The sequence below is a fragment of the Brevundimonas sp. genome (genome assembly GCF_016742135.1).
Taxonomy (GTDB): Bacteria; Pseudomonadota; Alphaproteobacteria; order Caulobacterales; family Caulobacteraceae; genus Brevundimonas.
On record NZ_JACVCG010000001.1, the window covers coordinates 615,698 to 669,982 of the forward strand.

Below are 54,285 nucleotides of genomic sequence, written 5' to 3' on the forward strand. Positions count from 1 at the left end.
CATTGGCCTCGAAATCGCGGCCAAGGATGGCGGACAGGCGACGGAGGCGCCCCTCATCCCCCGGATGTTCGGCGGGCAGGCGCAGGACGGAGCGGCCCTCGACGTCCAGCGCGAAGGTCACGGCCTCGTGCGCCATGGCCTGACGGCGCAGCTCCTCGGCGATGGCCATGGCCTCGGCCCGCTCGGACTTCATGAACTTGAGCCGGGCGGGGGTGGCGTAGAACAGGTCGCGCACCTCGACCCGGGTGCCGTGCGGGCCGGGGAAGGCGGCGGGGCCGGGCGGGGTGACGCGGCCGCCCTCGACGCGCAGGGCATGGGCGTCGCCGCCGGTGATGGGTCTGCTGGTGAGCGTCAGCCGGGCGACCGAGCCGATCGAGGGCAGGGCCTCACCGCGAAAACCGAGGGTGGAGATGCGCAGCAGGTCGACATCGCCCGCGTCGTCGGGTTCCAGCTTGGAGGTCGCGTGGCGCTCTATGGCCAGTTCGAGCTGGTCCGGGGCCATGCCGTGGCCGTCGTCGGCCACCAGGATGCGGGTCAGGCCGCCGCCCTCGATCTGCACCTCGATACGGGTGGCGCCGGCGTCGAGGGCGTTCTCGACCAGTTCCTTGACGGCACTGGCCGGGCGCTCGACCACCTCGCCGGCGGCGATGCGGTTGACGGTCTCGGGGGGAAGGCGGCGGATGGGCATGGATTCGGGAGGGTAGCGCATCCTGATCGTCATTCCTCCCCCCTCGGGGGAGGGGAACCGCGAAGCGGTGGAGGGGGCTGCGGCACGCTCGCGCTTATGGCTGGTCGGATAAGGCAGCTCTGCCCCCTCCACCATGCTGCGCATGGTCCCCCTCCCCCGGTGGGGGAGGAATGGGTCGTAGGGTTTGCCCGACTCCGCGTGGGGCGTTAGAGCATCGTTTCCTCCGCCGAAGACGAAGACCGACCATGCACGACATCCGCGCCATCCGTGACAACCCGCAGGCCTATGTGGCGGGCTGGACCTCGCGCGGGGTGGAGGATGCGCAGGCGGTGGTCGAGCAGATCCTGACGCTGGACCGCGAGCTGCGCGCCGCCCAGACGGCGGGGCAGGACGCCCTGTCGAAGCGGAATGCGGCGTCCAGGGCCATCGGCGCGGCCATGGGCAAAAAGGACCTGGCCGAGGCCGAGCGGCTGAAGGCCGAGGTCGAGGGGCTGAAGGGCGAGATCGCGGCGAATGAGGCGGTCGAGGCGGAGAAGGGCCGCGCGCTGCGCGATATCCTCGCGGGGCTGAAGAACCTGGCCGCCGACGATGTGCCGGACGGCGAGGACGAGGCCGGCAATGTCGAGACCGGCCGCTGGGGCGAGCCGCGCCGGACGGGACCGGCCAAGGATCACGCCGATCTGGGCGAGGCGCTGGGCCTGCTGGACTTTGAGGCCGCAGCGAAAATGTCGGGCGCGCGGTTTGCCGTGCTGAAGGGCGGGCTGGCGCGGCTGGAACGCGCCATCGGACAGTTCATGCTGGACATGCAGACGGACAAGCACGGCTATCTGGAGGTCAATCCGCCGTATCTGGTCCGCGACGAGGCCATGTTCGGCACCGGGCAGTTGCCGAAGTTCAAGGGTGACTTGTTCGGCGCAGCGTCCTTCTGGGACGCCTATGAGGCGGATCAGACGAGGCACACTCGCGAGCTCATCGCGGGAGGCCAAGGTCCCATGGTGGATCCAGAGGCTTTTCGGGCCGAGCGGCTGGCTAGGCAGAGACAATGGGCTGAGCGATACGAGAGCGGCGAGTTCAAGGCCGAGCTCTGGCTCATCCCCACCGCCGAGGTCTCCCTGACCAACCTCGTGCGCGAGAGCATCCTGTCCGAGGACGAGCTGGCCCAGCCGATGCGGCTGACGGCGCTGACGCCGTGCTTCCGGGCGGAGGCGGGGTCGGCAGGAAGGGATACGCGCGGCCTGATCCGCCAGCATCAGTTTTCCAAGGTCGAGCTGGTCTCGATCACCCGGCCGGAGGACTCCGAGGCCGAACATGAGCGGATGACCGGCTGTGCCGAGGCGGTCTTGCAGGCGCTGGAGCTGCCCTACCGGCGGATGCTGCTGTGCAAGGGCGACATGGGCTTTTCGGCGCGGAAGACCTTTGACCTCGAGGTCTGGCTGCCCAGCCAGGACACGTACCGGGAGATCAGCAGCTGCTCGAACTGCGGGGACTTCCAGGCCCGGCGGATGGACGCGCGCTTCAAGCGGGCCGGCGAGAAGAAGACGGAGTTTGTGCACACGTTGAACGGCTCGGGCCTCGCGGTCGGTCGCACGCTCGTCGCGATCATGGAGAACTATCAGGATCAGGACGGGCGCATCGCCGTTCCGTCCGTACTGCTGCCCTATATGGGTGGCGTCACCCATGTCGGAGCCTGATCCCATGAAGACCGTCCTGATCGCCCTGTCCCTGCCCGCGCTGGCGCTGGCCGCCTGCGCCACCGGCGACAATGTCGCGCCGCCGCCCGCCGGCTTCGATGCCTCCGCGACCGAGTTTACCGGCTGGGTCCGGGTGCGCGGCGAGGAGTTCCAGCTGTATGACACCGAGGTGTTGCTGAATACCGGCGGGGCCGCGCCCTGCGTCAGCGGCGCCCTGCCGCGCAATCTGCAGCGCGCCTCGGGCGATCTGAACGGCCAGCGGGTCCGATTCTACGGGCGCACGCGGGCCTGGTCCGAGCGGGGCAGCAGCCAGCTGCTGGACCTACAGGGGTCGCAGGTGTCGAACCTGTGCCGCCGCGACGTCGTGATCCAGGCGGATCGCGTCGAGGTCATTCGATAGGGGACAGGACGGTGCGCGCTTGAGGATACTGCTGACGAACGACGACGGCATCGAGGCCGAGGGGCTGGAGTGCCTGGAGCGGATCGCGCGCACCCTGTCGGATGATGTGTGGATCTGCGCCCCCCGGACCGAGCAGTCGGGCAAGGGGCGCGGCATCACCCTGACCGAGCCCTTGCGGGTCAACCGGATGGGCGACAAGCGCTTTGCCGTGACCGGAACACCGACCGACTGTGTGGTGCTGGCGGTCAATGACCTGATGCCGGAGCGCCCCGATCTGGTACTGTCGGGGGTCAACCGGGGGCATAATGTGGGCGAGGACTGTTCCTATTCCGGCACGGTGGCGGGCGCGCTGCAGGGGATGGCCTTCGGCATTCGTTCGATCGCCCTGTCGCAGAGCCTGGAACGGTTCCACGACACGGTCATGGCGCACTGGGACACGGCCGAGATCCATGCCCCGCCGATCATCAGCCGCCTGCTGGCCCAGAAATGGCAGGACGGCGTGGTCATGAACCTGAACTTTCCGGCGCGCCCGCCCGAGGCGGTGAGCGAGGTCGAGGTGACGACCCAGGGGTTCCGGGCCGTCGGCGAGATGCATGCGGTCCGGCGCACCGACCTGCGCGGGCGCGACTATTACTGGATGAGCTTTCGCGGCGAGAAACAGAGCCATGCGCCGGGCACCGACCTGCGCGCCATGGACGACGGCAAGATTTCGGTGACGCCGCTGCACATCGACCTGACCCACCGGACCAGCGTCAACGACCTGAAGCGGGTGCTGGGCGGCGCGGTGCCGAAGACGGTGGAGAAGGTATCGTGATCCTCCCCCGTCCTTCACGGGGGAGGGGGACCGCGAAGCGGGGGAGGGGGCGGCCGTCTGCACGCCCCTTGGCGCTCTGTCGCGGATGTTGCTTGCCCCCTCCACCATGCTGCGCATGGTCCCCCTCCCCCGCTGCGCAGGGGAGGAACTTTTGAAACTGAACGACGATCGCGCGGGACGGCTGATCCTGGGGCTGCGGCAGCAGGGGGTGACGGACCCGCGCGTGCTGGCGGCCATGGAATCGATCGACCGCGCGGTATTCGTCCATGAGAAATTCCTTGATCAGGCCTGGGAGGATCAGGCCCTGCCGATCGATTGCGCCCAGACGATTTCGCAGCCCTATATCGTCGGCCTGATGACCCAGGCGCTGGACGTGCAGCCGCGCCACCGGGTGCTGGAGATCGGCACCGGCAGTGGCTATCAGTGCGCGGTGCTGAGCCGGCTGGCCCGCTATGTCTATTCGGTTGAACGCTATCGCAGCCTGCTGAGCGAGGCGGAGGCCAGGCTGAAAGTCCTGCAGATCGACAATGTCATCACCCGGCACGGCGACGGCGGTCTGGGCTGGCCCGAGCAGGCCCCGTTCGACCGGATCATGGTGACGGCGGCGGCCCCGCACGAGCCGACCGAACTACTGAAACAGCTGAAGCCCGGGGGCATACTGGTGTGCCCGGTGGGGCGGACATCGGTGCAGATGCTGAACCGCTATGTCGGCCAGCCCGACGGATCGTTCCACCGCGAGAGCCTGACCGAGGTGCGGTTCGTGCCGCTGGTCGAGGGCACGGCCAAGGAGGGGTGAGGCCGGAATTCGGGGGGCTGTTAACCTTCATGCCCAACTTTGGTGCGGTTTGGCGGGTTGGCTTATGGCCGTCATCGGGGCACACCGGACAGCACGACCCGGGATCGAGAGGAGAGACGCGAATGGTGACCCTTCGACGGGGGATGACCCTTCTGGCCGTGACCATGGGCCTGCTGACCATGGCCGCCTGCGCCAGCTATCCGTCCGAGCCACGCTATTCGACGCGCCCGGTGCCGGTGAACCCGGCGGGGGTGCGGGTGGTCAGCACCACCGAGACCCCGCCGCCGCCGCGACCGACCTCGCCCCCGCCCGGTGTGGAATTCGGCACCGCAGCCCCGCTTGGCGCGGTCGAGGGCGGGGCGCTGGATGCCCCCGTCGTCAGTGCGCCGCCGGAAGTTGCCCCGACGGGGGCCGCCCCGCTTGAGGCCCTGCCGGTCAGCCGGGTGGCGGGCGCGCGCTATACCGTCCAGCCCGGCGATACATTGTCGGGGATCGGGCGTCGGTTCCTGACGCCGATCCAGGTGCTGATCGAGATGAATGATCTGGGCCCGCGGGCGGCGCTGAGCGTCGGCAGCGAGGTGATCCTGCCCGACTCGGCTGTGGATTCCGGACGCGATCCCTATGCCACGGGGCCATCGCCGACCGGCGTGCGCGTGCCGTCCGGGACCCTGCCGCCGCCCCCGCCGCCGCCCTCGGGCAATGCGCCCATGCCGCCCGTTACCAACGGCTCGACGGCGCGCAGCGGCCCGCTGGACTGGCCGGTGCGGGGCGACATCCTGCGCCGCTTTGGCCCCGTGGGGATGGGCGAGCGCAACAACGGAATCAATATCGGGGCGCCGCTGGGCGCGCCGGTCCGGGCCTCGGCCGCAGGACGGGTGGGTTATGTCGGCGATACCCTGCCGGGTCAGGGACTGACGGTGCTGGTGCTTCACCGCGACGGCTGGCGTACCGTCTATGGCCATCTGGGCAGCGCCACGGTGCGCGAAGGCGACGACATTGCCGCAGGCGCCCAGCTGGGCACCGTCGGCGACACGGCGGGCGACGGAAGGCCCTCGATCCACTTTGAGGTCTGGCGGATGCAGGGCGATCAACCCACGGCGCTGGACCCCCTGTTGCACCTGCCGCGATAAGAGTGCGTCCGGGGCACCGGTGTCCGTTGCAATCGGGCGTCCGGCCCCCTAGGTTCCGCGCCACCTTCGAGACATGTGGCCGGACAACGCTCCGTGCCGGGAGAAACCATGACAACCCAAGACCCGATCCTGCTGATGGCCGCCACCGCTGATGGCGGCATGACCGCCCTGCTGATGAACTTCCTGCCGTTCATCGCCATCTTCGTCCTGTTCTATTTCCTGCTGATCCGTCCGCAGCAGAAGCGGGTGAAGGCGCATCAGGAGCTGGTCGCCTCGGTCAAGCGCGGGGACACCATCGTCCTGTCCAGCGGCGTGATCGGCAAGGTGACCCGGGTCGAGGCGGATGAGGTCATGGCCGAGATCGCCCAGGGCGTGAATGTGCGCGTGGTCAAGACCATGATTACCGAGGTGCGCGACCGCACCGCGCCCGCCGCCATCGAACGCAAGGCCAAGAGCAGCAAGGCCTGATCGGGCCGGTCTGCGGGGAAGCGAACCATGATTCATCTGTCGCGCTGGAAGGTGATCCTTCTTGCCCTGTCCGTGGCGTTCGGCGTGCTGTTCGCCTATCCGAACCTGCTGACGCCCGCCCAGCGCGACGCGCTGCCCGGCTTCCTGCCCAAGAATGCCCTGAACCTGGGTCTGGACCTGCAGGGCGGCTCCTATCTCCTGCTCGAGGTCGACGTGACCGAGATGCAGGCCAAGCGCGTCAGCAATACGGTCGAGGACGTCCGTCAGATCCTGAGCGAGGCACAGATCGTGCCCGTGTCGATCCAGCCCGATACGACCGGCGTGGTCGTGACCCTGTCGACGGAAGACCAGGTCAATACGGCCTTTACGGCTATCCGGGACAGCGTGACCCGCGGCGCCGCGGGCGGCGTGGCGGACCGTCAGGTGACCCGCCAGTCGAACAACCGCCTGCGCGTCGCCTTTACCGATGCCGCCCTGAACCGCATGGGCCCGGACGCCGTGACCCAGTCGATCGAGGTGGTGCGCCGCCGGATCGACAATCTGGGCACCCGCGAGCCCTCGATCATGCGCCAGGGCAGCAACCGGATCGTCATCCAGGCCCCGGGCGAGAGCGATCCCGCAGCGCTTGAACGCGTCATCGGCCAGACCGCCCAGCTGACCTTCCAGATGGTCGATGTCGAAAACAGCCTGGAGGAGGCCCTGCGGGGCCGGGTGCCGCCCGACGCGATCCTCATGGTCGACGACCTGGGCAATCCCATACTGGTCAAACGCCGGGTGCTGGTGTCGGGCGAGAACCTGACCCGGGCCTTCGTCACCCAGGACCAGAACGGGCGCACGGCCATCGGCTTCAATTTCGACAGCGAGGGCGCGCGCCGTTTCGGCGAAGTGACCGCCGCCAACATCGGTCGTCCGTTCGCCATCATCCTCGACGGCAAGGTGATCTCGGCCCCGGTGATCCGCAGCGCCATTCTGGGCGGTTCGGGCGTGATCGAAGGCAATTATTCGATCGCTTCGGCGTCCGAAATGGTCAGCCTGCTGAACGGCGGAGCCCTGCCGGCTCCCCTGAAGGTCGAGGAACGCCGGACCGTCACGGCCGAACTGGGCAAGGACGCGGTGGACCGCGGCATGCAGGCGACCGCCCTGGGTTTCGTCGTCATCGTGCTCTTCATGTTCCTGGCCTACGGCCTGCTGTTCGGCGGCATTTCGGTGGTCGGCCTGTTGCTCAACGGCCTGCTCATCATGGCCGCCATGTCGATGACCCAGGCGACCCTGACCCTGCCGGGCATCGCCGGCCTGATCCTGACCTTCGCCGTGGCCGTCGACGCCAACGTCCTGATCTATGAGCGGATGCGCGACGAGGCCCGACAGGGTCGCAGCGTGATCGCCTCGCTGGACGCGGGCTTCCACAAGGCCATGGGGACGATCGTCGACGCCAACCTGACGACCCTGGTCGCGGCCCTGATCATGTTCTTCTTCGGCGCGGGTCCGGTGCGCGGCTTCGCCTGGACGCTGACCATAGGCGTGTTCACCTCCATGCTGTCGGCGGTGCTGGTGGCCCAGGTCGGCCTGGGCTGGTGGCTCAAGGTCGCCAAGCCCAAGAAACTGCCGGTGGCGGAGTGATGCCCATGCGCGGATGGCCCCTTATCAAACTGCTGCCGTCGAAGACGAATTTCCGTTTCGTCCGGTATTCGCCCGTTCTGGGCACCCTTTCGATCCTGATGTGCGTCGCGGCGCTCGTCGGTTTTTTCGTGCCCGGCCTGAACATGGGCATCGACTTCAGCGGCGGGGCCTCGATGGAGATCTCCAAGCCCGCCGGACAGGTCATAAACCAGGATGAGGTCTCGAGCGCCGTCAGCGCGCTGGGGCTTCAGGACGTGGGGGTGCAGGGCATCGCCAGGCTGGACAGCAATGCCGTCGACGGTTCGACCATGCTGCTGCGCTTCCAGGTGCCCGAAGGGGCCGACCAGACCGAGATCGTTCAGCAGGTCGAGACCGCCATCACCGAAACCATCGGCGAGGTGACCTATTCCGGCGTGTCGGTGGTCGGTTCCAAGGTGTCCGGCGAACTGTTCCAGAAGGGCCTGATGGCCCTCGGCATGGCGACGATCCTGATGTTTCTCTACATCTGGTTCCGGTTCGAGCCCCAGTTCGGCCTGGGGGCCGTGGTCGGCCTGGTCCACGACGTGATCATGACCTTCGGCCTGATCGTCGTCATGCAGCTGGAATTCAGCCTGAACATGGTGGCCGCCATCCTGACGGTGATCGGCTATTCGATGAACGACACCGTCGTCGTGTTCGACCGTCTCCGCGAGAACCTGCGCAAGTACAAGACCATGCCCCTGCGCGAAGTGATCGACCTGTCGATCAACGAGACGCTCAGCCGGACCATCGTCACCGGCATCACGGCGGTCATGGTTCTGGTCGTGCTGGCGGCGCTGGGCGGCGAGGTGCTGTTCGGCTTCTCGATCGCCCTGATGTTCGGCATCATCGTCGGCACCTATTCCTCGGTCTATGTCGCCGCGCCGGTCATCCTGCTTTGGGGGGTCAAGCGGGGCGAGTTCGCCGAGGAGGCCAAGCCGATCAAGCTGGGCGGTGCCAGCCGACCCTAGGGCGATCATCATCAGGCCGGGGAGGGCCGAACCATGGGCAAGTTACTGAGCAGCTTTCGCGCGACCGTCATCCTCAGCCTGGTGCTGGCGGGACTGATGGTCTTTGCCTTCGGGCGGGTCGCCGCCGGCGGCTTCGACCTGATCTTCTGGCAGGCCGTGTTCCGCTGGGTGCACGTGGCCGCGGGCATTCTGTGGATCGGCCTGCTGTACTATTTCAACTTCGTCCAGATCCGGGTGATGCCGTCGATCCCGGCCGAGCTGAAGCCGGCGGTCGGCAAGCATATCGCGCCCGAGGCCCTGTTCTGGTTCCGCTGGGCGGCGCTGGTGACGGTGCTGGCGGGGCTGGCGGTCATGTTCGCCCGGGGCCATGCCTATGCCGCCGAGGTCCTGAGCTTCGGTCTGGCCGGTGGTCTGGTCGAGGGGGATCAGGGCTTCATGCTGATGGGCATGGGCGTCTGGCTGGCCATCATCATGTTCCTGAACGTCTGGGGGATCATCTGGCCGAACCAGAAGCGCGCGCTCGGCATCGTCGCCGTCGACGACGACAAAAAGGCCCGCGCCGCCCGCGTCGCCATGCTGGCCAGCCGCACCAACCTGCTGCTGAGCTTCCCGATGCTGACCTCCATGGCCATGTATCAGACGCTGTTCGGCTGATCCCTTGAGTGCGCCGCCTGTCGATCTGGACGCCCAGGTCCGGGCCGCCGATCCGGATCGCTGGCTGTCCAGCCGGTTCGTGGCGGACGAGGGGCGGCGCGCCGATCTGATCGCCCTTTATGCGTTCGAGGCCGAGCTGATGGTCATCCCGACCCGGGTGACCCAGCCCCTGCTGGCCGAGATGCGCTATCGCTGGTGGGCCGACCAGATGGACGGGGTGTTCTCAGGCGCCCCCCGCATCGGCCATCCGGTGCTGGAGGCCCTGACCGGCGTGGTCGAGCGCCACGGGCTGGACCGCGCGCCGCTGGAGGCCCTGATCGAGGCGCATATAGGCCGGGTGCATGGCGAGGCCCACGATCTGGACGCCTTCTACGTCGGGCCGATGCAGGCGGCGGTGCGGGTGCTGGCCGGACCGGGGCATGAGGCGGCGGTGGTCGAGGCCGGTCGCATGCGGGGTCTGGCCCAGACCGGGCGGCCCGAGGCAGCGCGGGCCGTCCGCGATGCCGCAAATGCCGCGCTGAAGGCCCTGCCAACCGTGGCCTTTCCCGCCGTGGCCCCCGCGACCCTGCTGGACCCCGCAGCCCCCGAACCGGTCAAGCGTCTGCGGCTGGTCTGGGCGAGCCTGAGGGGAAAGGTGTAGTAGGGACCGGTCTCATCTGGCGCGGGAACCTGGAGAGCGGACAATGACACGCATGAAGATCCACGCGGAAAGGCATCGGGTGTCGCGCATCGGCTGGCTGCGTGCGGCCGTGCTGGGCGCCAACGACGGCCTGGTCTCGACCGCCAGCCTGGTCGCGGGGGTGGCGGCGGCCGGGGCACCCCGCGGGGCGGTGCTGGTCGCCGGAGTGGCTGGGCTGGTCGCAGGCGCGATGTCGATGGCGGCCGGTGAATATATTTCCGTCAGTTCGCAGTCCGATACCGAAAAGGCCGATCTCATGCGCGAGACGGCTGAACTGGCCACCGATCGGGAAGCCGAGGTCGAGGAGCTGGCCGGCATCTACGCCGCGCGCGGGGTCGATCCCGAACTGGCGCGCCAGGTGGCGTTGCAACTGATGGACAAGGATGCGCTCGGGGCCCATGCCCGGGATGAACTCGGAATTTCCGAGATAACGACCGCGCGGCCGATACAGGCGGCGCTGACCTCAGCCCTGACCTTCGCGACGGGTGCGGCCCTGCCGTTGCTGGTGGCTGCCGTAGCGCCGATGGCTGCCCTTCTTGCCTGGGTAGTGGGAGCGGCCCTGATCGGCCTGGCGGTGCTTGGTCTTCTGGGGGCCGGAGCGGGTGGGGCACCGCTGGCGCGTTCGGCGGTTCGTGTGGTGTTCTGGGGCACCCTGGCCATGGCCGTGACCGCTGCGGTGGGCAGGCTGTTCGGCGCGGTCGTCTGAGCGGGCGAGAGGCGACCGAACAGCCTGATCACTCGGCCATCGGCAGGCGGGCCACGCGGGGCTCCCCGTTCACCAGCCAGACGAGGATTGTGGGGTGGCCCTCGGTCACCACCTCGACGCCGCGCTGGACCAGCGGATATCCCGGAACGCAGGGCTCGACGTCGTTACCCTCCACCATGTCGCAGGCCGTCAGATAGCGGTCACGCTCCAGCGGGCGGATGCGGCGCTCCAGCAGCGGTCCCGTCGGCGGCTGCTCGGCGGTTACGACATTGATGGCGCGAGACAGATCCCTGGCCAGGATGAATTCCACGTCGTGCCGGTGGCTGTGCGGGCGCATGGCGATGCGGATGATGTCATCCTGACCGTCATAGTCCACGTCCCACCGTACGGCGTCGGCAGGTTCGGCCAGGCCCTCACCGGTGGCGGCGTCGGCGGTGGCCTCGCCCAGGGTCGCCACCACCGGCTTGTCGTACAGATACGGCGAGCCGCGACAGACGGCATCGGTGATCAGGCCCTCGGCCGAATGGGGGATGCCGTGCACGATCTCATCCACCGCAGCCTCGCCCAGAAGGCGGCCCGAGGCGTCAAACACCTGCACGGTCTGCATGCGGATGCTGCCGCCGCAGTCGGTGGTGCCGGTGACCTGCGTGACGACCTGATCGCCGACGACGGTGCCATGATCGACCCAGACATAGCGGACGGTCCGCGCCTCCCGCCGGGCGGGGCTACCCTGCGGCAGCATGTCGGCCTCCAGCAGGAAGAGGGAGGTGCCGTCGGGCCGCTCTGCCGTCGGGGTGAAGTCGATCAGCTGTCGCCAGGGGCCGTCCTGCGGGTCAGTTGCGGGAACGGACAGGGCAAGCGCAGCCAGAACACCAAGCATGGGACACCTCCGAACCAATAGCCGCTCACCCTAGAAAGCGATCGGGCGTCTGGAAAGCGCCTTCCACGGTCCGTCAGGAACCGGAAGTCCGGGGAAACTCCGTCGCCTCGCGCGGCCAGACCCGGCGGTTCGGCGACTGGTCAAAGGCCCAGCGGATGAAGCGGGCGGTGGTCAGGGCACCGGTGCGCACCAGAGGACGCGGCAGGGGCGGACGGCGGCCGTGCATCGTCTGGGCCCAGGCGGGCAGGAGATCAAAGCCGGCCTGCATGATGACCCCGGCTGCCGCATCGACGGCGGGCGAGCCGATGCGCTGGCGCATCACCAGACCGGCGACCTCGCGGGTGCGGGCATCGGCACGCAGTTGGGGGCGATACGACTGGATGAGGGCCTCGGCCCCGGCCCGGGTGCGGGGCAGGGGGTCGGCCCCCAGCGCCTGACCGACGCGGGCCATCTCGTCGAAATAGGCGTCCTGTTCGGCCAGCGGCATGTCGGGCCGGGCATAGCGGACCCACGCGTCGAGGAAGCTGATCGTCTCGGTCACATGGACCCAGGCCAGAAGGGCGGGGTCGGACACCCGATAGGCCGTGCCGTCGGGCAGGGTGCCGCCCAGCTTCGCGTGGATGCGGTTGACCTTGTCGATGGCGGCCTGACCGGCCTCGGCGTGGTCATAGGTGGTCACGGCGATGAATTTGGCGGTGCGACGCAGGCGCCCGTGCATGTCGGCGCGAAAGTCGGAATGGTCCCAGACCCCGGCCAGCACCGCCGGGTGCAGCATCTGCAGCAGCAGGCCCGACACCCCGCCGATCATCATGGTCACCACATCGCCATTGACTTGCCAGGCGACTGAGGCGGGCGGGAAAAGGGCATCGCCCCGCCGCATCACCGGCCGCTCGCCCTTCTCCGCATCGTTGAACACATCGCTGATGCGTTTGCGGATGGCGGCGCGGACGGGGTCGAGCAGCACAGTCAGGCCCGCCCGGCGGGCGGCTGGAGCGCGAGGATCTTGCGGTCGAGGCGGGTGATCTCGGATTCCAGTCGCGCCTGTTCGGAGGCCATGTCGACCGGGGTGCCGTCGTCATAGGTGATCTGCGCCCCCTTCGCGATCAGGTCGAGGCGGTGGATCAGGGTGACGCGGCGCTCGATCAGGCGCTCCAGTTCGCTGTCGGTGCCGGTCATGCCGCGTCCCGCCAGGCCTTGAGGGCCTCGATGGCCCGGAGGCTCATCAGGCGTTTCTTCGCGCGACCGCGATCCTTGGGCGGGATCTTCTTGCCGTCCTCGTCGACGCGTGGGGCTTCGAGCGGGGGCAGCAGGCCGTAGTTGATGTTCATCGGCTGGAATTTCGAGCCTTCCAGATGGCCGCCGGTGATGTGTTCGACCAGGGCGCCGATGGCGGTCTCGGGCGGCGGAGGCGTCAGATCGCGGCCAAGGGCTTGCGCTGCCGCGAGGCGGCCGGACAGCAGGCCCAGCGCCGCGCTTTCGACATAGCCCTCCACGCCCGTGACCTGACCGGCGAAGCGCAGGCGCGGCAGGGCCTTCAGCCGCAGCTGGCGGTCCAGCAGTTTCGGGCTGTTAAGGAAGGTGTTGCGGTGCAGGCCGCCCAGCCGCGCAAACTGGGCACTTTCCAGCCCCGGGATCATGCGGAAGATGTCGGTCTGGGCGCCGTATTTCAGCTTGGTCTGGAAGCCGACCATGTTGAACAGGGTGCCGAGCGCATTGTCCTGACGCAGCTGGACGATGGCGTGGGCCTTGACCGTCGGATTGCGCGGATTGGTCAGGCCGACGGGCTTCATAGGGCCGTGGCGCAGGGTCTCGCGCCCCCGCTCGGCCATGACCTCAATGGGCAGGCACCCGTCGAAATAGGGGACGTTCTCCCACTCCTTGAACTCGGTCTTGGGGCCGGCCAGCAGGGCATCGATGAAGGCGTCATACTGTGCCTTGTCCATCGGGCAGTTGACGTAGGCGGCTGCGTCGCCGCCGGGCCCGGCCTTGTCGTAGCGCGACTGGCGCCAGGCGATGTCAAAGTCGATTGAGTCGGCGTGGATGATGGGGGCGATGGCGTCGAAGAAGCTGAGCGACTCCTCGCCCGTGGTCTTCAGGATGGCGTCGGCCAGCGCCGCCGAGGTCAGCGGCCCGGTCGCGACGATGACATTGTCCCAATCCTCCGGCGGGATGCCGGCGATTTCCTCGCGCACCACGGTGATCAGCGGGTGGGCCATCAGCTGTGCGGTGACGGCTTCGGAAAAGCCCTCGCGGTCGACGGCGAGGGCGCCGCCGGCGGGCACCTGATGGGCGTCGCCGCAGCTCATGATAATCGAATCCAGCGCCCGCATTTCGGCGTGCAACAGGCCCACGGCATTGTATTCCCAGTCATCCGACCGGAAGGAGTTGGAGCAGACCAGTTCGGCCAGGCCGTCGGTCTGGTGGGCGTCGGTGCGGACGCCGTCGCGGCGCATCTCGTGCAGGATGACGGGCACGCCGGCGCGGGCGATCTGCCAGGCGGCTTCCGAGCCGGCCAGGCCGCCGCCGATCACATGAATGGGGGAGGGGGAGGAGGTCATCGCGGCTTTCTAGACACGCCGGACGACTTCGTCAGCAACCGTCTGGTCGCAGATGGGGGCAAGGCGTTAGGATGCGGGCCACGGGGGGAGGCGGAATGTCTGCGAATACGGCATCGATGGAGCATGTGCGTCGGCTGCGGCCGGGCCGTGCCATGGCGAGCGCGGTCAAGGGCCTGCCGCGCCTGTGGGCGGGGGGCTGGGCCGGGCTGGTGCTGCTGGCCCTGATGATCCCTCTTGGCGGCTGGACGAGGGGGTCAGAGCCCGCGCAGCTTCTGTTCACCGCAATAGCCGCCGTGCTGACCCTGGCGGTCTGGACGGGGCTGACCGCCGTGGCGCTGGACCGCGATCCGCCGCCGGGCGGCGTGGCCATGGGGCCGGTCCTGCTGCGGGTGGTGCTGGCCGCCGGGCTGAACCTGATCTTTCTGGCGATGATCGCCGTGGTGCTGGCGCTGGTCAGCCTGGCCATCGCCGGCATGTCGGGCCTGAACCTTGAGGCCGTACAGGCGCGCGACTGGGCCCATGTCGGGCCGGTCTGGCAGCTGGTGGTGCTGGGGCTGGTCGCGCTGATCGTTCTGGCCGTGCCGCTGTTGCTGATGGTGCGGCTGTCGCTGTTCGTGCAGGCGACCGTCGGGCGGGGCCATGCGGTGTCGCTGAACACCATGGGAATCGCCCAGGGCAGTTTCTGGGTGCTGATGCTGCTGTTCCTCGGTCTGGCCATACCGCCGCTCGCCCTATTGGGGTGGGCGGCATCCCGCGGGTTGATGGAACTGGCCATGGTGACGCTTGTCGGGCTATGGATGCCCCTGTCGGCGGGGGCGCTGGCGGCGGCCTATGGCCAGCTGGAGTACTGGAGCCCGGACTCGTCGGGCCACCTCGGGGGAGGGTGAGATGAAGACATTCGACATCATGGAGGCGCTGGCCGAGCCGTTCCGTCAGGCCGGACGCCGACCGCTGGCCACCATTGTCTGGGGTCTGGTGGGGCTGCTGCCCAGCGTGGGCGGGCTCGCCCTGCTGTTCTACATGTTCGGCGGCGATGTGTTCACCCAGGACCCCGACTTCGAATCGGGTGCCGGCACGGCGGTCTTCTTCCAGTTCCAGGGCTGGTCGATGCTGGTCAACCTGCTGGAATGGCTGGCGTCCATCGTCGTGATTGTGGCGGTCACGCGGGCCACGTTCGCCCGGCGTCGCAGCGACCGGGCGTTTTTCATGCGGGTGGGCGCGGACGAGTTCCGCGTGCTGATCGCCAGTCTGGTGATCGTGGTCGTCGCCATCCTCGCCCTGATCGTGCTGGGCCTGCTGTGTTTCGGAATCGGGGCACTGATCTGGCAGCTGCCGGAATTGCCGCGCGCGCTGGGCCTTGTGGTGCTGGGGATCGCGGCCTTCCTTTTGGTGCTGCTGGCGTCGGGGCGGGCCTATCTGATCCTGCCGGCCTGCGTCTGGCACCACAGTCTGGCGTTCGAGCAGGGCTGGAAGCTGGGGCGGCGGCAGTCGTGGAAGCTGGTCGGCCTTCTGATCATGCTGCTGATCGTGACCATCGTCATGACCCTGCTGATCATGGTGGTGGCTGTGATCCTGCTGCTGATCATCGGCGCGATCCTGGGCGGATGGGACATGCCGGCCATGGATGATCCCGAGGCCTGGGTGATGAACATGTTCGAGCAGCCGCTGGTCTGGGGCATTGCGGGGGCTGTGCTGCTGGTGCCGCTGGCTTGGGTGCAGGGCTTCTTCCAGCTGTTGGGCAATGCCCCGTTCGCCCATGTGGTCCGCGAACTGTCGGCGGAGGCGGACAGCGCCCCGGAAACCCCGGCTGACAATCCCGACGAGTCCCTCTAGGCTCGGGGCCTCATCAATCGGGAGGGTGTGGTGATGACGTTTTCTGCAACTGACGCGGCCTTTGAAGGGTTTCGCGTGGTCCGGCGCAAGCCGATAGTGCTGCTGTGGTGGGCGGCCTTCTATCTGCTCAGCTTCGCCCTGATCTTTCTTCTTGCGGCCGGTCCGATCGCAGGCCTGATGGCGGCTGCGGCCGACCTCGAGAATATGGGCCCCGGGGCGACGCCCGAGGATCTGCAGCCCTTCATGATGGCCTATCTGTCGGTGTTTCCGATCGTCATTCCGCTCGGCATACTGATGGGCGCGGTCCTGAACGCCGCCGTGGCACGCTCGGTGCTGGAGCCCGGGGCTTCGGCCTTCGGCTATCTGCGGCTTGGCATGGATGAGGTCCGCGTGGCGGTGGTCTCCGTAGTTCTGTCGATCGTCATGGGTCTGGCGGCCATGGTGCTGTTCGGCGTGGCCGGGGCCATTGCCGGCTTCCTGGGCACCGCCGACGTGCCCGGCGGGCCGCTGATCATGGTGGTGGTCTTCCTTGCGGCGGCTGCGGCGATGATCTGGCTGGCCGTGCGGCTTTCGCTGGCGATTCCGATCACCGTGGGTGAGAAGAAGTTCGCCTTCTTCGACTCCTTCAAGGTCACCGCCGGACATCTGTGGGGGCTGATCGGCATGGCGGTCATCGCCTTTGTCATGACCCTGGTCGTCAGCATCCTGACCACGATCGTCTTCTTCCCCCTGACCATGGGCATGGGGGCTGCGGTCGACTGGCAGTCGCTGGAGGGCATGAACGCCATGGGCATCCTGCAAGCCATCGGTCCGATGGTGGGGGTCGCCATTCTGCTGCAGGCGATTTCCTCGGCCCTGCTGGCCGCGGTCATGTACGCCCCCTTCGCCGCCGCCTATCGCGATCTGAGGGGCACGGGCACGCCCGAGCTGGCCTGATCGCCTGACTGACCGACTATCGATGAAGCCCGGGCGTCAGGCTTTCGCCCGGGCTTTTCGTTTGGCCGGAGCAGGCTCGGTTGTCAGGGCCTTCACGCGCGCCTTGCGGCGGGCCTCGTGGCGGTCGAGGACCGGCTTGAGGTAGCGCCCTGTCCAGCTGGCGGCGTTGCCGGCGACCTGTTCCGGCGTGCCGACCGCGACGATCTCGCCGCCGCCGTCGCCGCCTTCGGGACCGAAGTCGAGCAGCCAGTCGGCCACCTTGATGACGTCCAGGTTGTGCTCGATGACGATGATGGTGTTGCCGGCCTCGACCAGTTCCTGCAGCACCTCCAAGAGCTTCCTCGTATCCTCGAAATGCAGGCCGGTGGTCGGTTCGTCGAGGATGTAGAGGGTCTTGCCCGTGGCGCGCTTGGACAGCTCCTTGCTGAGCTTGACCCGCTGGGCCTCACCGCCCGACAGGGTGGTGGCGGGCTGGCCGACCTTGACGTAGCCCAGGCCCACGCGCTCCAGCGTCAGCATGCGGTCCCGGATCGGCGGCACGGCCTTGAAGAAGATCGCGGCCTCTTCAACCGTCATGTCCAGAACGTCGGATATGCTCTTGCCCTTGAAGACGATTTCCAGCGTCTCGCGGTTGTATCGCTTGCCCTTGCAGACGTCGCAGGTGACATAGACGTCGGGCAGGAAGTGCATCTCGATCTTGATGACGCCGTCGCCCTGACAGGCCTCGCAGCGGCCGCCCTTGACGTTGAAGCTGAAGCGTCCGGGTCCATAGCCGCGCGCCTTGGCCTCGGGCAGGCCGGCGTACCAGTCGCGGATCGGACCGAAGGCACCGGTGTAGGTGGCCGGGTTCGAGCGTGGGGTGCGGCCGATGGGTGACTGGTCAATGTCGATGACCTTGTCGAAATGCTCCAGTCCCTCGATCCGGTCGTGCGGGGCCGGGGCGTCCGAGGCATTGTGCAGGCGGCGCGCGGCGGCCTTGTACAGCGTCTCGATGGTGAAGGTCGACTTGCCCCCGCCGGACACGCCGGTGATGCAGGTGAACAGGCCGACGGGGATTTCGCCCGTCACGGCCTTGAGGTTGTTGCCGGTGGCGCCGGTGATGCGGAGCATCCGTTTGCGATCAACCGGGCGACGGCCATCGGCGGGCAGTTCGATCTCGCGCTCGCCGGTCAGATATTTGCCCGTCAATGATTGAGGATTGGCCATGACCTCGGCCGGCGTGCCCTGGGCGCAGATCCGGCCGCCATGGACACCGGCGGCGGGCCCCATGTCGATGACATGGTCGGCGGTCAGGATGGCCTCCTCGTCGTGCTCGACCACCAGCACCGAATTGCCGAGGTCGCGCAGGCCGCGCAGGCTGTCGAGCAGGCGGGTGTTGTCGCGCTGGTGCAGGCCGATGGAGGGTTCGTCCAGCACATAGAGGACGCCGGTCAGGCCCGAGCCGATCTGTGACGCCAGGCGGATGCGCTGGCTCTCGCCACCCGAGAGGGTGCCGGAATTCCGCGACAGGTTCAGATAGTCGAGGCCGACATTGTTCAGGAACCGCAGCCGGTCGGTGATCTCCTTGAGGATCCGTCGTGCGATTTCAGCCTGTTTCTTGGTCAGGGTCTCTTCGAGGGTTGAGAACCAGAGATAAGCCTTTGAAATCGATAGGGCGCTGACATCGGCGATGTCCTCGCCACTGATCTTGACCGACAGGGCTTCGGGCTTCAGCCGCTTGCCGCCGCAGGACTCGCACGGGGTTTCGGACTGATAGCGGCCCAGCTCCTCGCGCACCCAGGCGCTGTCGGTCTCGCGCCAGCGCCGCTCAAGGTTCGGCAGCACGCCCTCGAAAGGTTTCGAGACCTCATATTTGCGGGCGTTGTCGTCATAGACGAATTTGATCTTCTCCTTGCCCGTGCCGCCGAGGATGACGTCGCGCGCCTGCTGCGGCAGGTCGCGCCACGGCTTGTCCATCGAGAAGCCATAGTGGCGGGCCAGCGCCTGCAGCGTCTGGGTGTAGAGGGGCGAGGGGCCGCGCGACCAGGGGGCGACCGCGCCCTTGTGCAGGGTCTTGTCGGTATCCGGCACCACCAGTCCCGCATCGAAGGCCAGCTTGACGCCCAGACCGTCGCACGACGGACAGGCGCCGGTCGGGCTGTTGAACGAGAACAGGCGCGGTTCGATCTCGCTGATGGTGAAGCCCGACACCGGACAGGCGAACCGTTCGGAAAAGATGATGCGGCGGGGCTCGGTCTCGCCCTCGGCGACGCTGGCCCATTCGGCGACGGCGATGCCGTCGGTCAGCTTCAATGCGGTCTGAAGGCTGTCGGCATAGCGGCCCTCCAGCCCGTCCTTGGTGATCAGCCGGTCGACCACGATGTCGATGTCGTGTTTGAACTTCTTGTCGAGGACCGGCGCGTCCTCAATGGGATAGAATTCCCCGTCGATCTTGAGCCGCTGGTAGCCCAGCCGCTGCCACTCGGCGATTTCCTTGCGGTACTCGCCCTTGCGGTCGCGCACCACGGGCGCCAGCAGCAGGATGCGCTCGCCCTCGGGCAGGGACGTCAGCCTGTCGACCATCTGGCTGACGGTCTGACTTTCAATGGGCAGGCCCGTGGCGGGCGAATAAGGCACCCCGACGCGGGCCCACAGCAGGCGCATATAGTCGTGGATCTCGGTGACCGTGCCGACGGTCGAGCGCGGGTTCTTCGATGTGGTCTTCTGTTCGATGGAAATGGCCGGCGACAGGCCCTCGATCAGGTCGACGTCGGGCTTGCCCATCAGCTCCAGGAACTGACGCGCATAGGCCGACAGGCTCTCGACATAGCGACGCTGGCCCTCGGCATAGATGGTGTCGAACGCCAGCGAGGATTTGCCCGAGCCCGACAGCCCCGTCATGACCACCAGCTGGCCCCGCGGAATGTCGACATCGACGCCCTTGAGATTGTGCTCGCGTGCGCCGCGCACACGGATGAAGTCGTGTTTCTCGATCATGCCTGTCCGGGAACGCAAAGAGGGCCGGACGGGTCCGGCGTGCCGCCGCTATATGGGCATTGATTTGCGCATTTCAGCAAGAACATTTAGGGAACACTTAAGCTGGGCGTGTGAAGATTGACATTATTCTGAAATGGAATATTGTGGACACGTCCACTCTGACCACGGCCCTCACCCTCAGGTGAGCCCGGTGGAGACACAATCGATGAACCTCTTGTGTGAGGGTCTTTGGTGAGTTGGTCAGTCGAACTGGACGTTGCATTTCTGGAGGCCTGTGACGCATGGCCCAACAGCCAAAAGCTCGAACTGCTGGCCCTGCTAAGGGTGCTGGCAAGGTCCGGACCCGAGGGGCTGGGGTTGATAAGGTCGGAGTGGGAAGGGGTGCCGGACTGGACCCAACTGGCCAGCCCCGTCAGCCTGCCGCTTCCGGTTCACCTGTCGACGGGATGGAAGACCTTGGCACTCGATATCTTGCCGGGCCACAGGATCGTGGTCGCAGGCCTCGGCTAGAGCCCGCACCCGAGCGTCAGTCCGTGCCGTGGAACCCTGACCTCAGCGAAGAGGACGAACGTCAGGTCGAGGCGCTTGTCACCCAAATCGGCGAGAGGGTGCAGGCGTTCAAGGCGTTCCGGCTGGCGCTGGGCCTGTCGCAGGTCGAGATGGCGGAATTGCTCGGCGTCACCCAGTCAAATGTCTCCAAGATGGAGGCCGCGCGTGATCCGAAACTGGCGGTGCTGCGCAAGCTGGTTGAGGCACGGGGCGGGCGGTTGACCCTGCATGCCCACTTCGACGACCGGGACCTGGTGTTGCCGCTTTAGGGAATGCGACTTGCGCCGCCGGGCGTTTGACCCCATTCTCCTCTCATCGCGTGAGTAGTTTTGGAGGCCAGACGATCATGATCAGCGCTGTGGAAATCGGTTTCGCCCTTTCCCTCGTCGCCGTCGTGGTCGCCTATGTCTCGCTCCAGCCTCGCCCGAAGCCCGTCCCCATCCGCGTTCGTGACGCTCAGCGGCGTCGCCGCCCGCACGCCTGACGGCCGCACCCTCTTCGACAATCTGACCCTGTCGCTGGGGCGCGAGCGTACCGGCGTCGTCGGTCGCAACGGCACCGGCAAGACGACCCTGCTTGACCTGATCGCGGGCGACCGCAGCCCGGCCGAGGGCCACATCGCACGCACCGGCTCCATCGCCCGTCTGCGGCAGGACGCCGGAGCCGTGCCGGGCCAGACTGTTGCTGCCGTGCTGGGTGTCGAGGCGGCGCAGGCGCGGCTGGCGCGCATCGTGGCGGGTGAAGGCTCGGCGGATGATCTGGCTGAGGCGGACTGGACCTTGGAAACCCGGCTGGCCGAGGCGCTGGCCGCTGTCGGCCTCATCGGGCTTTCGATGAACCGCGAGGCCGCGACGCTTAGCGGTGGCGAGCGGACGCGGCTGGAACTGGCGGCGCTGGAGCTGGCCGGGGCCGAGCTGATCCTGCTGGACGAGCCGACCAACCACCTGGATGCCGGGGGCCGCGCTCTGGTGGCGGAGCGCCTGTCCTCCTGGCCGGGCGGGGCGGTGGTGGTCAGTCACGACCGGGCCCTGCTGCGCCAGATGGACCGGATCGTCGAACTGTCGCCGCTGGGGATCACGATCCATGGCGGCAACTATGACCTCTATGCGGAGCGGAAGGCCGTCGAGCGCGCCGCCGCCGAACGCGACCTGGCCGTGGCCGAGAGCGCGGTCGCCCGCACCGCCGCAGAGGCCCAGCGCCGGGCTGAGAGCAAGGCCCGGCGGGATCGGGCAGGACGAAAGAAGGGCATGAAGGGTGATATGCCGAAGATGCTGCGGGATTTCCGGGCGGAGACGGCCGAGAACTCCGCCGGCCATGACGCCCGGCTGGCGGCCCGTCAGGCGGCAGAGGTCGAACAGACGCTGATCGCGGCGCGGGAGCGGGTTGAGCGGGTGCGGCGCATGACCCTGCCCCTGCCGGCGACCGGACTGGCGGCCGGGAAACGGGTGCTGATGATGGACAAGGCCGTCATCGAGCCGGCCAATGGGGTGCGGATCGGGCCCGTTACCCTGCATCTGACCGGACCGGAGCGGGTGGCGATTACCGGGCCGAACGGTTCAGGCAAGACCACTGTACTGGACTTGATCGCAGGGCGAGCCGCGCCGTCGTCCGGCACGGTGGAATGCTCGGTGCCGCTGGCCCTGCTGGACCAGCACGCCGGTGTGCTGCGCGACGACGAAACCCTGATCGAGGCCTGGCAGAGGCTGAACCCCGACGGCACGCGGAACGACGCCCAGGCGGCGCTGGCCCGCTTTCTGTTCCGCAATGCGGAAGCCCACAAGCGCGTCGACACCCTGTCTGGCGGCGAGCGCCTGCGCGCCGCGCTGGCCTGCGTCATGACCGGAACCCGCCCGCCGCAGTTGCTGGTCCTGGATGAGCCCACCAACCATCTGGATCTCGACGCCGTTGAAGCCGTGGAGGCGGCGCTGGCGGCGTGGGATGGCGCGCTGGTGGTCGTCAGCCACGACCGGGATTTTCTGGCGGCGATCAGGATTGAGCGTGAGGTCAGGCCGGGCTGAGCGTCAGCCCCACGACTCCACCGCGCCCCGGCGGCGGCCCGGGACCGCGAGCGCGGGACGGTCCAGCCGGGGCTGTGGTTCAGGCTTGCCGAAGAACCAGCCCTGGCCCAGTTGCACGCCCAGCCTCAGCATCAGTTCGGCGACCTCGCCCGTCTCGACGCGCTCGGCCACGGTCCGGAGCTCCAGCCCCGCGCACATCTCGACCAGATGACGGATCAGGGTGCGGGATTTTTCGTCCTCGCAGGCCCGCATGACGAAGGCGCCGTCAATCTTTACGCCATCGACCGTCAGATGGTTCAGATGGTCGAAGGACGACGCCCCGACCCCGAAATCATCCAGATACACCTTGAAACCCGCCTGCCGCAGCCGGGCCAGACGCCCCTGGGTGCCGGGCAGGTCGAGGATGGTGGCGGTCTCGGTGACCTCCAGCTTCAGGCGTTTGCGAATGTCACCATGGTTGGCCGTCAGCCGCATCAAGGCCTCGCCATAGGTGTCGGTGGCCAGCGACCCGGCCGAGACATTGACCGCCACCCGCGTCAGCCCATAGCCGGGCTGAAGCATCTGCTGGATGGCCTTTTCCGCCACCACGAGATCGAAGCTCTCGATCAGGGCCAGGGTCTCGGCCAGACGGATGGTGCTCTCGGGGCCGTCACAGCCGGGAATGCGTGCCAGCGCCTCGAAATGATGCACCGCCCCGGACTCCAGCTCGACGATCGGCTGATAGTGCAGGGCAAAATCGCGCGCCTTTACCATGGCGCGGAAGCTGTCCATCTGCTCCAGGGTGCGGGTCAGGGTCTTTCTGAAGGTGACATCGGGATCGTCGAGCGCCCCGTTCGAGATACAGACCTCCAGCGCGTGCCGCATGGCGCGCAGGGTCGCCTGGCGGTCCACGCCGGGGGTCAGCTCGACCTGGCGAATGTCGGCGCTGACATCGACGCCCTCCAGCGCCGCGACATTGTGAATAGCGTCCTGGACGGCCGATGCGTCCGGATCCTCCCGCAGCAGGGCATAGGCGTTGCCGCTCAGATGCGAGGCCGAGGCCCCGTCGACCGAGGCGGCCTGCAGGGCCCCGTGCAGGCGGGTGGTCAGACGGTCGAGTTGCTCCCCCTGGACCTGTTCCAGACCGGTCACATCCACAAAGGCGAGCGTGAGCGGGTCGGACCTCCGGGCGGAGAGTGCATGGCCCGCCTGACGCATGAGGTCATCCCGGGTGAGCAGGGGCCTGGCCTCGGGCGTCTCCAGCTCAAAGCCCCGACCCAGCCAGGTGAGGGCACAGGAGCAGTGAGGGGCAAGCTCGGGCAGGCTGAAGAGGCGCACCCGAACCCGTCGACAGGCCCCGGGACCGAGGCTGTACAGAAGGTCGAGCGGATCGCTTCGAGCCCCGGGTGCCAGGCCGGCGAGGGCCGCCTTCAACCGGTCAGCGCTGCGGGCCTCGAACAGATCGGTCAGGGCGCGGCCGGTCCAGGTCGTCTCCGGAGAATGCCCCGTCGCGGGGGCCGCCCCCATGGCCAGCACGATCCGCCCCTCGCCGTCGATCTCGACGAGGGTGTCCGCCGAAGCGAAGGCCAGACCCAGAAGACGACTGTTGAGCGCCATTCCGCCCATCTAGCCCGACAGTCTTGAAGAAACCGGTGGCAAGTCCGGTTAACGCCGGGTTGCCGCGATGCGGGTCAGATGGCAGTGGGTCGCGGCATCGCCACCGATAATTCCTGAACATTCAAGGCTTTCGTACAAGCCCGGTGCGATTTGCCCGCCCTGCCTCCACGCCGGTGTAATCTGCGCGGCTGCCCCGGACATCTGTTGCAGCAGGAGGCAATTCAGACGGTTCAGACTCTTCAGACGGTCTTTTTCACCCGTCTGGATTCAGGCGGAGCGGCTGAAGGCGACGGCGCTGCCGTCGGTGGGGGTGGCCTGGCCGGTGGCGCCATAGGCATTGGGCACGCCGCGTTGCTCGCGGATCTCGGCGGCCAGGGTGCGCACCAGGCCTTCGGAGATGATGCGGGCAGCCTCGACGGCACGGGCGTGACGGCCGAGGATGGCCTCGAACGCCTCGGTCGCCTTGACCAGGGCCATGCGATCCGCCGCCGGCGCGCGGGCAAGTCCCGAGGGGTCGGCCTTGATCTGGGCCGACTCGCGGCGATAGCGATTGGCCAGCTCCTGGGTCTCGGCGAGGCCCGCGGCCACATCCTGCGGGCGCTGGGCCTCGAAGGCGGCCAGCTCGTCGGACAGGCGACGGGTCAGCGACTGGGTCAGGTCGATCAGCTGGCGGACGCGGGCCGAGGCGGTGACGGTAAAAGCGGTGTCGTGCATCACGAAGCCTCCTGCATCTTGAGCATCTCGGACATGACGTGGTCGGCCAGGCCGATCCCGCCCGAGCGGGCGGTCTGCTTGGCCATTTCGTCGATCAGGAACGACCGCCAGGTCTCTTCGGCCTGGCCGCCACCGAACGGGGCCTCGGTCGACAGGCCCTGGAACATGGGGCGCAGCATCTGGGCCAGGAAGGAGGCCTCGAAGTCGATAGCGGTTTCGCGCATGCGGTCCTGGCGCAGGGTCGGGGTCTGGACCGGACGGAGCAGGTCGGGCGAGAGGGTCAGCGGATCGGACATGGCGTTACATCACCTCGATGTCGGCTTGCAGGGCCCCGGCGGCCTTGATGGCCTGCAGGATGCTGATCATGTCCCGCGGCGTGACGCCGAGGGCGTTGAGCCCGGCCACCAGGCTGGACAGGGAGGCTCCGCCCCCGATGATCCGCATCTGGGTGCCCTGATCTTCTTCCACGCGGACGGTGGACGAGGGCACGACCACGGTTTCGCCCCGGCTGAAGGGGGCGGGCTGGCTGACGAAGGGGTCTTCCTGAACGGTGACGGTCAGATTGCCCTGGGCGATGGCGACGGTGGAGACGCGTACAGCCTCGCCCATGACGATCACGCCATTGACCTCGTCGATGATCACCCGGGCGGGGGCGTCGACCGTGACCGGCAGGTTCTCGATGCGGCTGAGATAGCCGGCCATGCCCCAGCCCTGGGGCGCGCGCACGGTCACGACGGTGCCGTTCTCGGCATAGGCGGTGCCGGGGTAGGTCTCATTGATGGCGAAGGCCACGCGCTGGGCAGTGGTGAAGTCCGGGTTGCGCAGGGTCAGGCGGACCTCGGCCTGGCGGCCCAGGTCGAAGCCGGTCTCGCGCTCGACCACGGCCCCACCGGCGATGCGGCCTGCGGTCGGCACGCCGCGCGTGATGGACGAGCCCGAGGCACCCGAGGCCGACAGCGACCCGGTCTGGATCGAGCCCTGGGCCACGGCATAGACCTCGCCGTCCGCGCCCTGCAGGGCCGTGACCAGCACCGTACCCCCCAGCAGGCTCTTGGCATCGCACAGGGTCGACACCGACACGTCGATACGCGCGCCGGGCGTGGCGAAGGGCGGCAGCTCGGCGGTCACCATGACGGCGGCGATATTCTTGGTGTTGGCGTTGGCGCCGCGGATATTGACGCCCTGACGCTCCATCATGCCCTCCAGCGACTGGCGGGTCAGGGGGCAGTTGCGCAGGTTGTCGCCGGTGCCGTTCAGCCCGACGACCAGGCCGTAGCCGACCAGCTGGTTGGAGCGGACGCCCTCGATCGAGACGATGTCCTTGATGCGCGACTGGGCCTGGGCGGCCTCAGGCAAGGCGACCAGCGCCAGGGCGCCAGCGGCGAAGCAGGAGGCGAGGCGGGCAAGAACTGACGTCATGAAAGGGGTCCTGACAGTTACGACCTGCGTCATGCCAATTCCGTGCCGTAATCGTAGATCAGGAAAAACAAGGGGTTGGTCTCGGCTTGCGGGTCTCCAGGCAGCAATTTTTGCCGGGCCGTTAACCAAACCCTCACCTGGCGGGTCCAGACTTCGCTCATGGTCCGGAGTGCCCGCACATGAAGATCCAAGGTCCGCAGTCGAGTGGTCCTGCCGCCCGTCCCACCCGCCCGGGTCAGGCTGCGGGCGGCTTCAGCCTGGGCGGCGCGGCCAGCGCTTCCGCCGCAGGGGCCAAATCCGGGGTCGCGGGCTTGTCCGGCCCGACCGGCGTCGCCTCGCTGATGGCGCTTCAGGGGGTGGAAGGGGTCGAGGGGGCGGTGGAACGCCGCCGCCGGGCGATCCGGCGTGGCCACCGTCAGCTGGACCGTCTGGAAGCCCTGAAGCTGGCGCATCTGGCCGGCCAGGCGGATGCGGATGCCCTCGGGGCCCTGTCCCGGACCGGGGCCGAGGATCGGCCCGACTCGGAGGACCCCGGTCTGAATGCCGTGCTGGACCAGGTGGACCTGCGCGTCGCGGTGGAACTGGCCAAGGCCGCCGCCGCCCGAAGCTGAGCCCTTTCAAGGGTGAGGACGAATTGTCACGCCTCACGGCATAGTGACCCGGCAAAGCTGGCGGGATTGGGGATTCGGCTTGAGACGACTCGCGGCCTTGCCTATAGGCCTGCATGCGCCACAGGGGGGCGTGAAGAGTGAGCGTGAGTGCGATGAACGCATTAGCGTCTGTTGTGAATGAAGTGACGGAGCCCTATCGCCCGTCCGACGACGAACCCTTCATGAACGAGCGGCAGCTGGCCTATTTCAAGGCCAAGCTGAACGCCTGGAAGGAAGATATTCTTCGGGAATCCAAGGGCACGGTCGTCAATCTGAAGGCCGAGACCGAGAACCACCCCGATCTGGTGGACCGGGCCTCGTCGGAATCGGATCGCGCACTGGAACTGCGGACCCGGGACCGTCAGCGCAAGCTGATCGCCAAGATCGATGAGGCGCTGCGCCGGATCGAGGACGGCTCCTACGGCTATTGCGAGGAGACCGGCGAGCCGATCAGCCTCGGACGGCTGGAAGCCCGGCCGACCGCGACCCTGTCGGTCGAGGCCCAGGAACGCCACGAACGCCGCGAGCGCGTCCACCGCGACGACTGAGGGCGGTGACCGGATGCGGGGCCTTGTCAGCATCCTGTTCGGTCTTCTGCTGCTCGCCAGCGCGACGCCCGTCCATGCACAACAGGCCGAGGTGCCTTTTCCAGCGGCCTTGCGCGGCGATGCCTTCCGGCTGGAGTCCGCGACCCTCGGGCGGGGCTTTGACATCTATGTCCGCCTGCCGCCCGACTATGACGCCGAGGGACCTGCCTATCCGGTCGTCTATCTGCTGGATGGGGACAGCCTGTTCCCTATTCTTGCGGCCAACCACCTGTTCCTGACCTATGACGAGGGCCTGCCCGAGGCTGTGTTGGTCGGCATTGCCTATGGCGGCTTTGATCCCTCGGTGAACCGCCGGGGCCTCGACTTCCAGTCTCCGGACGAGGGCCTTCCCGCCGAGCATGCCGGCGCCGAAGCGTTCCACACCTTCCTGACCGATGAGCTGCTGCCGATGATCGAGGGGCGGTTCAATGTCGATCCCGACCGGCGCGTCCTGTTCGGCCAGTCGCGGGGCGGCAATCTGGTGCTGTATTCAGCCGTGGCCCATCCCGATGTCTTCCAGGGCCGGATCGCCAGCAACCCGTCGCTGACGCCCGGCATGGCCTCGATCACTGGCAGTGCCGCGCGGGCGGGGCGGAATGACCTCAAGGTCGCCGTCACGAGTGGCGAGCGGGACAGGGCCGATCTCCGCACGGAGGCGGCCTTCTGGGCCGAGACCTGGTCGGGCCGGGATGCGGATCAGCGTCCCTGGCAGGTGCGTCTGATCCCGATTGCCGGGGGCACCCACGCCGCCAATGCACCGGACGCCTACCGCGCCGGGATGTTGTGGCTGTTCGAAAGGACCGACCCCTGATGCTGGGCCTGATCACGATCCTCGCCCTTGCCGGGCCTACCGGTGACCCGGAGCCGCCGTATTCCCGGTGGGTCAACGACTATCACCACTTGGCCATCGACTGCGATTTCATTACGCACAGCTTCGGCCGGAATGCCGCCTGGGGCCTGTGGCGGATGCCGTTCGAGCAGGTAGCCTGGGAGGTTTCGCATGCCGACTGGGACGGAGGCCTGATCCTGACCTTCTCCTGCCTTGACGGCACAGCCTGCATCCAGCAGGGCCGACTGGAGGACACGCCAGAGCGTATCAGTCGACATGAGGTGCCGATCAAGTCCGCAGACCGGATCGAAGGCCTCGACGCGATAGCGGCGGCGGTCAGCGCCGGGTGTGCTGTGGCCGAAGCTGAGCTTTCCTGACGCATCCCTGCCTTGACTTCGCCGGGGCGGAGCGCGACCTACGCGCCTCACGTTCAAGGTTTACCGCTCCATGCCTGTCAAAGTCCGTTTCGCCCCGTCGCCGACGGGTAAGCTGCACGTCGGCAATGTCCGCACGGCCCTGGTCAACTGGCTGTTCGCGAAAGGGCAGGGCGGGCAGTTTGTGCTGCGCATCGACGACACCGATCTGGCACGCTCGACGGCGGAGTACGAGCGCGGCATCGAGCAGGACCTGATCTGGCTGGGTCTGGTCTGGGACGAGCGCCACAACCAGTCGCAGCGCTTTGACCGCTACCGCGCGGCCGCCGAGCGGCTGAAAGCGGCGGGGCGGCTTTACCCCTGCTATGAGACGGCCGAGGAACTGGATCGCCGCCGCAAGGTGCAGCTGTCGCGCGGCCAGCCGCCCATCTATGACCGGGCGGCGCTGCAGCTGAGCGAGGCTCAGCGCGAGGCGTATGAAGCAGAGGGCCGCCGTCCGCACTGGCGCTTCAAGCTGGACGGCAAGCGGGTCCACTGGGTCGATCTGGCGCGCGGTTCGGCCGAAGTGGACACGGCCTCGATGTCCGATCCGGTGCTGATCCGCGAGGACGGGCTGTTCCTCTATACCCTGCCGTCGGTGGTCGACGATCTGGACATGGGCATCACCCATGTGATCCGCGGCGAGGACCATGTGACCAATACCGGCGCGCAGATCGAGATCTTCGAGGCGCTGATCGCCCTTGGCTGGACGGGCCGCCTGCCGGGCTTTGCCCATATGCCGCTGCTGGTCGGAGCGGACGGGCAGGCGCTGTCGAAACGGCTGGGTTCGCTGTCGATCTCGGAGATGCGGGATCAGGGCTATGAGCCGATCGCCATCACCAGCCACCTCGGCAAGATCGGTACCTCCGATGCGCTGGAGATCGCACCGTCGATGGCCGCGCTGGGTGCGGGGTTCAGCTTCGACAAGATGGGGCGGTCACCGGCCCGCTATGACACGGCGGATCTGGACCGGCTGAACGCCCAGGCGCTGCATGCCATGAGCTATGATCAGGCGCAGGGTCGGCTGGCGGCGGCCGGCTGTGACCTTGGCGAGGATTTCTGGACCACGGTGCGGCCCAATCTGGAGCGGTTCGGCGACGTCGAGGCGCTGGCGCGGATCGTCAAGGGTCCGGTCACGCCGGTGATCGCGGATGCGGAGTTCGCCAGGGTGGCGGCAGAGACCCTGCCGGAAACGATCGACGGCGACAGCTGGTCGGCGTGGACGGGCGCGATCAAGGGGCGCACGGGAGCCAAGGGCAAGGCCCTGTTCATGCCGCTGCGTCAGGCCCTGACCGGGCAGGAGCACGGACCGGACATGGCCGCGCTGATACCGCTGATCGGGCGGGAGCGGATCCTGAAGCGGCTGTCTGGCGAGACGGCCTGACCGTCCCGCCAGAGTTCAGACCGGTCAGGCGTTGCAGGCGGTCAGTTCTTCGGCCGTCAGGGCCGTGCCCTTCCAGGTAAAGGCGGTAACCTGGCCCAGACGGGCGACGACGCGGCGGCAGGCGCGCGTCGCCGGCTGGTTGGCGCCGCCGGTGGCGGTGCAGTTCGTGCCTTCACAGCGCCAGGTGGCACCGTCGACGATGACCCGGCCCGAGGGAGCCGAGGCGGCGTCGGCCAGCGTCGCCGAGGTGGCGGGGGTCTGGACCGGAGTGGCCAGGGTCGGGGTAGCGACAGCCAGAATGGCCGCGATCAGAAGCGTGCGCATGGGGAGAAACTCCATCTTGGACCGGGCAGGGGAGCCCGTGACGGCGCAATGTCCGTTGTTTTTGAAAACTGTCAAGGGCCGTGATCGCGATCAGTGCTTATTTGGTGACCGCTGATCACTTATCGATGATCATGTTTCAAATCGGACGGCGTGTCCATGCCGTTCAGGGCCTCAAGCGCCTCATCGACCGTGCGGCATACTGTCCATGCCTGGAGGAAGGATGCGGGGGTCATGCCGGCCTCGACCGAATGCTCCATGACCCGGAACAGGCTTTGCCAGAAGCCGTCAATGTCGAGGAAGATGACGGGCTTGCCGTGCAGGTCGAGGCGTTTCCACGACAGAAGTTCGATGACCTCCTCGAGCGTGCCGATGCCGCCCGGGGCGACGACGAAGGCATCGGATTCGTCGTACATGATCTGCTTGCGCTCGTGCATGGAGTCGACCACCAGGGTCTCGACGTCGTCGAAAAGGCGTTCCCGGCTGCGCAGGAACTCGGGCATGACACCCAGGACCCGGCCCCCCGCCGCGTGGGCGGCCCGGGCCGAGGCACCCATCAGGCCGACGCCGCCGCCGCCATAGACCAGCCGCCAGCCTCTTTCCGCCACGCCCTGGCCGAAGGCCCGGGCGGCCTCGGTATATTTCGGGTCGGCGGTTTCGGATGATCCGCAGAACAGGCAGACGGAGCGGCCACTGAAAGGACGGATCTCGGCGGAAGTCGTGGGCATGGAACCTCTGGAATACAGGCAGGAGATTCGACGGTCGGTATGACTGTCGGCAAGCGGGGGTTTTTGCCATACAGGGCAGATGGCTTCCGCGAAACGCATGATTGAACGATATGGCCTCCGATCCCCGGCAGGGAGGGCGGTGACCGGCCTGACCCTCGCGTTACTCGTGGCCGGGTGCGGCGGGGACGAGCGCTCATCCCGGGAAGCGGGGGCGGCCACCCAGGTCGCGGGTGCCGGTTCCGGATGGATCATGCCTCCGTCGGTCACGGGCCTGCACCGCGATGGCGCCGAATTGGTGGTGTCGGGCCAGGCGGACCCGGGCGGCCGGGTCGTGCTGAGGACGCCCGCAGGCCAGGCCTATGCCGCAGTGGCCGATGCCGAAGGCCGGTTCGAGGTGCGGCTGACGGCGGTCGACGGACTGGTTCTCACGCCCGAGGCGCAACTGGGGCAGGACACGGTGCCCGCCCCCGGGCGAATGATCGTGCTGGACGCGGCCCGCGGATCCGCCGTGATCCTGTCGCCGGGCGGGGCCAGTCGGCGGTTGGGCGAGGCGCCCCCTCTGTCCAGTGTCGACCACGACGGCCGGGCGGCGATCCTGTCCGGTCGGGCATCGCCCGGGACGAACGTCAGGGTCGAAGTGCCCGGGCGTGGCCCCATTCAGGTGCAGGCGGATTCCACCGGCCAATGGCGCGTCGGTTTCGATGGATCGCCGCCGGCAGACGTGCGGATCGAGGGGCAGGACTTTGCCATTCCCCCCCTGTCTGTCGACCGGAATGATGCCACGGCCCCGGACATCAGCCGCGACGAGCGCGAGGATGGCTTTGTCCTCAGATGGCAGGCACCCGACGGTGCGCCACAGACCAGTTGGCTGCCGCGTCGTTAACGACTTCTTAAGGCAATCAGCCGAACAGCGGTCTTGGGATTCCTTTAGCGAGGCACCCACCATCACCAAGCCTTTTCAAAGCCCGGCGCGCTGCGTCGGGCTCTTTTTTCATGCCATGTCGGGGAAGGATGAGTGGCTCCGCGGGTAGGATTCGAACCTACGACCAGCCGATTAACAGTCGGCTGCTCTACCACTGAGCTACCGCGGAACAGGAACTCAAGAGGGGGGCGCTATAGCAGCGGCCCGCCGGACTGTGCAACGATAAATCGACACCATGACGCCGATATCCCTGACCTCTGTATCCCTGACCTCTGTCGATGATCCCCGGATCGCCGCCTTTCGCGACGTGCGCGAACGGGACCTGACGGGCCGCGAGGGGCTGTTTATCGCCGAGGGCGAGGTGGTGTTGAACGTGCTGACCTCGGCCTGGTCGCGGTGCCGCGCGCGGGCCGTGCTGCTGGCGGACAAGCGGCTGCCAAAGCTTGAACCGGTGCTGGCGCGACTGGATGCCGATGTGCCGATCTATACGGCCCCGCAGGAAGTTGTGGACGGGATCGCCGGGTTCCATCTGCACCGGGGGATTCTGGCGCTGGGCGAAAAACCGGAGCCGCTGGACCTCGACGCCTTTCTGGCCGGACGACCGGAGCGATCCGTGCTGGTCGGGACCGTGGGCATCGGCAATGCCGACAATATGGGCGGGATATTCCGGAACGCGGCGGCCCTGGGGGCGTGCGGGGTGCTGGTCGATCCCGCCTGCTGCGACCCCTTCTATCGCAAGGCCATACGGGTCTCGGTGGGTGCGGTTCTAAGGACCCCGATTGCGTCGGATGTGTCTGCCACGGTCATGGTCGAACGGGCCGAGGCCCACGGCTATGTGCCGCTGGCGCTGACGCCCGGGGAGGGGCCGGATCTGACCGATCTGGAACCGCCTCAGCGCGCCCTGGTCCTGCTGGGATCGGAAGGGCCCGGCCTGCCCCGGGAGGTCCTGGCCCGCGCCCGACCGGTGAGGATTCCCATGGCGTCCGGCTTTGATTCGCTGAACGTCGCGGCGACCTCGGCGATCGTGCTGCACCATCTGACTCGCCGTTGAAGCGAATCACGGAGTTGTTAGCGCATTAACCCTTTGTACACCTTGCTGAACGGTCCCGATTGTGGCGCTATTGCGGCGTCCGGGGAGGTCGTCATGTTCAGTGATGTCATTGGTTTCGTCGTCCGTAATGCCCGTCTGGCGGTGACCGTCGGCGTGGTGACCGGGGCCGTGAGCGCGGCCAGTCTGCTGGGATGGTTGACGGCGCCGATCGCCTGACCTTCGCCTGAAGATCAAAACGCTCTAGACACATGGCTTTCGGGTGGCCGCGTGCCGCCGCAGGCCGAGGTATTTCGTGTCCGTCCAGAGCGTCAGCATCACCCCGTGGCAGGATCAGGAGCCCGGCACCTCGGGCCTGCGGAAGTCGACGCGCGACTTCATGCGGCCCGGCTATCTGGAAGCCTTTCTGCAGTCTGTGTTCGACGAAGCCGCGCCGCTGGCGGGGGATGCCCTTGTGGTGGGCGGCGACGGGCGGTTCTTCTGTCGTGAGGCGGCGGCCATCGTCGTGCGCATGGCGCTGGCCAACGGCTTTTCGCGCGTCATCGTGGGGCAGAACGCCCTGATGTCGACGCCGGCCGCCTCGGCCCTGATCCGCAAGCGTGGCGCGAAGGGCGGGGTGATCCTGTCGGCCAGTCACAATCCGGGTGGTCCGGACGGCGACTTCGGCGTCAAATACAATACGGAGAGCGGAGGCCCGGCGCCGACGACCTTCACCGCCGGTGTGTTCGCGCGCAGCAAGGAACTCCGAGCCTATCGCATCCTCGACGAGGAGGCGCCCGACCTGTCCCTCATCGGTGAGTTCCGGCTGGACGAGGGCGTGGTCGAGATCATCGATCCCATCGCCGACTATGCCGATCTGATGGAGACGGTGTTCGATTTCGGTGCCATCCGGGCTCTGGTCTCCAGGCCTGGCTTTCGCATGGCGTTCGACGCCATGAATGCGGTGACGGGCCCCTATGCCGTCGAAATCCTTGAGCGGCGACTGGGGGCGCCCGCAGGGACGGTGATGCGCGGTGAGCCGCTGCCTGACTTCGGCGGCGGCCACCCCGATCCGCATCCGGATCACACGCCCGAGTTGACGGCCCGCATGTTCGGGGACGACCCGCTGGATTTCGCAGCGGCCTCGGACGGGGACGGGGACCGCAATATGATCATGGGGCCGGGCATGGTGGTGTCGCCCGGCGACAGTCTGGCGATCCTGGCAGCGAACGCCGGCTGTGTGCCTCGGTACAGGGACGGTCTGAAGGGACTGGCGCGCTCCATGCCGACCAGCCGCGCGGCGGACCGCGTGGCCGCGGCGATGGGCATCGAGATGCACGAGACGCCGACCGGCTGGAAATTCTTCACCAATCTGCTGGACGCCGGGCGCATCACCCTGTGTGGCGAGGAGAGCTTTGGCACCGGCTCGGACCATGTGCGCGAGAAGGACGGCCTGTGGGCCGTGCTGTTCTGGCTGAATGTGCTGGCGGCGACCGGTAAGGGCGTGGGCGAGGTGGTGGTCGGCCACTGGTCGCGGTTCGGCCGGGACTATTATCAGCGGCACGACTATGAAGGGCTGGAGGTTGGCCCGGCCCAGGCCTTCATGCAGGCTCTGCGCGAGGCGGCGAACGGGGCCGAGGGGCGGCAGGTCGCAGGCTATCGCGTGCAGTCGGCCGTGGACTTTGCCTACAGCGATCCGGTGGACGGGTCAGAGGTGAAGCATCAGGGCGTGACCGTCCGGCTGAGCCCTGACGCGCGCGTGACATATCGCCTGTCGGGCACGGGGTCGTCGGGGGCGACGTTGCGGGTCTATCTGGAGCGGTTCGAGGATCCGGCGGGTGACCTGCACCGCGACCCGGCCGAGGCCCTGGCCGCCGTGGCCGAGGTCTCGCGGGCCTTTGCCGGGATCGAGGCCCGGCTGGGGCGGACGGAGCCCTCGGTCATCACCTGAGCCGTCAAGGGCCGGATACGAAAAGGCCCGGAGGGTGACCTCCGGGCCTTCGCGCGTCTGGCGGATCGCTCCTTCAGTCTTCCTTGACGTTGTCGACGTGACCGGCCATCCCCTCGACCGGGCTGGAGAGCGCCGGATCCTCGGTGATGTCGATCCCCTTGGCCAGCTTCGAGTTCCAGAACCCGTAGATGGCGTAGATCACGGCACCGACCGCCGCATAGGTGGCCAGGATGGTCAGCGGCAGGGGGTTGTCGGCCAGGGCGTGCTGGACCATGGGCGTGAAGTTCAGCGCCGCCAGTCCGAGACAGGCCAGGATGCCGAGGGTGGCGGTCACCACGCCGCCGGGCACCTTGAACGGACGCTCAAGCTCCGGATGGCGGATGCGCAGCACGATCACCGAGAAGCAGACGATCGAGAAGGCCAGCGCCGTTCCAAGCGACACCAGGTCGCCGAGGATGCCGATCGGCAGGAAGGCCGCCGCGGTGGCGATGGCGATACCCAGCAGGATGGTGCCGATCCAGGGGGTGCGGAACTTGTCGTGCACGACGGCGAAGGCGCGGGGCAGCAGGCCGTCGCGGGCCATGGTGTAGAAGACCCGCGTCTGGCCGAAGCACAGCACCAGCATCACCGAGGACAGGCCCGTCACGGCGCCGATCTTGATGAGGAAGCTCATCAGGTTCAGTTCGCCACCCGGCGCGATGGCCAGGGGGACATTGGCCCATTCCAGACCCATGCGGTCGATGGCGACAGCGATCGGGGCCGGGCTGGCCAGTTCCATGAAGGGCACCACGCCGGTCATGACCATGGCGACCATCATGTAGATGATGGTGCAGACGATCAGGGCACCGAGGATGCCGATCGGCACGTCCTTGGATGGATTGCGCGCCTCGGCCGCGGCCGTGGAGACCGCCTCGAAGCCCACATAGGCGAAGAAGATGATGGCCGCGCCACGGAAGATGCCGCCGACACCGAACTGGTCCCAGGTGCCGCCTTCGGGCGTCGGGGGCACGAAGGGCACCCAGTTGGCCGGATTGATGTAGGCTATGCCGATGGCGATGAAGGTCAGCAGCACCAGGACCTTGATGACCACGATGGCATTGTTGACGTTGGCGGATTCGCTGACCCCCATGACGAGGAGCAGCGTCACCAGGCCGATGCCGATGGCGGCGACCATGTTAAATGTGCCCGTAGGCTGGAACATGATCGGCCCGGCTTCCTGCGCCACGGCCTGGATGAAGGGGGTAGCGAACTGCGGCGCTTCGTTTCCGGCGAAACTTATCGTCGGGAAGACGACGCCAAGATCCCCCAGCAGCGAGACCACATAGCCGGACCAGCCGACCGCGACGGTCGAGGCGGCCACGCCGTATTCCAGCACCAGAAGCCAGCCCATGATCCAGGCGAACACCTCGCCGAGCGTACCGTAGGCATAGGTGTAGGCCGATCCCGAAACGGGCATGGTCGAGGCCAGTTCGGCGTAGCACAGGCCCGCCAGCGCACAGGCGATGCCGGCTAGCACGAAGCAGAAGATGATGGCCGGACCGGCGTGGGCCGAGGCCACCTGGCCCGTCAGCACGAAGATTCCCGCGCCGATGATGCAGCCGATACCCAGGCTGACCAGGTTGATGGGGCCCAGCGTCCGCTTCAGGCGGCTGGTCGCAGCCTCCTTCTGGATCTGATCGACGGATTTTCTAAGAAACAGTCGGTTTCCCGGCGGTCTCGCGCCTTGTGCGGACATATGGTTGCGCCCCCTCTAGATAACGGCCGCCTCCCGGACGGCTCTTGAACCGTTGGGGACGCTAGCGGCCAAGTCCCCTGCTGGCAACGTGGTTTCACAAGGACAAAGGATTGTGAACGCTTCATGCGGCGGAGGATACCCGGTATTCCGGGGCATGCTGCCGATCCACGACGTCCTGCCTCTTGTGGAAAATGCGCTCGGGAGGAGCTCGACCGTCGTCCTGGTCGCCCCGCCGGGCGCGGGCAAGACCACGGTCGTGCCGACGGCCCTGCTGGATCGGGGCATCGTCGGCGGCGGAAAGATTCTCATGCTCGAACCCCGTCGGCTGGCCGCGCGTGCCGCGGCAGAGCGCATGGCGGAGCTGCGGGGCGAGGCGGTCGGCGAGACCGTCGGCTATCGGACCCGTCTGCACAGCCGTGTGGGGCCGAACACCCGTGTCGAGGTGATCACCGAAGGGATATTCACCCGCCGGATCATCGCCGATCCCGGTCTGGAGGGCGTATCCGCCGTCCTGTTCGACGAATTCCACGAGCGCAGTCTGGACGCCGACCTGGGCCTGGCCCTGGCGCGTCAGGCCCAGGAGGTGCTGCGCCCGGACCTGAAGCTGGTGGTCATGTCGGCTACCCTGAACGTGGCGGCCCTGGTGCGGACCCTGGGCGATCCGCCCGTGATCGAGGCCGAGGGGCGGACCTTTCCGGTCGAGACGATTTATCTGGGCCGCGTCGTCACCGAACGGCTTGAGGTGGCGGTGACGCGCGCCGTGCGCCGAGCCCTGGCCGAGACCGCGGGTTCGGTTCTGGTCTTCCTGCCGGGGCAGTCGGAAATCCATCGGGCGGGACGCACTCTGGCGGAGGCGGCCCTGCCGTCGGGTGTCGAGGTCGTCCCCCTTCACGGCGGGCTGGATCGGGTCGTGCAGGACCGGGCTGTGACCCCGCCGCCGGCTGGTGTACGCCGGGTGATCCTGTCGTCCGCCGTGGCCGAGACCAGTCTAACCCTGCCGGGAATTACCGCCGTGGTCGATGGCGGTCTGTCGCGCGTGCCCCGTTTCGATCCGGCCAGCGGCCTGACCCGCCTGGCGACCGTGCGGGTCAGCCGGGCCTCGGCAGAACAGCGGAGGGGACGCGCGGGCAGGCTGGGGCCTGGGGTCTGCTACCGGCTCTGGGACCGGCAGGAGAGCCGCGGCCTGATCCCCGAACAACCCGCAGAAATCCTCGAAGCCGACCTGACCGGACTGGCGCTCGATCTGGCGCGGTGGGGCGCGCGGTCGGCCGAGGGGCTGGCCCTGATCGATCCGCCGCCCGTCGGGGCCTTTGCCGAGGCGCGAGCGGTACTGACCCGGCTGGGGGCACTGGACGCGCGCGGCGACCTGACCCCGCACGGGCGGCGGATGGCCGAGCTGCCGATGAGCCCCCGGCTGGCCCATATGGTGGCGGTGGCGTCGGACCGGGGGGATGCCCTGACCGGTGCCCGCATTGCCGCGATTCTGGGGGAGCCGGGACTGGGTGGCACCGCGACCGATCTGCGCGACCGGCTGGAGGCGCTGGAGCGCGACCGCTCGCCACGCGCCCGCGACGCGCTGAAGCTGGCCGACCGCTGGGCGCGGCTGGCGGGGGGCGGGCAGGGGGGCGAGGTTGATGCCGGCCTTCTGGTTGTCGAGGCCTTTCCCGAGCGGGTGGCGCGGGCGCGGGGCAAGCCGGGCGAGGTGAGGCTGGCGTCGGGGCGCGGGGCCTTTCTGGAGCCGACCGATGCGCTGGCGTCCGAGCCTTGGCTGGCGGTGGCGGAGCTGAGCGGCGGGGTCAGCGGCGACCGCATCCGTCTGGCCTGTCCCCTGGACATCGAGGCCTTGGGGCACCGGACGGTTGAGGAAGAGCAGCTGGTGCGCACGCCGTCCGGCCGGATGGAGGTGCGCCGCCTGAAGCGGATCGGCGAACTGGTGGTCGAGGAGGTCTCGCTGGGTGCACCGGACAAGGGCCGGGTGGCGGACCTGTTGAAGGGCGAGGTCGAACGGGAAGGTCTCAAGGGTCTGCGCTGGGGCGAACGCGCCTCGGGCCTGCGGGCGCGGCTGGCCTTTTTGCGAGAGCTGGATGACGGCTGGCCGGATGTCTCGGACGAGGGCCTGATGGCCGCGCGGGAGGTGTGGCTGTGGCCGCTTCTGGCCGGTGTGCAGGGGCTGGAAGGGATTTCAGATGACGCTCTGGAGCAGGGACTGCGGACGCTGATCCCATGGGACCGGGTGCGAGATCTGGACCGGCTGGCCCCCGCGCGGCTGGAGACACCGCTGGGCTCGACCGCCATCGACTATGCCGCAGAGGGCGGGCCCCGCGTCGACATCCGCGTGCAGGAGCTGTTCGGCGTGAAGGTCCATCCGACGGTCGGCGACGGTCGTGTACCGCTCACACTGGCCCTGCTGTCGCCCGCTCGCCGTCCGGTGCAGGTGACCAAGGACCTGCCGGGGTTCTGGAAAGGCTCATGGTCCGCCGTGCGCGCCGAGATGCGCGGCCGCTATCCCCGCCACCCCTGGCCGGAGGATCCGGCCAATGCCGAAGCCACGACACGGGCCAAGCCCAGAGGGACCTAGCGGTCCTCGGTCGCGGCATAGGCCATGATGCCGGTGGCGACGGCGAGGTTCAGGCTGTCGGCGCGGCCGCGCATCGGGATCTTGACATTGACGTCGCAGGCGGCGGCGAGGGCGTCGGTGAGGCCGGCCTGTTCATTGCCCATCAGCACCAGACTGGGCCGGGTGAAGTGGGCCGATCCCGGGGCCTCGGTGGCGTCCAGCCGTGTGCCGATGACGCTGCCGGGCCAGGACTTGCGCCATTCGAGGAAGGCCTCGGGCGTGGTGCGGGTGAGGGTGACGGCGAACACCGAGCCCATGGTGGCGCGCACGGCCTCGACCGAATAGGGATCGACGCAGTCGCCGATCAGGATGACGCCGCCACAGCCGGCGGCATCGGCGGTGCGGATGATGGTGCCCAGATTGCCGGGGTCACGCACCTGTTCCAGCGCGATCCAGGCCGGAGCCGAGGTCGGGTCGATATCCTCCAGCGGCGTATAAACCTGGTCGAAGACGGCCAGCACCGTCTGGGGATTATCACGGCGGCTGATCTTTTCGAGGATGGGGTGGGTGACGACCACGATCTCGCCGCCGGCCGCCTCGGTCGCCGCACGTGCCCGGTCCAGCAGGGCGTGGGGCCGCGCCTCCATCCCGACCATCAGCAGGCGGGGGGTGCGCCCCATATCAAGGGCTTCGCCGATGAACTTGAGGCCTTCTGACAGGAACTGGCCGGTGTGCTCGCGTTCCTTTCGCATATGCAGGGCGCGCACCGCCTTGACCGTGTCATTGGTGAGCGAAGTGATCAGGCGTTCGCTCATGTCGCGGACCACCGGGAAAAGAAGCTGAGGCCGATGGCGCGGCCGTTCTCGCCAGCTTCCGCGAGGGCCAGTTCACCCCAGTCGATGCGACCCGCGCGGCCGGCGGTCGCCTGATCCATCAGATGGGCCAGCGACAGGCCCGAGATGCGCGCCGCATAGGCATTGAGCAGCAGAAAGTCGGCCTGCGGTTCCAGAATGGCGGCGCAATCGGCCAGCAGGCCGGGCAGGTCCTCGAACAGGCGCCAGACCTCGCCCGTCGGCCCGCGCCCGTATTTCGGAGGGTCGAGGATAACGCCGTCATAGAGCGAGCCGCGCTTGCGCTCGCGGGCGACATAACGCCGGGCGTCCTCGACGATCCAGCGGATGGGCCGGTCGGCGAGACCCGACAGCTCGGCATTCTCGCGCGCCCAGGCCACGGATTTCTTCGAGGCATCGACGTGGGTAACCTCGGCTCCTGCGGCCGAACAGACCAGAGAGGCGACCCCGGTGTAACCGAACAGGTTCAGGATGCGGGTCGGGCGCTTGCGGGCGCGGATGCGCTGGTCCAGCCATTCCCAGTTGGCCGCCTGCTCCGGGAAGAAGGCGAGGTGGCGGAACGGCGTAAAGCGAGCGGTGAAGCGGACGTCTCCCCAGCCGAGCGGAAAGGCGTCGACCGGCTTTCCGGCAAAGCGCCAGCGGCCGTCGTCGTCCTCGTCCTGCGGATCGAAGGTGGCATCGGCCCGGTCAAAGGCCGAGGCATCGCGCGGCTCCCAAACGCACTGGGGCTCGGGCCGGACGACGGTATGGCGGCCATAGCGCTCCAGCTTTCGGCCATGTCCGGAGTCGACGAGGGCATAGTCGGCCCAGTCGCGCGTCATCAGAACATCAGGGTGTGGGGACAGTCTCGAGGCCATGGGGGCTGCTTAAGCGCACCGGCGGTCCGGCGTCCAGCGCGGCAGCCCCGGTTTCGGGCGGAAGGTCGGGCTCCGGATCCGGGCGGTGGCGCGTCTTGTCCCAGGCGAAGGGCTCGGTCACCAGCCGCCAGGCGGCATGGACGAAGGCGAGGCTGAGTAGCGACCAGTAGGCCGGGGCCTGGACGACATCGATCAGGCTGTAGGGAATTCCCGCCCGCCTGGCACCGATGAAGGCCGAAACCCAGGCCATGCCCGCCCCCAGCATCAGGACCCCCAGCGCCGGTATGGGCGTCGAGGGCGTCAGACCCGCGACCGCAGCCACAAGAACCGAGGCCGCGACCCAGGCGACCGAGGGGGCATGCACTGCGGCCGAGGCCAGCGACACGCCCACGGTCATCACCAGCGCCAGAAGCCCGCGCAGTCCCAGCGACAGGGGCCGGCGCGTATGCACGCCCCAGGTCTGCATGAACCCTTTCATCCACCTGGTTCTTTGAGGCAGCCAGGCGTCGAGGCCACCGGGCGGGGTCTCCCACGTCGGACGCGTCAGGACACCCAGCCGATAACCCGCTCGCCACAGGCGAAAGCCCAGATCGGCATCCTCGGTGACGTTCCAGGCATCCCAGCCACCCACGCGCTTCAGGATGTCGACGCGGAAGTGGTTGCTGGTCCCGCCGAGAGGAAAGGGAAGGCCCAGCCGTGTCATGCCGGGCAGGACCACCTCGAACAGGGCGGCATATTCGACGGCAAACTGGCGATCCAGAAAGGGTGAGGCCTCCGGGCTGCGGGTGCGCCGCCGAATGCGCAGCGGGGCCTGAAGACAGGCCAGGCGACCCGTCGCATCCCGGGCAAAGCAGGCGGCCGCTTCCCGCAGCTGCAGGGGATCGGGATCGTCCTCGGCGTCGTAGACGGTGATCAGGCGACCGGTGGCCCGGGCCAGGGCATGGTTGAGGGCCCGCGGCTTGGTGCGTGGTTCGCCCGGCGGAACAATCAGGATCGACAGCCAGTCAGGACGGTCGGCCGCATAGGCGGCCTCGATGGTCTCGTGGTCATGCGCCTCAAGGGCCAGAAACCCCTCGAGCCGGTCGGCAGGATAGTCGAGGGCCGCCAGATTCTCGACCAGCTGCGGCAGGACCTCGGCCTCGTCGTGCAGGGCGGCAACCACAGTGTAGCGGGGCAGGGGTGCAGTGCTGACTTGCGGCACACGACGTCGTCCGGAGGCGAGGATCAGGGCCAGTCGCCAGAGAGCGCAGGCGAGGAAGATCGCGGGGACCGCGAAGGACAGGATCGCGTGAAGTCCGGCCGGATCGCGCCAGACCCAGCCAACCAGTCCAGCCCCAACGGCGATCACGGAGAAGCCTTGCCCCCATGTCAGCGACCGTCGGCTCGCGCTGAGTGCAGGCGGCGGGCCAGACGCCTCTGCCACGCGGCTTCCCCGCTCGTCTCTTGCTGACGCGTCCATGTCCCCTCCCGATCAACGGGTTAGCCATGATGAGCACGCGGGACAAGCCGGAGCCTCCGACCGACCGCCAACTGGCGCCCGGCGACAAGAGTCAGTATGGCTGGCCGCAACCGCATGGAGGACAGGCTTGCCTGCGACAGCCCCCCGTTCCAGATCCCGGCGCAAACCCAAGGGCGAGGGTCATTTCCGGCGCGAGGAAATTCTGGCCGCCGCCGAGGGCATCTTTGTCGATCACGGCTATGAGGGCGCGACGATCCGCAAGATCGCCGACGCGGTTGGCCTGTCGTCGACCGCCCTTTATATGCATTTCCCCGACAAGGCGGCGATCCTGCACGAGATCTGCAAGGAGGCGTTCCAGGCCCTGACGCGGGCCCAGGCCGTGATCATGGAGGCTGACCTGCCGCCGGAACAGCGCCTGCGACGCCTGATCGAATCCTATATCGCCTTCGGGTTCGACAATCCGAATGCCTATCGCCTGATCTATCTGACGCGCCCGCAAGAGGCCGAGGGTGCAAAGTCGGCGGCCCAGGAAGTCGGCATCGGCCTGTTCCGGGCGTTCGAGACGGTCGTCCGGGAGGTCGACGCCGCCGGGCATCTGAAGGTCCCCCCGCGTACAGCGGCCCAGGTAATCTGGGCCGGAGGGCACGGCGTTGTGTCCCTGCTGATCACCAAGCCCTATTTCGACTGGGTGGAGCGGGACCAACTGGTCAAGGCCACGCTCGACGCCGTGTTCGACGGCCTGATTCGGGCGTGACCCGGTCGGCCCTGCCGGTCATCGTCACCCTCCTGCTGCTGGCGGGGTGCGGGTCCGCTTACAGCGAATCCGGGGGCGAGAGCCTGCGGGTTCTGTCGCTGGATCAGTGCGCGGACCAGTATGTGATGGCGATGGGCGAAGGGCATGAGTTGGCCCTGTCGCCGCGCGCGGACGACCCGGACTCGTGGCTTCGCGCCGAGGCCACCGGGCACAGGATGCTGCGCCCGACGCTGGAGTCGGTGGTCGCCTGGGCCCCCGATGTCGTCGTGCGCTACTGGGGTGGGGATGCCCGGTTGCTGGCCCAGCTGGAGCGTCAGGGGGTGAGGGTCGTGACCCTCGCCGACGCCGCCGACTTCGCCTCGGTCGAGCGGAGCATCCTCGATGTGGCGCAGGCTCTGGATCGTCGCACCGCGGGGCAAGCCCTGATCGACAGGATGCGCGCGACTCTCGACGACGGCGCATCGTCGGAAAGGGCACATCCGGTTGCCGCCCTGTATCTGACGGCCGGGGGCTTCACCAGTGGCTCCGGTACCCTGATCGACGCCAGCCTGACGGCTGCGGGGCTTGAGAACGCCGCCGGGCATCCCGGATTCGGCGCGGTGCGGGTGGAGCGGCTGGCCATGGACCCACCCGACCGGTTTGCCCTCGGCTTCTACGACCAGACGCGCGCTGACCGGCGCGGTCCGGGGCGGCATCCGCTGGTAAAGCGTCTTGTCGAGGAACGGCCGAATGTCCGGCTGCCGGCCGGCATGCTGACCTGTCCCGCCTGGTTCATGACCGAGGCCGTGCCCATCTTGGCCGACCTGCGGGACGCACAATGACGGTGGCGCGGATCAATCTGATGCTTGCATTGGCACTCGCGCTCGCCCTGATCGCGGCGCTGACGCTCGGCGAGGTCGGACTGAGCGGGGCGCAGTATGGGCTGGCGTTCAGAGACCCCGGGTCGGGGCCGGGACTGATCCTGTGGCAGGTGCGGGCGCCGCGCGCCGTCTGTGCGGTGTTTGTGGGCGCGGCGCTGGGTCTGTCGGGCGCGCTGATGCAGGGGCTGCTCCGCAATCCTCTGGCCGAGCCGGGCGTGCTGGGCGTGTCGGCCACCGCCAGTCTGGGAGGCGCGCTGGTGCTCGTCGCGGGGGCGGGCATGGTCACCGGCGCGGTCGAACTGGCCGCCCTGGCCGGAGCCGGCATCGGGGCGGCGGCGCTGGTTGCCTTTGCGGCGCGTATCCGGGCCCCGGAGGCCCTGATCCTGTTCGGGGTGGCCCTGTCCAGCTTTGCCGGGGCGGCGACCGCCCTGATCTTCAACCTGTCGCCTTCGCCAATTGCGACGGCGGAGGTCATGGCGTGGCTGCTGGGCTCGGTGCAGAACCGGGGCTGGGGGGATGTGTTGTGGGTCTCCGCCGCGCTGGTGCCCGCCGCCGCCCTTGCCGTGCTGAGCGCGCCCGGGCTGAAGGCCCTGTCTCTGGGCGATGAGACGGCGCGGACGCTGGGCCTGCCGCTGGACCGGCTGAGAGTGCTGGCGCTGATCGCCGCCAGTCTGGCCGCAGGCGCCGCTGTCGCGACGGCCGGTGTGATCGGCTTTGTCGGTCTGGTGGCCCCGCACCTGGTGCGGGCGTCGGTCCGGGCAGATCCGGGACGCGTATTGATGCCCTCGGCGCTGGCCGGGGGACTGATCCTGGTTATTGCGGACCTGATGACGCGTATCACCCCCACGGATCAGGAGCTGAAGCTGGGGGTGTTCACGGCTCTGGTCGGCGCGCCGCTGTTTGCCCTGATCGCGTGGCGCGCCGCCCGCGCGTGGAGAGTCTGAGTATGGCCTCCACACCCCGGCTGAAGATCGAGGGCCTGAGCCTGTCGCGCGGCAAGCGGACCGTCGTGCACGACGTCAGCCTGTCGGTGATGCCGGGCGAGCTGGTCGCATTGGTCGGGCCGAATGGAGCCGGCAAGACCAGCCTGATGCAGGCCGTGTGCGGCCTGATGAAGCCGGAAAGCGGGCGCATTGCGATCGATGGAAAGGCTCTCACCACCCTCGGCCCCCGCGAACGGGCAAAGGCACTGGCCTATCTGCCGCAGGATGGGACAGTCGCATGGAACCTGCCGGTGATCGAGGTGGTGGCGCTGGGGGCTGTGTTCCTTGAGCCCGATGGGGCGAGGGGCCGCGCGATGGCCGCGCTGGAGGAGGTCGAGGCCGGGGCGCTGGCGGACCGCGGCGTTGCCGAGCTGTCCGGGGGCGAGCGGGCGAGGGTGCTGCTGGCCCGTGTGCTGGCGTCAGACGCGGGCCTGCTTCTGGCGGACGAACCCGTTGCTGGTCTCGACCCGGAAGGTCAGCTGCTGGTGCTGGAGCGGCTGAAGGCGCGGGCTGGAGCAGGCCAGACGGTGGTGGCCAGCCTGCACGACCTGTCGCTGGCGGCGCGGTTTGCCGACCGGGTGATCGTCATGGATCGGGGCGAGGTCCGCGCCGACGGGGCCCCCGCGGTGGCATTGGATGCCGCCATACTGGCCGAGGTGTTCGGACTGGCCGGACGCTGGCTGGACGGAACCGGGGCCCCGGTGCTTGCGCTGAGCCGCCTCTAGTTCGCGAGAGACAGATAGGGCGTCGGGCCTGATCCGCCGCGCGCCAGATCCTGTGACAGGGTCAGCTCGGCTGTGCCATCGCCGAGTCGCGCCTTGTAAATCTGCATATTCTCCATGACCCGCATCATATAGTTGCGCGTCTCGGTGAAGGGCGTGCACTCGATGAAATCCACCGGGTCAACGATGCCGCCGCGCGGGTCGCCACAGCGGGCGATCCACTGGGGCGGCCGGGCCGGGCCGGCGTTGTAGCCGACAGCCGCCAGGATCATCGACCCGCCATTGGCGACCATCAACTCGCCGAGATGATAGCTGCCCAGCGTCATATTGTAGTCCGGGTCCCAGAGGCGTTCGGCCGAATAGGGCATACCCAGGCGGCGGGCGACGCCGGAGGCCGTGGACGGCAGGAACTGCATCATGCCGCGGGCGTCGGCGGTGGACACCGCCCGGGGATCAAAGCTCGACTCCTGACGGGTGATGGCCAGGGTGAAGGCCAGGGGAGCGGCACCCGCAACCTCGGGCGGGATGCGGATCGGATACTGGCGACCGGGCATGAGCCAGCCGCGCTGGCTGGCAGCGCGTCCGACCATCATCGAGCCGAACCGGTCGCCGAAACCGAGCACCATATCCATCAGCTGGGCGACGTCGGCGGCCGTCGGCAGGGTGTCGTCGAGATGATAGGCAAAGGCGCGGAGCAGCCCCGCTTCGCCGGCTTCCCCCGCCATGCGGGTCGCCTGAACGACCTCATTCCGTTCAAAGGCCGCGCGGGCCTCGGGCGTGATCTCGGGATCGGCGGGCAGGATGATGCGCGTCTGACCCGCCTTTTCAGCCGCCAGCTGGCCATAGAAGGACTGGATGTGCACGGCACCGGCGGCATAATGGCTTTGCGCCGTCGCCGTGTCGCCCATGGCCTCGGTCGCGCGTCCTAGCCAGTAGAGCGCCCGCCCCTGGGTGATCGGAGTGCCGGACATCTGCCGCAGGGACTCGAAATGGCGCGCGGCCCGGGCGGGGTCGTTCAGTTTCACCAGGGCGACCCAGCCTGCGAAGAATTCCGCATCGACCATGCGCTCGCCGCCGGGGAAGCCATGGCCCGCCATGGAGTCATAGGCCGCCTGCCAGTTCCGGACCTCCAGCGCGTCGAGGAAGTAGTTGCGACGCTCGCTCCAGAGGGTGTTCTGGCCGTCGGAGTGGGTCGGGGCTGCGGGCAAGCCCGCCAGCAGGGCGAAGCCTTCTCCCCGTCGCCCCTGGGAACGCAGGATGCGGACCCGCTCCAGCACGACGGCGGGGTGACCCGCCTGGGCCGGGGTCAGACCGGCGACGATGGCATCGGGCGCATAGGCAGTGCGCAGGGCGAGAACCGCCTGGGCGATGGTGCGCTGTTCGGCCCCGACCCGGTCGATCATGGCGCGGGTGGCGGGCCCATGGGGTCCCAGCAACAGCATGTTCAGCCGCGCCTCGTCATCGGCCGGCGCGATCCAGTTCGGCCAGATCGACAGGATGCGGGTCTGATTGGCCGCGTCGAAGGACTGGTTCCGCCACCAGTCGCGAATGATGGGGCGCGCCTCATCGCCCCGGCCCATGGCCTCGAGCGCCAGCGCCAGACCGATGGCGCCGTCAACGGTCAGGGGCGGGCGGCCGTCGAAGAAGGCAATGACGTCAGCGGGACTGGCCGCGCTGCGGGTAATCGCGCGCTCCCCCGCCATGATGCGGCTTGCAGCGCGGGGCCAGTCGGCGAAGGTCACGCGGGCGCGGGCCAGTTCCTCGAAGCTCATCAGGTCCGCCGAGGTGTCGACGAGGGCCCACTCCACCATCTTGCGGGCCGTGGCGTTTCCGATCCCGGCCGCCAGGCTGCGGGCACGGTCGATGTCCCGGGCGCGGGCTGCTGTGAGTGCCTGATTGAGCAGGCGGGCTTCGGCCTCGCTGAGCAGGCGGACGGTCGCGCCATAAGGCACTTCCTGGGTCCGGGTGGCGGACTTGGAGGCGGGTAGCCAGGTCACCGATGACAGGTTGGAAACCAGCACCTCGGGCGCGGGGGCGCTGAGGGCCAGGATCGTGGCCAGGATCGATGTCAGCATGGTTTGTCCTAACCCCATCATCTCGGTTGCGGCGGCTCAAGGCGCCCCTTACGTTCGAAACCTTTCCGCAGACTCGCTAAAGCCCACGCGAAGGACCATCGTTCCCATGACCGGCCCGACTTTCAAGGGCGTGATCACCGCCTTGATCACACCTCTTCGTGACGGAAAGGTGGACGATACCGCCTTGACCGCCCTGGTGGAACGCCAGATCGCGGCCGGAGTCCACGGCCTCGTGCCCATGGGAACCACCGGCGAGAGCGCGACCCTGACGGCGGAAGAGCACGCACATGTGATCGAGGCCGTGGTCGCGACCGTGGCGGGCCGTGTGCGCGTGATCGCGGGGGCGGGTTCGTCCTCGACTGCGGCCGCCATCGACAAGGTTCGCCACGCCAAGACCGTCGGCGCGGACGGGGCTCTGGTGGTGACTCCCTATTACAACCGGCCCTCGCAGGAAGGCCTGGCCCTGCATTTCGAGGCCATAGCCGAGGCCGTGCAACTGCCGGTGCTACTTTACAACGTGCCTGGCCGGACCGGCGTGGATATGTCGAACGAGACGGTGGCGCGGCTGGCCAGACACCCGAACATCGTCGGCATCAAGGATGCCACGGCGGACCTGGCCCGGGCCAGCTGGATGCGGACCCATGTCGACGGCCGCTTTGATCTCATCTCAGGCGATGACCCCAGCTTCCTCGGCTATCTGGCCCATGGGGGGCACGGGGTGATTTCGGTGACGTCGAATGTCGCGCCCGAGGCCATGGTGGCGCTTTATGACGCGGTCCAGGCCGGCGATCTGGAAAGCGCCCGCCTGTGGCAGGATCGGCTGATCGACCTGCACAAGGCGCTGTTCCTCGATAATTCACCGGCGCCGACAAAATACGCCCTGTCGCAACTGGGTCTGTGCAGCGAAGAGGTACGGCTGCCGCTGGCGCCCACGGCCGATGCGGTCAGGCCGGCCATCGACCGCGCCATGAAGGCGGCAGGCGTTCAGTGATGGCGCAAGCACCCACCCAGAGGCGTCCTCAGTCAGACAAAAAGAAATATGCGCCGAAGGTGATCGCGGAGAACCGACGCGCGCGCTTTGACTATTTTCTGGATGCACCGGTCGAGGCCGGGATTGCCCTGGTCGGGACCGAGATCAAGGCGTTACGGGCCGGGCGGGCCAACATCGCCGAAAGCTATGCCGCCATCGAGGGGCGCGAGATCGTGCTCGTGAACGCCGATATCCCGCCCTATGCCCAGGCCAACCGGTTCAACCATGAGCCGCGACGTCCGCGAAAGCTGCTGCTGCACCGGCGACAGATCGACCGGATGATCGGTGCCGTTCAGAAGGAGGGGCAGACGCTGATCCCTCTCAAGCTTTATCTGAACGAGTCGGGCAAGGCGAAGGTCGAGCTGGCACTGGCCAAGGGCAAGAAGCTGCACGACAAACGCGAGACCTCCGCCAAACGCGACTGGCAGCGCGACAAGGCCCGCCTCCTGCGCGACAAAGGCTGACGCCGGCCCCTTAGCCGAGGGGCTGGGCTTCGATCACATCGACCAGTTGGGTCTGGCCCATCTGATCATAGATGCCGAGCGAGGGCCCTTGAGCCCGTTCCCAGGCGAAACCCGCCGCCGACAGGGCGACCGCCGCCACAACCGCCCAGAGGGCAGTCTTACGCTCGGCAGGGGTGAAGAAGTGGGTGTTCGTACGCATGACAGCCTCCTGTGGGCCGAAACGCGGGCTCTCGCGGAGATGTTCCCGCGAAGATCAGTCTACACCCGTGAAGGGAAAAGCCTGTGTCCGGGCCGCCACATTCGCCTGTAAGGCGAACAATGTTCGATCACATTTGGATGAGCGCGCGGGCCCGTTCGAAGATCTCTCGGAACATCAGCGGGGTCAGGCGCCCGGTGTTCGTGTTGAGGCGGGAGCAGTGATAGCTGTTGAGCAGGACATAGGGGCCGATCCGGGCCTCGGACCCGTGCCCTGCAGCCATGGCCGAGGCGGGTTTGCCCAGCGCCTTCAGCACATTGCGGCGCGAGACGTCGCCCAGCGTGACGATCACCCTGAGGCGAGGCAGGGCGTCAAGCCGGGCCGTCAGGAAGGGACGGCAGGTGGCTTCCTCGACCGGCAGGGGCTTGTTGCCGGGCGGCGCGCAGCGCACCGCATTGGTGATCATACAGTCGATCAGCCGCAGCCCGTCGTCAGGCCGGGCGTCATAGGTGCCTTGCGCAAAGCCTGTGTCGATCAGCGTCTGGTACAGCAGCCAGCCGGCGTGATCGCCCGTGAAGGGGCGACCCGTGCGATTGGCGCCGGTGCGACCGGGTGCCAGGCCCGCTACCAGAAGGCGGGCCTCGGGATCGCCGAAGGACGGCGCGGCCCCGTTGAACCAGTCGGGTTCACGCCGTGCGTTGTCGGCACGATAGGCCACCAGCCGGGGGCACAGTGGACAGTCGGCGGGCGGCTCGGCGACCGGGGCAGGCGGTGTCATGCGTCGTCGCGAACCGTGCGGGGGCGGCCATAGAGGGTCTTCAGATCGGCCAGCTCTACGAAGTCGTCGGCCTGACGGCGCAGTTCGTCGGCGATATGGGGCGGCTGGGTCTTTAGCGTCGAAACGACCGACACCCGGCACCCCTGGGACTGGACCGCCTGAATCAGCCGCCGGAAGTCGCCGTCGCCCGAGAACAGGACGGCGTGGTCCAGGCGCGGCGCCATCTGCATCATGTCAACGGCGATCTCGACGTCCATATTGCCCTTCATGCGAACATGGCCGGAGGCGTCGGTGAAGCGGCGGACCGGCTTGGTGACGGTCGAAAAGCCGTTGTAGCCCAGCCAGTCGACCAGCGGGCGTACGGGCGAGAACTCCTCGCCCTCGACCACGGCCGTGTAGTAGTAGGCGCGGACGAAGCGCGACCGTTCACGCACATCATCCAGCATGGCCTTGAAGTCGAGATCGAAATTCAGCGACCGGGCCGCCGCATGAAGGTTGGAGCCGTCTATGAACAGTGCCAGACGCTCGTCGGGATAGAGGTGCATCGTCGATGTCCTTTGAAATATGTAGGGCCGAAGGATGACCCCGGGGTAATATGAACACACCTGTCATCATCGCTCTGGGCAGCAATGACAAGGGGTCCTGGACAGATATAGGGGCCTTGCTGGGTGCTGCCGTTCACGATCTGGAGAGCGCGGGAGTGAATGATCTGCGCCGGTCGCGGTGGTGGCGGTCGTCAGCCTGGCCGAACCCGGGGGACCCTGCCTTTCTGAATGGCGTCGTGCGCGGCAGATGGGACGGGACAGCGGCGGAGTTGATGGCCACTCTGGCCGGTATCGAGGACCGGTATGGACGGCGGCGTGCGGAGCGAAACGCCCCCCGCACCCTTGATCTGGACCTGATCGATTTCGGCGGTGAAATCCGGGAGGAAGCCGACCTTGTCCTGCCGCATCCGCGCGCCGCTGAACGTCTGTTCGTCATGGGCCCGCTGGCGGAGGTGGCACCGGACTGGAGGGACCCCGTGTCGGGCCGGCCGGTGAGCGAGCTGGCCGGGACCGCGCGGATCGGATGTGATGCGGTTCCCTTGGACGACCAGACGCCTCATTCCTGCCGATGTGGCGTTGCACAATCGGGCTGAAGCCTATATTTTGTCAGGTTCTCCCAGAGGTCGAGGAATTTCATGGCGCGCGTCACTGTCGAAGACTGCATCGAAAAGGTGCCGAACCGGTTCGGTCTGGTCCTGCTGGCCGGTCACCGGGCCCGCAACATCGCCAAGGGCGAGGCGCTGACCATCGATCGCGACAATGACAAGAACCCGGTCGTCGCCCTGCGCGAACTGGCGGACGACACTGTGTCGCCTGACGAGCTCGCCGAAAATCTGATCACCAGCCTGCAACGGGTGGATGAGCGCACCGAGGCCGAGGATGAGGCCGAAACCCGGGCCCTGCTGGCCGAGCCGCAGCACATGAACATGGCCGAGGCCGAGCTGATCCGCGCGCTGCAGAGCGACCGCGACGGTGGGCAGGAGGAGCGCTACTGACAGCGGAACCGAACACGGTTGTTCCTCTCCGCCCGAAGCGGTCCCGTACCGCACCGGTTGCCAAACTCGCCGAAACCGAAATGTACCCCACCGCAGCCCCCGAGCGGCCGCAGGGCGAGCGCATGCGCGTGCTGCGCCAGTTCGAACTGGTGGAAACGGTCAAGGCCTATGACCCGTCCGCGGACGAGGCGCTGATCAACAAGGCCTATGTCTATGCGATGAAGATGCACGGTTCGCAATTGCGGGCCTCGGGCGATCCCTATTTCGCCCACCCGATCCAGGTCGCGGGCATCCTTACGGACTACAGGCTCGACACCGCGACCATCGTTACCGCCTTGCTGCACGATGTGGTCGAGGACACTTCCGCGACCCGCGACGACATCGCCGCCATGTTCGGCGAGGAAGTGGCCGAGCTGGTCGAGGGGGTAACCAAGCTGAGCCGGCTGGAGCTTCAGGCGGAACACACCCGTCAGGCCGAGAACCTGCGCAAGTTCATCCTTGCCATTTCGCGCGATGTGCGGGTGCTGCTGGTCAAGCTGGCTGACCGCCTGCACAACATGCGCACCCTGCAATATGTGAAGCCCGAGAAGCGCGAGCGCATCAGCCGCGAGACACTGGAAGTGTATGCGCCGCTGGGTCGGTCGATCGGCATCCATTCGATCGCGCTGGAGCTCGAGGAACTGGCGTTCGAGCATCTGAACCCGATTGCCCATACGGCGATCAAACGTCGTCTAGAGGCCCTGAAGCAGGAACAGGGCACGGCGCTCGAGGATGTCGCCCGGGAAGTTCAGGATCTGCTTTCGGCCAAGGGCGTCGAGGCCGAGGTCATTGGCCGCCAGAAAACGCCCTACTCGATCTGGCGCAAGCTGCAGCGCAAGTCGGTCGGCTTTTCGACCCTGTCCGACATCTACGCCTTCCGGGTCATCGTGGAGACCGAGGACGACTGTTATCGCGCGCTGGGGGTCATCCACCGGGCGTGGCGCATGGTGCCGGATCGGTTCAAGGATTTCATCTCCACGCCCAAGTCGAACAACTATCGGTCGCTGCACACGACGCTGGTCGGGCGGGGAGGGGTGCGGATCGAGACCCAGATCCGCACCCGCGAGATGGACCGCATCGCCGAGGACGGCGTGGCCGCCCATTGGCGATACAAGAACAAGTCCTATGGCTTTGACCGCGAGGCCATGGAGAAGTCGGGCGGACGCGACCCGCTCGATAATCTGCGTCGGCTGGTGCAGGTGATCGAGACCGGCGAGGGCGGCGACGACTGGGTCGAGCACGCCAAGATGGAGATGTTCCTCGATCAGGTGTTCGTCTTCACACCCAAGGGACAGCTGATCACCCTGCCGCGCGGTGCCATGCCGCTGGACTTTGCCTTTGCCGTCCACACCGAGGTCGGCGAAACCGCCGTCGGGGTGAAGATCAATGGCGAGCTGAAGCCGATGCGGACTCAGCTCAACAACGGCGATGTGGTCGAGATCATCCGCGGCACCAAGCGCGAGGTGCCGGTGGACTGGCGCTCGCTGACGGTGACGGGCCGCGCGCGGGCAGCGATCCGCCGCACGATCCGCAGCTCGGAACGGGAGGAGTTCCACAAGCTGGGGCGCACCACTCTGGAGCAGACCCTGACCCGGGCGGGGAAGCGACTGGCCGACCTGGTGCTGGTCCCCGCGCTCGAAACCCTTTCCATCGACACCGAAGATGCCCTGTTCGAGGCCATCGGCCGGGGTCAGGTCCAGGCCACCAAGGTGGTGGAAATCCTGTTCCCGGCGCTCAAGGGACAGGTCAAGGCCGCCCACGACCGGCGACGGATCGAGGAGAGCGAAGCCCTGCTGTATGTGCGCGGCAGCGGTCTGACACCCGGTATCAGCATCCATTTCGGCCACTGCTGCTCGCCGCTGCCCGGGGATCGCATCGTCGGCATTATAGAGCCGGACAAGGGCCTGACGGTCCACACGATCGACTGCGGCCGGCTGGTCGAGTTCAGCGAGGATGACAGCCTGTGGCAGGATCTGCAGTGGACCCCGCGGGCCGAGATGAACGCCACGGCGGCCTCTCGTCTCAAGGCCACCATCCGGAACGCCCCGGGTGTCCTGGGGCAGGTCGCGACCCAGATTGGCGAGGCGGGCGGCAACATCCTGAACCTGGTGATGACACACCGGCAGCAGGACTTCTTTGATGTCGAGATCGACGTCGAGGTGCGCGATGCCCGCCATGCCACGACCCTGATGGCGGCCCTGCGGGCCAATGCCTTTGTCGATTCCGTAGAACGCGTGCGCGGATGATGGCGGACACGCCGCCGGAAAACTCGGCCCAGATGGCGTCGTCCTCCTACCGCCTGCCCGCGCTGGATCAGGACTTCCTGCTGGGCGATTCCATGCGGGGTGTCAGGTTCCTGCTGGAATACGCCAAGGCCGAGGAGGCGCTGCGCGCCTGGGGCGTCCGCTCGACCATCGTCGTGTTCGGCAGTGCGCGGGTGAAGCCGGGAACATCCTGGT

The 54,285-nt window shown here is 67.8% G+C and carries 57 protein-coding genes and 1 tRNA gene (2 of these 58 only partly in view); 37 read left to right on the plus strand and 21 right to left on the minus strand.

Features of this window, described 5'->3' with window-relative positions; all coding sequences use genetic code 11:
- Positions 1 to 688, minus strand: the beginning of a protein-coding gene (gene mutL, locus IBJ06_RS03015) for a DNA mismatch repair endonuclease MutL (protein WP_292157285.1). It extends 1,154 nt beyond the left edge of the window; the window shows 688 of its 1,842 coding nt (coding positions 1–688); the start codon lies at positions 686 to 688; its stop codon lies off the left edge, out of view.
- A 245-nt stretch (positions 689 to 933) separates the two neighbouring features.
- Between mutL and serS the strand changes: the two genes are divergently transcribed.
- The 11 genes from serS (at position 934) to IBJ06_RS03070 (ending at position 10,635) form a co-directional block, all read left to right on the plus strand.
- Positions 934 to 2,379: a serine--tRNA ligase gene (serS, locus tag IBJ06_RS03020; RefSeq protein WP_292157087.1), complete on the plus strand. Its 1,446-nt coding sequence runs from the start codon at positions 934 to 936 to the stop codon at positions 2,377 to 2,379.
- Between the two features lie 4 nt (positions 2,380 to 2,383).
- Positions 2,384 to 2,779 carry a hypothetical protein gene (locus tag IBJ06_RS03025; protein WP_292157089.1) on the plus strand — a complete coding sequence of 132 codons (396 nt, stop codon included), beginning with the start codon at positions 2,384 to 2,386 and terminating at the stop codon, positions 2,777 to 2,779.
- 19 nt (positions 2,780 to 2,798) lie between these two features.
- Entirely contained in the window at positions 2,799 to 3,593 is a 795-nt protein-coding gene (surE, locus tag IBJ06_RS03030) for a 5'/3'-nucleotidase SurE (protein WP_292157091.1), read from the plus strand.
- 151 nt (positions 3,594 to 3,744) lie between these two features.
- The gene (locus IBJ06_RS03035; protein WP_292157093.1) at positions 3,745 to 4,389 is read left to right on the plus strand and encodes a protein-L-isoaspartate(D-aspartate) O-methyltransferase; all 645 of its coding nucleotides are present in this window, start codon (positions 3,745 to 3,747) and stop codon (positions 4,387 to 4,389) included.
- A gap of 122 nt (positions 4,390 to 4,511) precedes the next feature.
- Positions 4,512 to 5,519, plus strand: a complete 1,008-nt coding sequence (locus tag IBJ06_RS03040; protein WP_292157097.1) for a peptidoglycan DD-metalloendopeptidase family protein — start codon at positions 4,512 to 4,514, stop codon at positions 5,517 to 5,519.
- Between the two features lie 108 nt (positions 5,520 to 5,627).
- Positions 5,628 to 5,987, plus strand: a complete 360-nt coding sequence (gene yajC / locus IBJ06_RS03045; protein WP_292157100.1) for a preprotein translocase subunit YajC — start codon at positions 5,628 to 5,630, stop codon at positions 5,985 to 5,987.
- Between the two features lie 27 nt (positions 5,988 to 6,014).
- Positions 6,015 to 7,607, plus strand: coding sequence for a protein translocase subunit SecD (gene secD, locus IBJ06_RS03050; protein WP_292157102.1), 1,593 nt, complete (start codon positions 6,015 to 6,017; stop codon positions 7,605 to 7,607).
- Positions 7,607 to 8,596, plus strand: a complete 990-nt coding sequence (gene secF, locus IBJ06_RS03055) for a protein translocase subunit SecF (RefSeq protein WP_292157105.1) — start codon at positions 7,607 to 7,609, stop codon at positions 8,594 to 8,596. The genes secD and secF overlap by 1 nt, the downstream gene beginning before the upstream one ends.
- Positions 8,597 to 8,629: 33 nt before the next feature.
- Positions 8,630 to 9,250: a hypothetical protein gene (locus tag IBJ06_RS03060; RefSeq protein WP_292157107.1), complete on the plus strand. Its 621-nt coding sequence runs from the start codon at positions 8,630 to 8,632 to the stop codon at positions 9,248 to 9,250.
- Positions 9,251 to 9,254: 4 nt separating this feature from the next.
- Positions 9,255 to 9,890 carry a squalene/phytoene synthase family protein gene (locus IBJ06_RS03065; protein WP_292157109.1) on the plus strand — a complete coding sequence of 212 codons (636 nt, stop codon included), beginning with the start codon at positions 9,255 to 9,257 and terminating at the stop codon, positions 9,888 to 9,890.
- A gap of 43 nt (positions 9,891 to 9,933) precedes the next feature.
- Positions 9,934 to 10,635, plus strand: coding sequence for a VIT family protein (locus IBJ06_RS03070; protein ID WP_292157111.1), 702 nt, complete (start codon positions 9,934 to 9,936; stop codon positions 10,633 to 10,635).
- Between the two features lie 28 nt (positions 10,636 to 10,663).
- Here IBJ06_RS03070 and IBJ06_RS03075 read toward each other — a convergent pair whose 3' ends face one another.
- The 4 genes from IBJ06_RS03075 to trmFO all read right to left on the minus strand — a co-directional run bounded on the left by IBJ06_RS03075 (position 10,664) and on the right by trmFO (position 14,073).
- Positions 10,664 to 11,515, minus strand: coding sequence for a hypothetical protein (locus tag IBJ06_RS03075; RefSeq protein ID WP_292157113.1), 852 nt, complete (start codon positions 11,513 to 11,515; stop codon positions 10,664 to 10,666).
- A 73-nt stretch (positions 11,516 to 11,588) separates the two neighbouring features.
- Positions 11,589 to 12,479 (minus strand): oxygenase MpaB family protein, encoded by an 891-nt coding sequence (locus IBJ06_RS03080; protein WP_292157115.1) that lies wholly within the window; start codon positions 12,477 to 12,479, stop codon positions 11,589 to 11,591.
- A gap of 2 nt (positions 12,480 to 12,481) precedes the next feature.
- On the minus strand, positions 12,482 to 12,691 hold the full coding sequence (locus IBJ06_RS03085; RefSeq protein ID WP_292157117.1) for a hypothetical protein: 210 nt from the start codon (positions 12,689 to 12,691) through the stop codon (positions 12,482 to 12,484).
- Positions 12,688 to 14,073 carry a methylenetetrahydrofolate--tRNA-(uracil(54)-C(5))-methyltransferase (FADH(2)-oxidizing) TrmFO gene (gene trmFO / locus IBJ06_RS03090; protein WP_292157119.1) on the minus strand — a complete coding sequence of 462 codons (1,386 nt, stop codon included), beginning with the start codon at positions 14,071 to 14,073 and terminating at the stop codon, positions 12,688 to 12,690. The genes IBJ06_RS03085 and trmFO overlap by 4 nt, the downstream gene beginning before the upstream one ends.
- A gap of 95 nt (positions 14,074 to 14,168) precedes the next feature.
- Between trmFO and IBJ06_RS03095 the strand changes: the two genes are divergently transcribed.
- From IBJ06_RS03095 to IBJ06_RS03105, 3 genes are read left to right on the plus strand one after another with little or no spacing between them, the layout of a single operon-like run.
- Positions 14,169 to 14,960 (plus strand): hypothetical protein, encoded by a 792-nt coding sequence (locus IBJ06_RS03095; protein WP_292157123.1) that lies wholly within the window; start codon positions 14,169 to 14,171, stop codon positions 14,958 to 14,960.
- Between the two features lies 1 nt (position 14,961).
- Positions 14,962 to 15,906 (plus strand): hypothetical protein, encoded by a 945-nt coding sequence (locus IBJ06_RS03100; RefSeq protein ID WP_292157125.1) that lies wholly within the window; start codon positions 14,962 to 14,964, stop codon positions 15,904 to 15,906.
- Positions 15,907 to 15,939: 33 nt separating this feature from the next.
- Complete coding sequence (locus IBJ06_RS03105) at positions 15,940 to 16,842, plus strand: hypothetical protein (protein WP_292157128.1); 903 nt, start codon at positions 15,940 to 15,942, stop codon at positions 16,840 to 16,842.
- 36 nt (positions 16,843 to 16,878) lie between these two features.
- Here IBJ06_RS03105 and uvrA read toward each other — a convergent pair whose 3' ends face one another.
- A complete protein-coding gene (gene uvrA, locus IBJ06_RS03110; protein ID WP_292157130.1) occupies positions 16,879 to 19,818 on the minus strand; it encodes an excinuclease ABC subunit UvrA in 2,940 nt (979 codons plus the stop codon).
- A 231-nt stretch (positions 19,819 to 20,049) separates the two neighbouring features.
- Between uvrA and IBJ06_RS03115 the strand changes: the two genes are divergently transcribed.
- The 3 genes from IBJ06_RS03115 to IBJ06_RS03125 all read left to right on the plus strand — a co-directional run bounded on the left by IBJ06_RS03115 (position 20,050) and on the right by IBJ06_RS03125 (position 22,385).
- Positions 20,050 to 20,328 carry a hypothetical protein gene (locus IBJ06_RS03115; RefSeq protein WP_292157132.1) on the plus strand — a complete coding sequence of 93 codons (279 nt, stop codon included), beginning with the start codon at positions 20,050 to 20,052 and terminating at the stop codon, positions 20,326 to 20,328.
- A gap of 23 nt (positions 20,329 to 20,351) precedes the next feature.
- Positions 20,352 to 20,636 carry a helix-turn-helix transcriptional regulator gene (locus tag IBJ06_RS03120; RefSeq protein ID WP_292157134.1) on the plus strand — a complete coding sequence of 95 codons (285 nt, stop codon included), beginning with the start codon at positions 20,352 to 20,354 and terminating at the stop codon, positions 20,634 to 20,636.
- Positions 20,637 to 20,816: 180 nt separating this feature from the next.
- Positions 20,817 to 22,385, plus strand: a complete 1,569-nt coding sequence (locus IBJ06_RS03125; protein ID WP_365811859.1) for an ABC-F family ATP-binding cassette domain-containing protein — start codon at positions 20,817 to 20,819, stop codon at positions 22,383 to 22,385.
- Between the two features lie 3 nt (positions 22,386 to 22,388).
- Here IBJ06_RS03125 and IBJ06_RS03130 read toward each other — a convergent pair whose 3' ends face one another.
- The 4 genes from IBJ06_RS03130 to IBJ06_RS03145 form a co-directional block, all read right to left on the minus strand.
- Positions 22,389 to 23,981 carry an EAL domain-containing protein gene (locus IBJ06_RS03130; protein WP_292157137.1) on the minus strand — a complete coding sequence of 531 codons (1,593 nt, stop codon included), beginning with the start codon at positions 23,979 to 23,981 and terminating at the stop codon, positions 22,389 to 22,391.
- Positions 23,982 to 24,248: 267 nt separating this feature from the next.
- Positions 24,249 to 24,695 (minus strand): flagellar basal-body protein FlbY, encoded by a 447-nt coding sequence (locus tag IBJ06_RS03135; RefSeq protein WP_292157139.1) that lies wholly within the window; start codon positions 24,693 to 24,695, stop codon positions 24,249 to 24,251.
- On the minus strand, positions 24,695 to 24,991 hold the full coding sequence (locus IBJ06_RS03140) for a rod-binding protein (protein ID WP_292157141.1): 297 nt from the start codon (positions 24,989 to 24,991) through the stop codon (positions 24,695 to 24,697). Before IBJ06_RS03140 ends, IBJ06_RS03135 begins: the two co-directional genes overlap by 1 nt.
- A gap of 4 nt (positions 24,992 to 24,995) precedes the next feature.
- Positions 24,996 to 26,114, minus strand: coding sequence for a flagellar basal body P-ring protein FlgI (locus IBJ06_RS03145; protein WP_292157143.1), 1,119 nt, complete (start codon positions 26,112 to 26,114; stop codon positions 24,996 to 24,998).
- Positions 26,115 to 26,293: 179 nt separating this feature from the next.
- Here IBJ06_RS03145 and IBJ06_RS03150 point away from each other — a divergent pair, with 179 nt between their 5' ends.
- The 5 genes from IBJ06_RS03150 to gltX all read left to right on the plus strand — a co-directional run bounded on the left by IBJ06_RS03150 (position 26,294) and on the right by gltX (position 29,977).
- Positions 26,294 to 26,725 carry a flagellar assembly protein FliX gene (locus tag IBJ06_RS03150; RefSeq protein WP_292157145.1) on the plus strand — a complete coding sequence of 144 codons (432 nt, stop codon included), beginning with the start codon at positions 26,294 to 26,296 and terminating at the stop codon, positions 26,723 to 26,725.
- 152 nt (positions 26,726 to 26,877) lie between these two features.
- Positions 26,878 to 27,312 (plus strand): RNA polymerase-binding protein DksA, encoded by a 435-nt coding sequence (gene dksA, locus IBJ06_RS03155; protein ID WP_292157147.1) that lies wholly within the window; start codon positions 26,878 to 26,880, stop codon positions 27,310 to 27,312.
- Between the two features lie 13 nt (positions 27,313 to 27,325).
- A complete protein-coding gene (locus tag IBJ06_RS03160) occupies positions 27,326 to 28,162 on the plus strand; it encodes an alpha/beta hydrolase-fold protein (protein ID WP_292157150.1) in 837 nt (278 codons plus the stop codon).
- On the plus strand, positions 28,162 to 28,557 hold the full coding sequence (locus IBJ06_RS03165) for a hypothetical protein (protein WP_292157152.1): 396 nt from the start codon (positions 28,162 to 28,164) through the stop codon (positions 28,555 to 28,557). Before IBJ06_RS03160 ends, IBJ06_RS03165 begins: the two co-directional genes overlap by 1 nt.
- A gap of 70 nt (positions 28,558 to 28,627) precedes the next feature.
- Complete coding sequence (gene gltX, locus IBJ06_RS03170) at positions 28,628 to 29,977, plus strand: glutamate--tRNA ligase (RefSeq protein ID WP_292157154.1); 1,350 nt, start codon at positions 28,628 to 28,630, stop codon at positions 29,975 to 29,977.
- A 24-nt stretch (positions 29,978 to 30,001) separates the two neighbouring features.
- Here the strand turns inward: gltX and IBJ06_RS03175 are convergent, their stop codons facing one another.
- Both IBJ06_RS03175 and IBJ06_RS03180 read right to left on the minus strand, forming a co-directional pair.
- Positions 30,002 to 30,301, minus strand: a complete 300-nt coding sequence (locus tag IBJ06_RS03175) for a hypothetical protein (protein ID WP_292157155.1) — start codon at positions 30,299 to 30,301, stop codon at positions 30,002 to 30,004.
- 119 nt (positions 30,302 to 30,420) lie between these two features.
- Entirely contained in the window at positions 30,421 to 31,026 is a 606-nt protein-coding gene (locus IBJ06_RS03180) for a TIGR00730 family Rossman fold protein (protein WP_292157156.1), read from the minus strand.
- 250 nt (positions 31,027 to 31,276) lie between these two features.
- Between IBJ06_RS03180 and IBJ06_RS03185 the strand changes: the two genes are divergently transcribed.
- Positions 31,277 to 31,909 carry a hypothetical protein gene (locus tag IBJ06_RS03185; protein WP_292157158.1) on the plus strand — a complete coding sequence of 211 codons (633 nt, stop codon included), beginning with the start codon at positions 31,277 to 31,279 and terminating at the stop codon, positions 31,907 to 31,909.
- A 133-nt stretch (positions 31,910 to 32,042) separates the two neighbouring features.
- Here IBJ06_RS03185 and IBJ06_RS03190 read toward each other — a convergent pair.
- A tRNA-Asn gene (locus IBJ06_RS03190) sits at positions 32,043 to 32,117 on the minus strand.
- A gap of 66 nt (positions 32,118 to 32,183) precedes the next feature.
- Between IBJ06_RS03190 and IBJ06_RS03195 the strand changes: the two genes are divergently transcribed.
- From IBJ06_RS03195 to IBJ06_RS03205, 3 genes are all read left to right on the plus strand, one after another.
- The gene (locus tag IBJ06_RS03195) at positions 32,184 to 32,999 is read left to right on the plus strand and encodes an RNA methyltransferase (protein ID WP_292157160.1); all 816 of its coding nucleotides are present in this window, start codon (positions 32,184 to 32,186) and stop codon (positions 32,997 to 32,999) included.
- A 93-nt stretch (positions 33,000 to 33,092) separates the two neighbouring features.
- Complete coding sequence (locus IBJ06_RS03200) at positions 33,093 to 33,215, plus strand: hypothetical protein (RefSeq protein WP_292157162.1); 123 nt, start codon at positions 33,093 to 33,095, stop codon at positions 33,213 to 33,215.
- A 76-nt stretch (positions 33,216 to 33,291) separates the two neighbouring features.
- Positions 33,292 to 34,926, plus strand: coding sequence for an alpha-D-glucose phosphate-specific phosphoglucomutase (locus IBJ06_RS03205; protein WP_292157164.1), 1,635 nt, complete (start codon positions 33,292 to 33,294; stop codon positions 34,924 to 34,926).
- Between the two features lie 73 nt (positions 34,927 to 34,999).
- Here the strand turns inward: IBJ06_RS03205 and IBJ06_RS03210 are convergent, their stop codons facing one another.
- Complete coding sequence (locus IBJ06_RS03210) at positions 35,000 to 36,661, minus strand: amino acid permease (protein WP_292157166.1); 1,662 nt, start codon at positions 36,659 to 36,661, stop codon at positions 35,000 to 35,002.
- A gap of 154 nt (positions 36,662 to 36,815) precedes the next feature.
- Between IBJ06_RS03210 and hrpB the strand changes: the two genes are divergently transcribed.
- A complete protein-coding gene (gene hrpB / locus IBJ06_RS03215) occupies positions 36,816 to 39,239 on the plus strand; it encodes an ATP-dependent helicase HrpB (RefSeq protein ID WP_292157168.1) in 2,424 nt (807 codons plus the stop codon).
- On the opposite strand, the gene IBJ06_RS03220 is transcribed toward hrpB, so the two are convergent.
- The 3 genes from IBJ06_RS03220 to IBJ06_RS03230 are packed head-to-tail and all read right to left on the minus strand — an operon-like array spanning position 39,236 to position 42,274.
- A complete protein-coding gene (locus IBJ06_RS03220; RefSeq protein WP_292157170.1) occupies positions 39,236 to 40,033 on the minus strand; it encodes an RNA methyltransferase in 798 nt (265 codons plus the stop codon). The genes hrpB and IBJ06_RS03220 overlap by 4 nt on opposite strands.
- Positions 40,030 to 40,926, minus strand: coding sequence for a class I SAM-dependent methyltransferase (locus IBJ06_RS03225; protein WP_292157172.1), 897 nt, complete (start codon positions 40,924 to 40,926; stop codon positions 40,030 to 40,032). Before IBJ06_RS03225 ends, IBJ06_RS03220 begins: the two co-directional genes overlap by 4 nt.
- Positions 40,898 to 42,274, minus strand: a complete 1,377-nt coding sequence (locus tag IBJ06_RS03230) for a glycosyltransferase family 2 protein (RefSeq protein ID WP_292157174.1) — start codon at positions 42,272 to 42,274, stop codon at positions 40,898 to 40,900. Before IBJ06_RS03230 ends, IBJ06_RS03225 begins: the two co-directional genes overlap by 29 nt.
- Before the next feature lie 238 nt (positions 42,275 to 42,512).
- On the opposite strand from IBJ06_RS03230, the gene IBJ06_RS03235 reads away from it, so the two are divergent.
- Genes IBJ06_RS03235 through IBJ06_RS03250 form a run of 4 tightly spaced genes read left to right on the plus strand, consistent with a single transcriptional unit; the run spans position 42,513 to position 45,707 of the window.
- Complete coding sequence (locus tag IBJ06_RS03235) at positions 42,513 to 43,139, plus strand: TetR/AcrR family transcriptional regulator (protein WP_292157176.1); 627 nt, start codon at positions 42,513 to 42,515, stop codon at positions 43,137 to 43,139.
- Positions 43,136 to 43,960, plus strand: coding sequence for an ABC transporter substrate-binding protein (locus IBJ06_RS03240; RefSeq protein WP_292157178.1), 825 nt, complete (start codon positions 43,136 to 43,138; stop codon positions 43,958 to 43,960). Before IBJ06_RS03235 ends, IBJ06_RS03240 begins: the two co-directional genes overlap by 4 nt.
- Entirely contained in the window at positions 43,957 to 44,943 is a 987-nt protein-coding gene (locus IBJ06_RS03245) for an iron ABC transporter permease (protein ID WP_292157179.1), read from the plus strand. Before IBJ06_RS03240 ends, IBJ06_RS03245 begins: the two co-directional genes overlap by 4 nt.
- A 2-nt stretch (positions 44,944 to 44,945) precedes the next feature.
- Entirely contained in the window at positions 44,946 to 45,707 is a 762-nt protein-coding gene (locus tag IBJ06_RS03250; RefSeq protein WP_292157181.1) for an ABC transporter ATP-binding protein, read from the plus strand.
- Here the strand turns inward: IBJ06_RS03250 and IBJ06_RS03255 are convergent.
- Positions 45,704 to 47,779, minus strand: coding sequence for a lytic transglycosylase domain-containing protein (locus tag IBJ06_RS03255; RefSeq protein WP_292157183.1), 2,076 nt, complete (start codon positions 47,777 to 47,779; stop codon positions 45,704 to 45,706). The two genes, IBJ06_RS03250 and IBJ06_RS03255, sit on opposite strands and share 4 nt — an antisense overlap.
- 106 nt (positions 47,780 to 47,885) lie before the next feature.
- Between IBJ06_RS03255 and dapA the strand changes: the two genes are divergently transcribed.
- Positions 47,886 to 48,770: a 4-hydroxy-tetrahydrodipicolinate synthase gene (gene dapA, locus IBJ06_RS03260; RefSeq protein ID WP_292157184.1), complete on the plus strand. Its 885-nt coding sequence runs from the start codon at positions 47,886 to 47,888 to the stop codon at positions 48,768 to 48,770.
- Complete coding sequence (gene smpB, locus IBJ06_RS03265; RefSeq protein ID WP_292157186.1) at positions 48,770 to 49,273, plus strand: SsrA-binding protein SmpB; 504 nt, start codon at positions 48,770 to 48,772, stop codon at positions 49,271 to 49,273. Before dapA ends, smpB begins: the two co-directional genes overlap by 1 nt.
- Positions 49,274 to 49,283: 10 nt before the next feature.
- Here the strand turns inward: smpB and IBJ06_RS03270 are convergent, their stop codons facing one another.
- From IBJ06_RS03270 to IBJ06_RS03280, 3 genes are all read right to left on the minus strand, one after another.
- On the minus strand, positions 49,284 to 49,472 hold the full coding sequence (locus IBJ06_RS03270; protein WP_292157188.1) for a hypothetical protein: 189 nt from the start codon (positions 49,470 to 49,472) through the stop codon (positions 49,284 to 49,286).
- A 127-nt stretch (positions 49,473 to 49,599) separates the two neighbouring features.
- On the minus strand, positions 49,600 to 50,247 hold the full coding sequence (locus IBJ06_RS03275) for a uracil-DNA glycosylase (protein ID WP_292157190.1): 648 nt from the start codon (positions 50,245 to 50,247) through the stop codon (positions 49,600 to 49,602).
- Positions 50,244 to 50,792: an NYN domain-containing protein gene (locus IBJ06_RS03280; protein ID WP_292157192.1), complete on the minus strand. Its 549-nt coding sequence runs from the start codon at positions 50,790 to 50,792 to the stop codon at positions 50,244 to 50,246. Before IBJ06_RS03280 ends, IBJ06_RS03275 begins: the two co-directional genes overlap by 4 nt.
- Before the next feature lie 50 nt (positions 50,793 to 50,842).
- On the opposite strand from IBJ06_RS03280, the gene folK reads away from it, so the two are divergent.
- From folK to IBJ06_RS03300, 4 genes are all read left to right on the plus strand, one after another.
- A complete protein-coding gene (folK, locus tag IBJ06_RS03285; protein ID WP_292157194.1) occupies positions 50,843 to 51,385 on the plus strand; it encodes a 2-amino-4-hydroxy-6-hydroxymethyldihydropteridine diphosphokinase in 543 nt (180 codons plus the stop codon).
- Positions 51,386 to 51,427: 42 nt separating this feature from the next.
- Complete coding sequence (rpoZ, locus tag IBJ06_RS03290; protein ID WP_292157196.1) at positions 51,428 to 51,787, plus strand: DNA-directed RNA polymerase subunit omega; 360 nt, start codon at positions 51,428 to 51,430, stop codon at positions 51,785 to 51,787.
- Positions 51,788 to 51,867: 80 nt separating this feature from the next.
- Positions 51,868 to 54,072 carry a bifunctional (p)ppGpp synthetase/guanosine-3',5'-bis(diphosphate) 3'-pyrophosphohydrolase gene (locus tag IBJ06_RS03295; RefSeq protein ID WP_292157198.1) on the plus strand — a complete coding sequence of 735 codons (2,205 nt, stop codon included), beginning with the start codon at positions 51,868 to 51,870 and terminating at the stop codon, positions 54,070 to 54,072.
- Positions 54,072 to 54,285 carry the 5' portion of a TIGR00730 family Rossman fold protein gene (locus IBJ06_RS03300; protein ID WP_292157200.1) on the plus strand. 545 nt of this gene lie beyond the right edge of the window, so the window shows 214 of its 759 coding nt (coding positions 1–214); its start codon is at positions 54,072 to 54,074; the stop codon falls past the right edge of the window. Before IBJ06_RS03295 ends, IBJ06_RS03300 begins: the two co-directional genes overlap by 1 nt.

What these genes read in the sequence shown, in the direction of transcription:
- serS (WP_292157087.1), top strand. Translation starts at nt 934, where the DNA reads ATGCACGACATCCGCGCCATCCGTGACAACCCGCAGGCCTATGTGGCG.
- IBJ06_RS03025 (WP_292157089.1), top strand. Translation starts at nt 2,384, where the DNA reads ATGAAGACCGTCCTGATCGCCCTGTCCCTGCCCGCGCTGGCGCTGGCC.
- IBJ06_RS03040 (WP_292157097.1), top strand. Translation starts at nt 4,512, where the DNA reads ATGGTGACCCTTCGACGGGGGATGACCCTTCTGGCCGTGACCATGGGC.
- yajC (WP_292157100.1), top strand. Translation starts at nt 5,628, where the DNA reads ATGACAACCCAAGACCCGATCCTGCTGATGGCCGCCACCGCTGATGGC.
- secD (WP_292157102.1), top strand. Translation starts at nt 6,015, where the DNA reads ATGATTCATCTGTCGCGCTGGAAGGTGATCCTTCTTGCCCTGTCCGTG.
- secF (WP_292157105.1), top strand. Translation starts at nt 7,607, where the DNA reads ATGCCCATGCGCGGATGGCCCCTTATCAAACTGCTGCCGTCGAAGACG.
- IBJ06_RS03060 (WP_292157107.1), top strand. Translation starts at nt 8,630, where the DNA reads ATGGGCAAGTTACTGAGCAGCTTTCGCGCGACCGTCATCCTCAGCCTG.
- IBJ06_RS03070 (WP_292157111.1), top strand. Translation starts at nt 9,934, where the DNA reads ATGACACGCATGAAGATCCACGCGGAAAGGCATCGGGTGTCGCGCATC.
- IBJ06_RS03075 (WP_292157113.1), bottom strand. Translation starts at nt 11,515, where the DNA reads ATGCTTGGTGTTCTGGCTGCGCTTGCCCTGTCCGTTCCCGCAACTGAC.
- IBJ06_RS03085 (WP_292157117.1), bottom strand. Translation starts at nt 12,691, where the DNA reads ATGACCGGCACCGACAGCGAACTGGAGCGCCTGATCGAGCGCCGCGTC.
- trmFO (WP_292157119.1), bottom strand. Translation starts at nt 14,073, where the DNA reads ATGACCTCCTCCCCCTCCCCCATTCATGTGATCGGCGGCGGCCTGGCC.
- IBJ06_RS03095 (WP_292157123.1), top strand. Translation starts at nt 14,169, where the DNA reads ATGTCTGCGAATACGGCATCGATGGAGCATGTGCGTCGGCTGCGGCCG.
- IBJ06_RS03100 (WP_292157125.1), top strand. Translation starts at nt 14,962, where the DNA reads ATGAAGACATTCGACATCATGGAGGCGCTGGCCGAGCCGTTCCGTCAG.
- IBJ06_RS03105 (WP_292157128.1), top strand. Translation starts at nt 15,940, where the DNA reads ATGACGTTTTCTGCAACTGACGCGGCCTTTGAAGGGTTTCGCGTGGTC.
- uvrA (WP_292157130.1), bottom strand. Translation starts at nt 19,818, where the DNA reads ATGATCGAGAAACACGACTTCATCCGTGTGCGCGGCGCACGCGAGCAC.
- IBJ06_RS03130 (WP_292157137.1), bottom strand. Translation starts at nt 23,981, where the DNA reads ATGGCGCTCAACAGTCGTCTTCTGGGTCTGGCCTTCGCTTCGGCGGAC.
- IBJ06_RS03135 (WP_292157139.1), bottom strand. Translation starts at nt 24,695, where the DNA reads ATGCACGACACCGCTTTTACCGTCACCGCCTCGGCCCGCGTCCGCCAG.
- IBJ06_RS03140 (WP_292157141.1), bottom strand. Translation starts at nt 24,991, where the DNA reads ATGTCCGATCCGCTGACCCTCTCGCCCGACCTGCTCCGTCCGGTCCAG.
- IBJ06_RS03145 (WP_292157143.1), bottom strand. Translation starts at nt 26,114, where the DNA reads ATGACGTCAGTTCTTGCCCGCCTCGCCTCCTGCTTCGCCGCTGGCGCC.
- IBJ06_RS03150 (WP_292157145.1), top strand. Translation starts at nt 26,294, where the DNA reads ATGAAGATCCAAGGTCCGCAGTCGAGTGGTCCTGCCGCCCGTCCCACC.
- dksA (WP_292157147.1), top strand. Translation starts at nt 26,878, where the DNA reads ATGAACGCATTAGCGTCTGTTGTGAATGAAGTGACGGAGCCCTATCGC.
- IBJ06_RS03160 (WP_292157150.1), top strand. Translation starts at nt 27,326, where the DNA reads ATGCGGGGCCTTGTCAGCATCCTGTTCGGTCTTCTGCTGCTCGCCAGC.
- IBJ06_RS03165 (WP_292157152.1), top strand. Translation starts at nt 28,162, where the DNA reads ATGCTGGGCCTGATCACGATCCTCGCCCTTGCCGGGCCTACCGGTGAC.
- gltX (WP_292157154.1), top strand. Translation starts at nt 28,628, where the DNA reads ATGCCTGTCAAAGTCCGTTTCGCCCCGTCGCCGACGGGTAAGCTGCAC.
- IBJ06_RS03175 (WP_292157155.1), bottom strand. Translation starts at nt 30,301, where the DNA reads ATGCGCACGCTTCTGATCGCGGCCATTCTGGCTGTCGCTACCCCGACC.
- IBJ06_RS03180 (WP_292157156.1), bottom strand. Translation starts at nt 31,026, where the DNA reads ATGCCCACGACTTCCGCCGAGATCCGTCCTTTCAGTGGCCGCTCCGTC.
- IBJ06_RS03185 (WP_292157158.1), top strand. Translation starts at nt 31,277, where the DNA reads ATGCCTCCGTCGGTCACGGGCCTGCACCGCGATGGCGCCGAATTGGTG.
- IBJ06_RS03195 (WP_292157160.1), top strand. Translation starts at nt 32,184, where the DNA reads ATGACGCCGATATCCCTGACCTCTGTATCCCTGACCTCTGTCGATGAT.
- IBJ06_RS03200 (WP_292157162.1), top strand. Translation starts at nt 33,093, where the DNA reads ATGTTCAGTGATGTCATTGGTTTCGTCGTCCGTAATGCCCGTCTGGCG.
- IBJ06_RS03210 (WP_292157166.1), bottom strand. Translation starts at nt 36,661, where the DNA reads ATGTCCGCACAAGGCGCGAGACCGCCGGGAAACCGACTGTTTCTTAGA.
- hrpB (WP_292157168.1), top strand. Translation starts at nt 36,816, where the DNA reads ATGCTGCCGATCCACGACGTCCTGCCTCTTGTGGAAAATGCGCTCGGG.
- IBJ06_RS03220 (WP_292157170.1), bottom strand. Translation starts at nt 40,033, where the DNA reads ATGAGCGAACGCCTGATCACTTCGCTCACCAATGACACGGTCAAGGCG.
- IBJ06_RS03225 (WP_292157172.1), bottom strand. Translation starts at nt 40,926, where the DNA reads ATGGCCTCGAGACTGTCCCCACACCCTGATGTTCTGATGACGCGCGAC.
- IBJ06_RS03245 (WP_292157179.1), top strand. Translation starts at nt 43,957, where the DNA reads ATGACGGTGGCGCGGATCAATCTGATGCTTGCATTGGCACTCGCGCTC.
- IBJ06_RS03250 (WP_292157181.1), top strand. Translation starts at nt 44,946, where the DNA reads ATGGCCTCCACACCCCGGCTGAAGATCGAGGGCCTGAGCCTGTCGCGC.
- IBJ06_RS03255 (WP_292157183.1), bottom strand. Translation starts at nt 47,779, where the DNA reads ATGCTGACATCGATCCTGGCCACGATCCTGGCCCTCAGCGCCCCCGCG.
- dapA (WP_292157184.1), top strand. Translation starts at nt 47,886, where the DNA reads ATGACCGGCCCGACTTTCAAGGGCGTGATCACCGCCTTGATCACACCT.
- smpB (WP_292157186.1), top strand. Translation starts at nt 48,770, where the DNA reads ATGGCGCAAGCACCCACCCAGAGGCGTCCTCAGTCAGACAAAAAGAAA.
- IBJ06_RS03270 (WP_292157188.1), bottom strand. Translation starts at nt 49,472, where the DNA reads ATGCGTACGAACACCCACTTCTTCACCCCTGCCGAGCGTAAGACTGCC.
- IBJ06_RS03275 (WP_292157190.1), bottom strand. Translation starts at nt 50,247, where the DNA reads ATGACACCGCCTGCCCCGGTCGCCGAGCCGCCCGCCGACTGTCCACTG.
- IBJ06_RS03280 (WP_292157192.1), bottom strand. Translation starts at nt 50,792, where the DNA reads ATGCACCTCTATCCCGACGAGCGTCTGGCACTGTTCATAGACGGCTCC.
- folK (WP_292157194.1), top strand. Translation starts at nt 50,843, where the DNA reads ATGAACACACCTGTCATCATCGCTCTGGGCAGCAATGACAAGGGGTCC.
- rpoZ (WP_292157196.1), top strand. Translation starts at nt 51,428, where the DNA reads ATGGCGCGCGTCACTGTCGAAGACTGCATCGAAAAGGTGCCGAACCGG.
- IBJ06_RS03295 (WP_292157198.1), top strand. Translation starts at nt 51,868, where the DNA reads ATGTACCCCACCGCAGCCCCCGAGCGGCCGCAGGGCGAGCGCATGCGC.